General features: G+C 52.4%; 50 protein-coding genes and 1 riboswitch (1 of these 51 running past the window's edge). Of the genes, 5 read left to right on the top strand and 45 right to left on the bottom strand.

Annotated features, from left to right (window positions below):
* From cobM to WH37_RS23905, 12 genes are all read right to left on the bottom strand, one after another.
* Window positions 1-217, bottom strand: the beginning of a protein-coding gene (cobM, locus tag WH37_RS23960; RefSeq protein WP_046233158.1) for a precorrin-4 C(11)-methyltransferase. It extends 563 nt beyond the left edge of the window; the window shows 217 of its 780 coding nt (coding positions 1-217); it begins with the start codon at window positions 215-217; its stop codon lies off the left edge, out of view.
* On the bottom strand, window positions 214-924 hold the full coding sequence (gene cobI, locus WH37_RS23955; RefSeq protein WP_046233157.1) for a precorrin-2 C(20)-methyltransferase: 711 nt from the start codon (window positions 922-924) through the stop codon (window positions 214-216). Before cobI ends, cobM begins: the two co-directional genes overlap by 4 nt.
* Entirely contained in the window at window positions 917-2,134 is a 1,218-nt protein-coding gene (locus WH37_RS23950) for a bifunctional cobalt-precorrin-7 (C(5))-methyltransferase/cobalt-precorrin-6B (C(15))-methyltransferase (RefSeq protein ID WP_046233255.1), read from the bottom strand. Before WH37_RS23950 ends, cobI begins: the two co-directional genes overlap by 8 nt.
* Window positions 2,135-2,196: 62 nt before the next feature.
* The gene (locus WH37_RS23945) at window positions 2,197-3,288 is read right to left on the bottom strand and encodes a cobalt-precorrin-5B (C(1))-methyltransferase (protein ID WP_046233156.1); all 1,092 of its coding nucleotides are present in this window, start codon (window positions 3,286-3,288) and stop codon (window positions 2,197-2,199) included.
* A gap of 5 nt (window positions 3,289-3,293) precedes the next feature.
* The gene (locus tag WH37_RS23940; protein WP_046233155.1) at window positions 3,294-3,944 is read right to left on the bottom strand and encodes a precorrin-8X methylmutase; all 651 of its coding nucleotides are present in this window, start codon (window positions 3,942-3,944) and stop codon (window positions 3,294-3,296) included.
* Between the two features lie 40 nt (window positions 3,945-3,984).
* On the bottom strand, window positions 3,985-4,752 hold the full coding sequence (gene cobK, locus WH37_RS23935; protein WP_046233154.1) for a precorrin-6A reductase: 768 nt from the start codon (window positions 4,750-4,752) through the stop codon (window positions 3,985-3,987).
* A gap of 3 nt (window positions 4,753-4,755) precedes the next feature.
* Complete coding sequence (locus WH37_RS23930; RefSeq protein ID WP_063838037.1) at window positions 4,756-5,847, bottom strand: sirohydrochlorin chelatase; 1,092 nt, start codon at window positions 5,845-5,847, stop codon at window positions 4,756-4,758.
* A 24-nt stretch (window positions 5,848-5,871) separates the two neighbouring features.
* Window positions 5,872-7,710: a precorrin-3B C(17)-methyltransferase gene (gene cobJ / locus WH37_RS23925; protein WP_046233153.1), complete on the bottom strand. Its 1,839-nt coding sequence runs from the start codon at window positions 7,708-7,710 to the stop codon at window positions 5,872-5,874.
* A gap of 186 nt (window positions 7,711-7,896) precedes the next feature.
* Window positions 7,897-8,044: riboswitch (cobalamin riboswitch) on the bottom strand.
* 136 nt (window positions 8,045-8,180) lie between these two features.
* Window positions 8,181-8,450, bottom strand: a complete 270-nt coding sequence (locus WH37_RS23920; RefSeq protein WP_046233152.1) for a hypothetical protein — start codon at window positions 8,448-8,450, stop codon at window positions 8,181-8,183.
* 24 nt (window positions 8,451-8,474) lie between these two features.
* Window positions 8,475-8,948, bottom strand: coding sequence for a DUF6376 family protein (locus tag WH37_RS23915; protein WP_046233151.1), 474 nt, complete (start codon window positions 8,946-8,948; stop codon window positions 8,475-8,477).
* Window positions 8,949-9,225: 277 nt separating this feature from the next.
* A complete protein-coding gene (locus WH37_RS23910) occupies window positions 9,226-9,549 on the bottom strand; it encodes a hypothetical protein (protein WP_046233150.1) in 324 nt (107 codons plus the stop codon).
* 186 nt (window positions 9,550-9,735) lie between these two features.
* Window positions 9,736-11,976 (bottom strand): MMPL family transporter, encoded by a 2,241-nt coding sequence (locus tag WH37_RS23905; RefSeq protein WP_082110977.1) that lies wholly within the window; start codon window positions 11,974-11,976, stop codon window positions 9,736-9,738.
* Window positions 11,977-12,111: 135 nt separating this feature from the next.
* Between WH37_RS23905 and WH37_RS23900 the strand changes: the two genes are divergently transcribed.
* Entirely contained in the window at window positions 12,112-12,726 is a 615-nt protein-coding gene (locus tag WH37_RS23900; RefSeq protein WP_046233148.1) for a TetR/AcrR family transcriptional regulator, read from the top strand.
* A 152-nt stretch (window positions 12,727-12,878) separates the two neighbouring features.
* Here the strand turns inward: WH37_RS23900 and WH37_RS23895 are convergent, their stop codons facing one another.
* Window positions 12,879-13,667 carry an undecaprenyl-diphosphate phosphatase gene (locus tag WH37_RS23895; RefSeq protein WP_046233147.1) on the bottom strand — a complete coding sequence of 263 codons (789 nt, stop codon included), beginning with the start codon at window positions 13,665-13,667 and terminating at the stop codon, window positions 12,879-12,881.
* Between the two features lie 228 nt (window positions 13,668-13,895).
* On the opposite strand from WH37_RS23895, the gene WH37_RS23890 reads away from it, so the two are divergent.
* Window positions 13,896-14,429, top strand: a complete 534-nt coding sequence (locus WH37_RS23890) for a hypothetical protein (protein ID WP_046233146.1) — start codon at window positions 13,896-13,898, stop codon at window positions 14,427-14,429.
* Window positions 14,430-14,454: 25 nt separating this feature from the next.
* Here WH37_RS23890 and WH37_RS23885 read toward each other — a convergent pair whose 3' ends face one another.
* From WH37_RS23885 to WH37_RS23790, 20 genes are all read right to left on the bottom strand, one after another.
* Window positions 14,455-15,732: a hemolysin family protein gene (locus WH37_RS23885; protein WP_046233145.1), complete on the bottom strand. Its 1,278-nt coding sequence runs from the start codon at window positions 15,730-15,732 to the stop codon at window positions 14,455-14,457.
* A 160-nt stretch (window positions 15,733-15,892) separates the two neighbouring features.
* Entirely contained in the window at window positions 15,893-16,252 is a 360-nt protein-coding gene (locus tag WH37_RS23880) for a Lin0512 family protein (RefSeq protein WP_046233144.1), read from the bottom strand.
* 63 nt (window positions 16,253-16,315) lie between these two features.
* Window positions 16,316-17,458 (bottom strand): DUF3900 domain-containing protein, encoded by a 1,143-nt coding sequence (locus WH37_RS23875; protein ID WP_046233143.1) that lies wholly within the window; start codon window positions 17,456-17,458, stop codon window positions 16,316-16,318.
* Between the two features lie 2 nt (window positions 17,459-17,460).
* Complete coding sequence (locus tag WH37_RS23870) at window positions 17,461-18,567, bottom strand: nitric oxide synthase oxygenase (RefSeq protein WP_082110975.1); 1,107 nt, start codon at window positions 18,565-18,567, stop codon at window positions 17,461-17,463.
* Between the two features lie 204 nt (window positions 18,568-18,771).
* Window positions 18,772-19,230, bottom strand: coding sequence for a disulfide oxidoreductase (locus WH37_RS23865; protein WP_046233142.1), 459 nt, complete (start codon window positions 19,228-19,230; stop codon window positions 18,772-18,774).
* Between the two features lie 32 nt (window positions 19,231-19,262).
* Window positions 19,263-19,955, bottom strand: coding sequence for a DsbA family protein (locus tag WH37_RS23860; protein ID WP_046233141.1), 693 nt, complete (start codon window positions 19,953-19,955; stop codon window positions 19,263-19,265).
* A gap of 105 nt (window positions 19,956-20,060) precedes the next feature.
* Entirely contained in the window at window positions 20,061-22,160 is a 2,100-nt protein-coding gene (locus tag WH37_RS23855; RefSeq protein WP_046233140.1) for a HelD family protein, read from the bottom strand.
* A gap of 117 nt (window positions 22,161-22,277) precedes the next feature.
* Entirely contained in the window at window positions 22,278-22,571 is a 294-nt protein-coding gene (locus WH37_RS23850) for a DUF1294 domain-containing protein (RefSeq protein ID WP_231594346.1), read from the bottom strand.
* A 46-nt stretch (window positions 22,572-22,617) separates the two neighbouring features.
* Complete coding sequence (hrpB, locus tag WH37_RS23845; protein ID WP_046233139.1) at window positions 22,618-25,146, bottom strand: ATP-dependent helicase HrpB; 2,529 nt, start codon at window positions 25,144-25,146, stop codon at window positions 22,618-22,620.
* Between the two features lie 22 nt (window positions 25,147-25,168).
* Window positions 25,169-25,993, bottom strand: a complete 825-nt coding sequence (locus WH37_RS23840) for a hypothetical protein (RefSeq protein WP_052737176.1) — start codon at window positions 25,991-25,993, stop codon at window positions 25,169-25,171.
* Window positions 25,994-26,218: 225 nt separating this feature from the next.
* Complete coding sequence (locus WH37_RS23835) at window positions 26,219-27,808, bottom strand: cobyric acid synthase (protein ID WP_052737175.1); 1,590 nt, start codon at window positions 27,806-27,808, stop codon at window positions 26,219-26,221.
* Window positions 27,801-28,913 (bottom strand): pyridoxal phosphate-dependent aminotransferase, encoded by a 1,113-nt coding sequence (locus WH37_RS23830; protein WP_046233137.1) that lies wholly within the window; start codon window positions 28,911-28,913, stop codon window positions 27,801-27,803. The genes WH37_RS23835 and WH37_RS23830 overlap by 8 nt, the downstream gene beginning before the upstream one ends.
* 18 nt (window positions 28,914-28,931) lie before the next feature.
* On the bottom strand, window positions 28,932-29,741 hold the full coding sequence (gene cobS, locus WH37_RS23825) for an adenosylcobinamide-GDP ribazoletransferase (protein ID WP_046233136.1): 810 nt from the start codon (window positions 29,739-29,741) through the stop codon (window positions 28,932-28,934).
* Window positions 29,723-30,703, bottom strand: a complete 981-nt coding sequence (cbiB, locus tag WH37_RS23820; protein WP_046233135.1) for an adenosylcobinamide-phosphate synthase CbiB — start codon at window positions 30,701-30,703, stop codon at window positions 29,723-29,725. Before cbiB ends, cobS begins: the two co-directional genes overlap by 19 nt.
* The gene (cobU, locus tag WH37_RS23815; protein ID WP_046233134.1) at window positions 30,700-31,305 is read right to left on the bottom strand and encodes a bifunctional adenosylcobinamide kinase/adenosylcobinamide-phosphate guanylyltransferase; all 606 of its coding nucleotides are present in this window, start codon (window positions 31,303-31,305) and stop codon (window positions 30,700-30,702) included. Before cobU ends, cbiB begins: the two co-directional genes overlap by 4 nt.
* An 11-nt stretch (window positions 31,306-31,316) precedes the next feature.
* Entirely contained in the window at window positions 31,317-32,381 is a 1,065-nt protein-coding gene (cobT, locus tag WH37_RS23810; protein ID WP_046233250.1) for a nicotinate-nucleotide--dimethylbenzimidazole phosphoribosyltransferase, read from the bottom strand.
* Window positions 32,382-32,385: 4 nt separating this feature from the next.
* Window positions 32,386-33,186 carry a heme ABC transporter ATP-binding protein gene (locus tag WH37_RS23805; RefSeq protein ID WP_046233249.1) on the bottom strand — a complete coding sequence of 267 codons (801 nt, stop codon included), beginning with the start codon at window positions 33,184-33,186 and terminating at the stop codon, window positions 32,386-32,388.
* An 8-nt stretch (window positions 33,187-33,194) separates the two neighbouring features.
* A complete protein-coding gene (locus WH37_RS23800) occupies window positions 33,195-34,229 on the bottom strand; it encodes a FecCD family ABC transporter permease (protein WP_046233133.1) in 1,035 nt (344 codons plus the stop codon).
* A gap of 3 nt (window positions 34,230-34,232) precedes the next feature.
* Window positions 34,233-35,210 (bottom strand): ABC transporter substrate-binding protein, encoded by a 978-nt coding sequence (locus WH37_RS23795; protein WP_231594345.1) that lies wholly within the window; start codon window positions 35,208-35,210, stop codon window positions 34,233-34,235.
* Between the two features lie 193 nt (window positions 35,211-35,403).
* Window positions 35,404-37,671, bottom strand: coding sequence for a heavy metal translocating P-type ATPase (locus WH37_RS23790; RefSeq protein WP_143088364.1), 2,268 nt, complete (start codon window positions 37,669-37,671; stop codon window positions 35,404-35,406).
* An 879-nt stretch (window positions 37,672-38,550) separates the two neighbouring features.
* On the opposite strand from WH37_RS23790, the gene WH37_RS23785 reads away from it, so the two are divergent.
* Entirely contained in the window at window positions 38,551-38,853 is a 303-nt protein-coding gene (locus tag WH37_RS23785; RefSeq protein WP_046233132.1) for a BLB8/JUQZ-1 family protein, read from the top strand.
* A gap of 159 nt (window positions 38,854-39,012) precedes the next feature.
* Window positions 39,013-39,489: a YfbM family protein gene (locus WH37_RS23780; RefSeq protein WP_046233131.1), complete on the top strand. Its 477-nt coding sequence runs from the start codon at window positions 39,013-39,015 to the stop codon at window positions 39,487-39,489.
* 104 nt (window positions 39,490-39,593) lie between these two features.
* Here the strand turns inward: WH37_RS23780 and WH37_RS23775 are convergent, their stop codons facing one another.
* The 9 genes from WH37_RS23775 to WH37_RS23735 form a co-directional block, all read right to left on the bottom strand.
* Entirely contained in the window at window positions 39,594-39,902 is a 309-nt protein-coding gene (locus tag WH37_RS23775) for a rhodanese-like domain-containing protein (protein ID WP_046233130.1), read from the bottom strand.
* A 113-nt stretch (window positions 39,903-40,015) separates the two neighbouring features.
* A complete protein-coding gene (locus WH37_RS23770; protein ID WP_231594348.1) occupies window positions 40,016-43,066 on the bottom strand; it encodes a VWA domain-containing protein in 3,051 nt (1,016 codons plus the stop codon).
* On the bottom strand, window positions 43,056-45,041 hold the full coding sequence (locus tag WH37_RS23765) for a VWA domain-containing protein (RefSeq protein ID WP_046233128.1): 1,986 nt from the start codon (window positions 45,039-45,041) through the stop codon (window positions 43,056-43,058). The genes WH37_RS23770 and WH37_RS23765 overlap by 11 nt, the downstream gene beginning before the upstream one ends.
* A gap of 59 nt (window positions 45,042-45,100) precedes the next feature.
* On the bottom strand, window positions 45,101-46,129 hold the full coding sequence (locus WH37_RS23760) for a DUF58 domain-containing protein (protein ID WP_052737173.1): 1,029 nt from the start codon (window positions 46,127-46,129) through the stop codon (window positions 45,101-45,103).
* Window positions 46,126-47,115 carry an AAA family ATPase gene (locus WH37_RS23755; protein ID WP_046233127.1) on the bottom strand — a complete coding sequence of 330 codons (990 nt, stop codon included), beginning with the start codon at window positions 47,113-47,115 and terminating at the stop codon, window positions 46,126-46,128. The genes WH37_RS23760 and WH37_RS23755 overlap by 4 nt, the downstream gene beginning before the upstream one ends.
* A 16-nt stretch (window positions 47,116-47,131) precedes the next feature.
* Window positions 47,132-48,883, bottom strand: coding sequence for a coiled-coil domain-containing protein (locus tag WH37_RS23750; protein ID WP_046233126.1), 1,752 nt, complete (start codon window positions 48,881-48,883; stop codon window positions 47,132-47,134).
* 38 nt (window positions 48,884-48,921) lie between these two features.
* Window positions 48,922-49,815 carry an ABC transporter permease gene (locus WH37_RS23745; RefSeq protein WP_046233125.1) on the bottom strand — a complete coding sequence of 298 codons (894 nt, stop codon included), beginning with the start codon at window positions 49,813-49,815 and terminating at the stop codon, window positions 48,922-48,924.
* A complete protein-coding gene (locus tag WH37_RS23740; protein WP_046233245.1) occupies window positions 49,812-50,744 on the bottom strand; it encodes an ABC transporter ATP-binding protein in 933 nt (310 codons plus the stop codon). Before WH37_RS23740 ends, WH37_RS23745 begins: the two co-directional genes overlap by 4 nt.
* A gap of 73 nt (window positions 50,745-50,817) precedes the next feature.
* A complete protein-coding gene (locus tag WH37_RS23735) occupies window positions 50,818-53,199 on the bottom strand; it encodes a hypothetical protein (protein ID WP_046233124.1) in 2,382 nt (793 codons plus the stop codon).
* Window positions 53,200-53,541: 342 nt separating this feature from the next.
* Here WH37_RS23735 and WH37_RS23730 point away from each other — a divergent pair, with 342 nt between their 5' ends.
* Window positions 53,542-54,771, top strand: coding sequence for an MFS transporter (locus WH37_RS23730; RefSeq protein ID WP_046233123.1), 1,230 nt, complete (start codon window positions 53,542-53,544; stop codon window positions 54,769-54,771).
* A gap of 191 nt (window positions 54,772-54,962) precedes the next feature.
* On the opposite strand, the gene WH37_RS36665 is transcribed toward WH37_RS23730, so the two are convergent.
* From WH37_RS36665 to WH37_RS23720, 3 genes are all read right to left on the bottom strand, one after another.
* A complete protein-coding gene (locus tag WH37_RS36665) occupies window positions 54,963-55,361 on the bottom strand; it encodes a Rossmann-fold NAD(P)-binding domain-containing protein (protein ID WP_231594344.1) in 399 nt (132 codons plus the stop codon).
* A 4-nt stretch (window positions 55,362-55,365) separates the two neighbouring features.
* Window positions 55,366-55,632, bottom strand: a complete 267-nt coding sequence (locus WH37_RS36660; protein ID WP_231594343.1) for an NAD-dependent epimerase/dehydratase family protein — start codon at window positions 55,630-55,632, stop codon at window positions 55,366-55,368.
* 1,148 nt (window positions 55,633-56,780) lie between these two features.
* Window positions 56,781-57,671: energy-coupling factor transporter transmembrane component T family protein (locus tag WH37_RS23720; RefSeq protein ID WP_046233122.1), on the bottom strand; the 891-nt coding region annotated here is incomplete at its 5' end.

Raw genomic sequence — 57,671 nt, 5'->3', positions numbered from 1 at the left:
CCTGCTTCACCCGGTCTACGATTATGCCAACCATTTCATCCAGATCCATGCCTGCGCTTTTCAGCACCTCGGCTTCGGGCTTCGCTTTCGCAATCAGCTCTTCGTTAACGAGCGAATCGGTATACATGACGACATCTGCCGCTTGCAGCAGCTTGAGCCCTTTCACCGTAATGAGATCCGGATCGCCGGGACCCGCGCCAATAATATGTACGATCATTTTCTCACCACCATTAATGTCAAGTATTCAAGCTCGCGCCCTTGCAGTTCTTCGACATCCATCCATACCTGCTCCTCGGACGATGTAACCTTCGTCAAAACATACGCGTTCTTAACCAGCTTAAGGTCGCGCAATACGGTCAGCATCAAGTCGAGTACTTTAGCTACTTTAATGAATACGACGCAGTCGTGGCGTTCAATCGCCGTACGCATTGCTTCATAGCTTGGCGTTGCCGGAACAATCGCCACATGCTCATCTCCGTCAGCAAGTGGAATGCCTAGGCGGGAAGCCGACGCATTAAAAGAAGAAATGCCGGGAATCGCCTGCATTTCCACTTCAGGATGGCGCTCACGCATAAGCCGCATCAGGTGGATATACGTGCTGTAGATCATCGGATCGCCTTCCGTAACGAACGCCACATCGCGCCCTTCGCTAATCGGCTGCCATACCTGCTGCACCGTCTTCTCCCACTGGCGCTCCAGCGATTCGCGGTCCTTCGTCATCGGAAATGTCAGTCCGAGCATTTCCTTCTCCGCTGCGTTCACATACAGTTCAGCAATCGTCAGCGCGTAGCTTTTGGCGCCCATCTTTTTGCGAGGATACGCGATAACCGGACATTCCTTCATAAGCCGAAAGGCTTTAACGGTAATCAGCTCCGGGTCCCCCGGTCCGATTCCGATTCCATATAATTTGCCGAGCTTAGTCATTGCTGCTTTCCTCCTCGGTGAGTGTCTCTGGCTGCTTCCAGGCCGTAATTAGAAAAATCGGATTAAGCGCATCAAAACGCGTCAAATCCAATATCGGTTTGCTGCGCGACAGCTGCGCCAGCGTAATATCGGTTTTAAAGCCTTCATCCTCAAAAGCGCTCATCGCTTTGCCCATCGTCTCAATCGTTGCCGCATTCACGACGATTCGTCCGCCTTCCTTGAGCCGCGTGCAGCAAATATGCAGCAGCTCGCGCAGCTCCCCGCCGCTGCCGCCGATAAATACGGCATCGGGATCGGCAAATGTGTCCAGACCAACAGGTGCGCGGCCCAGCCGCGTCGTCAGGTCCGTTCTGAATTTCCGGGCGTTCTCCACACAATTGGCAAGATCGCCTTCGTTCTTCTCAATGGCATATACATCGCCTTGGCGGGCAATCCGTGCAGCCTCAATCGCCATGGAGCCTGTGCACGTGCCAATATCCCAAACCGTGCTCGTCTCCGTGAGCTGCATAGCCGCAAGGCTAAGCACGCGGATTTCACGTTTGGTAATCAATCCTTTGTCCGGCTTGCGCTGGGCAAACTCACTATCAGCAATGCCGAGCGGCCACGACGGGCTCGTCCCTACACGCTTCAAAATCAATACATTCAGAGGAGAAAATTCCGCCTCCGCAAGCTCGCCAAGCTCATACCACCCTGTACGCTCATCCACTCCACCTAAATTTTCAGCCAAAAAGGCTTTATATTCGGTCATGCCAAAATCAAGCAAGTAGCGGGCAATAACGCTTGGGTTGTTTTTATCGTCGGTCAGCAGCGCAATCTTCGCCTTGCCGTCGATACGCTGCGCCAGTCCCTTGATGCTCTTGCCGTGAACGCTTGTCAGCAGCGCATCATGCCAGCTTTCGCCCATCCGCGCGAAAGCAAGCTGCACCGAGCTGTGCGCCGGATAAATGTCCAGCTCCACCTTGCCAGCCAAATAACCGCCAATACCATAAAACAACGGATCGCCGGAAGCGAGTATAACCGTCCGTCTGCTTTCCGCCTGCAGCTGCTTCGCCAGGTCAGTCAGACCGCCTTTAATGACGATTTTCTCGCCCGCATATTGCGGAAAAAACGCCAAATGGCGCTCGCCGCCAACCAATACTTCACTCTCTTGAATCCAGCCTTCATAAAGCGACGGCAAGCCTGCGGCTCCGTCATCGCCAATGCCGATCATTTTGATTTTGTTCCCCAAGCCCTATCTCCCCCGATCCATTGCTGCCAAGCAGCTTAAAAACGCTATTGTTCAGCCCTGCCTAATAGCTGGGCTTTCATCGATATAATGGCCGTCTCGACGATAAGCAGCCCGCCCGCTTCCTTCTTGCTATGATAGCAGCACAGCTCGCTCATTCGTTCGAAAAAGGCATCGATGCCGCGCTCCTGCATCATATCTCCAACCTGTGAAGCGGTGTTCGCGCCGCGCACTTCTTCCACAAGGCCTTCGGAAACACCTGCATATTCCGCTATTTCAGCGAGAAAACCAAAGTCGACTGGCGCGCTTTTGGAATGCACCATCATGACGCCCTGCGCCACCTTCGAAAACTTGCCCATCATCCCGACGAGCGTTACTTTGCGAATATGCTTGTTTCGGGCCATTTTCAGCGAAAAGCCGATAAAATCGCCCATCTCGATAAAAGCCTCTTCCGGCAAATCGGGATACAGCTCCATCCCAAACTTTTCCGTACGGCCACCTGTCGATAAAACAAGATGGTCGCAGCCGCTGACGGCTGCGACATTAATCGCTTGCGCGACGCTCGCTTTATATGCTGCGGTAGAGAACGGCACAACGGTGCCTCTCGTCCCGAGTATGGAAATCCCACCTAGAATACCAAGGCGCCCATTTAACGTTTTGAGTGCGATCCGCTCGCCTTCCGGCACGGAAATGACGACGCTTACGCCCCGTCCCTCCAGCTCGAAGGAGCGCAGCACCTCTTCAACCGCTTCATGAATCATGCGGCGCGGCACCGGATTAATGGCGGCTTCGCCAACCGGCACGGGCAGACCGGGCTTCGTTACCCGGCCAACTCCTATTCCGCCATCCAGTATAACGCCTTCGCCGTCATGCCACTTGACCTCGGAAAAAATGCTCGCGCCATGCGTAGCATCCGGATCATCGCCGCCATCCTTAATGACTTCGGCTTTTGCGGAATCTCTGGTCAGCTCACAGCTTACAATGGTGAAAGTGACCCGCTCGCCAATCGGCAGCACGATTTCCGCCTCCGTCTGCTGCTCACGTAAAATCAGCGCAGTAAGCGCCGCTTTCGTCGCAGCAGTCGCACACGAGCCTGTCGTATAGCCATGGCGAAGCGGCTTATCCTCTTTCTTGTCCACGCTTTTTACACTTGGCGCTCTGCCAGCAGGGAAATCGCGTTAACCGCAGCCACGGCAACCGGGCTCCCGCCCTTTCGTCCGAGATTCGTAATAAACGGAATGTCCAGCTTGGCAAGCTCCTCCTTCGATTCTGCCGCAGAAACGAAGCCAACGGGCACGCCAACGATAAGGCCTGGCTTGGCTTCGCCATTTTTCACCAGTCTAATTAGCTCCAGCAGCGCCGTAGGTGCGTTTCCAATCGCATAAATACCGCCGTCCGCTTCACGAATCGCCTTGCGAATGGAAATAATCGCCCGCGTCGTATTGAGGCGCTTCGCCTCCTCCATCACATCTGCATCCGATATGTATACGCGAACGTCGCCGCCAAATTTCTCAATGCGGGGCTTGCTGATTCCAACCTGAACCATCTGCACATCGGCGATTACAGGCTTGCCTGCGAGTATCGCTTTAATGCCCGCCTGAACCGCATCTTTATGGAACATCATGCTGCGCCCCAGCTCAAAGTCTGCCGAAGCATGAATAACGCGCTGAACAACTGAATATTGCTCCTCGGTGAATGGATGCTCCCCTAGCTCCTCGGTAATCATTTCAAAGCTGCGTGCTTCAATTTCCTGCGGCTGTACAGTAAGCGGTTTAAAATCGGTCATAAAATCCATGTTTTTCGCTCAGCTCCTTCAATCGTGATCTAACGTTTATTTATTTCAACATTTCCTTTAATGTATCACTTATTTCGTCAAAGCGCGAAAAAACATGCCCATACGCAAGCTTAGGGCGCCCAATAATAATCGTCTCAATGCCCATTTCAAGCGCGGCTTCCAGCTTTTCATCTACAGAGCCGACCTTGCCGCTCTCCTTCGTAATCATCAGCGTCACGCCGAATTGATCATAAAGGGCGCTGTTGAGCGCTTTGGAAAATGGACCCTGCATCGCAACGATATGCTTTTGCGGCAGTCCAAGCGCCTCGCATTTCTCCATATTGTCGAGGCGCGGCAGCATACGGGCGATCAGCGTCACGTTCGGCAAACCTAGCAGACGCTCGGTAAAAACCTGCAGCGTTTTGCTGCCTGTCGTCAGCATCACGACGCCGCCTTTGGCAGCCGCCATTTCGGCTGCCTCGGCATAATCATCCGCATACTGGATCAGCGGTTGTCCGTCAAAGGTCAAGCTCTCGCGCTCGTAGCGAATATATGGCACCGCTGCTTGCTCGGCCGCCGCCATCGCATTGCGATGCGCCTCCTCGGCAAAAGGATGGCTGGCATCAACGACAGCCTGCACCTGATTTTCTTTCAGGTAAGCTGCCATCTCATCTGCTGTCAGCCGCCCTACTCGCACGTCAAGTCCGGCTTCCCTCAAGCTGCCTGCCGCACTGTCGGTTACGACTGAAGTGAGCACGCTATAGCCCTGCGCCTTAATTTGTACGGCGAGCTCCCTCGCATCGCTTGTTCCACATAACATAAAAATCATGGCTTAACCCTCCCCGACAAGCGTAGCTGCCTTGGACGGATCATTTTTCTTCTGCGCATCTTCCTTGGCATTATCAGCAGCAAGCTCACCGATTTCAAGATGCTCGTGATCGTGGTGATCATGGTCATGGTGGTCATGATTATGGTTATGCTCGTGCGTATGACCCTCATGTTGATGCTCGTGATCATGAGCATGGTGTTCATGATCATGATGATGGTCGTGATCGTGATCGTGATGATCATGGTGGTGGTCATGATGGTCGTGATCATGATCATGATGGTGATGATGGTCATGATCTTTCATCGCTTGCAGGCGGAACTGGCACATATCGCAGTTCATTTTCACTTCGTCCTGCAGTGCTTCTGCGGCGCGATCTTTCAAAATTTCTTTAAGCAGCGGGTGGAAACCAAAATATTCTGCAAGTACAAATTCCGTATCTGGATAAGCAGCGGTATATTGCTCCATCGCTGCTTCCATCCGTTTAATTAAAACGCCGGTAAACAGGAAATAAGGCAGTATAATGACTTTGCGCGCGCCAAGCTTGAGGCAGCGCTCTACACCTTCATCCATCAAAGGCGCTGTTACGCCAATAAAGGCAGTTTCTACCCATTTCACTTTAAGCCGCTCCCAGAACAAGCGGGAAATTTTAAATAGCTCACTGTTCGCATCAGCATCGCTGCTGCCCCGGCCGACGATCAAAATAGCCGTATCAGCAAGCTCGCTTTCCTCTGCTGCAACAGCTTCGCCAAGGCGGGAGGTCAAAATTTCCAGCACTTGATCGTGAACGCCAATCGGCCGTCCATAAATAATATTTACAGCTGGGTAACGCAGCTTCGCCTCATCAATGGCTGCAGGCATATGAAGCTTGGCATGCCCTGCCGAAAATAACGTAATCGGAATAACGGCGATCCGAGTCGCCCCTTTTGATACGCAAATATCAAAGCCCTGCTTCATCGTCGGCGTTACAAACTCCAGAAAGCACAGCTCTACCAAATCTGCTTTCAGTGTTGACGCTACAGAGGCGACAAACTCGCGCACCTCTTCATTGCCTCTCTCATCTCGGCTTCCATGCCCTACAAACAAAACCGCATCCATCTTCCTTCATCTCCCTTGCTGTCGCTAGTCTCCGCACAATGCGTCTTCGATATGAAAAACAGGCAGCTCCTGATAGCGATAGCCTTCTATTTGTCCCATTCGTTTAAAAAATTTATGAAAGCGCTCATTCGGATGACCTTCCGCTTTATACAGCGCAATAATGCGTTCAATCAGTGGTACGATTTCATCGGCTGCAATGCCTTCAGCAACCGGCTGCGCGGCATGCGCATTGCGGCCGACGGTTTTGCCGCCGAGGAACAAATCGAATTTGCCACGGCGATAAACGATGCCGATATCCTCGTTAACTGCGCCATAACAAGCCATGCCGCAGCCATTGAACCCGATGCGCAGCTCCTTAGGCATCGCCATGCCGCCGATCTTATGCTGCAGCTCATCTGCATAAGGCACCGATTCCGCCTTCTCTAGATTGCAAAAATCGCAAGCCTTCAATTGCAAAACATCACCGATTGGCGCCAGACTGAGTCCATCCGCACGCAACTTCGCCGTCACGCTGTCTGGGTCAGACGTCGGAATACGCACAAGCAGATGATGATGCGGCGTATATTCGATCGAGCCCTTCTCGCCAACAGCCTGCGCCAGCGCCACCAGCTGCTGGGGCGTAAAGTTTTTCGTCGCTACACCCGGACTTACGGCAAACTCGAGCACCGATTGCTGCGTAAACACAGGCATAGGGCTTGCTGCTGCCGCAAATGCCGCACTAGGCTCTATGCCCTTGCTGCGATCATTAAGCAGCACCGCTTCCATCGCCAAATGCAGTGGCGACACAACTGGTATCGAGGCAGTCTCTGCCCTCATTGAAACGGCTGTATTTATTGGGGCTTGAGCAGGCTTCACGGGCGCGGCCGGAGGCGCTACAGCTACCGCCACACCGCCTTGCCCATATTCATTTCTTGGTTGGTCTGGCGTCGCCGCCTGCGGCTCCTCCCGCTCCAGCAATGGGTCCGTCGCATCATATTCGTCCTCGCGATAACCGCCATCACCTGGAAGCTCAGGCATTCCTGCCGTATGAAGCGCCCACGGCTCATTCGCCTCTTGCAGACGCTGGTGAGGCTTCAACGGCTGCGCGCCTTCGCCAAGCGTATATTTGCGCTGATAGCCGCGCGGCGTAATCATCAGCCCATCATAATTGACGGTCGTGGAGTTGCCGATGACGACCGTTGTCAGCATGCCGATATCATGGTCAAGCATACGGGCAAGCGTCGTCACGACAATATCCTCACGGTCGCGGTACGCGCTTTTCACAATGCCAACCGGCGTATCTGGCGAGCGGTATTTGAGCAAAATACGCTGCGTTTCAACGATTTGCCGTGTTCTTCTGCCGCTGCGCGGGTTATAAAGCGCAATGACGAAATCCGCTTGTCCGGCCGCTTCTACCCTGCGCGCAATCAGTTCCCAAGGCGTCAAATGATCGCTTAGGCTAATCGTGCAAGCATCATGCATAATCGGCGCGCCGAGCAGGGACGCTGTCGAGTTAATCGCGGAAATGCCGGGAATGACTTCAACCTCTACCCCGCCATTACGCTTCCAGCCCTTTTCAATCAGCACCTCATACACGAGTCCTGCCATACCGTACACGCCCGCATCGCCGCTTGATATAACGGCAACCTTCTTGCCGTTCTCCGCCTGGCGCACCGCTTCCTGCGCCCGGCTGACCTCCTCCGTCATCCCCGTGCGCACAATCGCCTGATCGCTGATTAGCTCCCGAATCAAGTCCACATACGTGTTATAGCCGATGACCATATCGCTCTCCTGAATTGCTTCACGGGCACGTTTCGTAATATGCTCGAAGCTCCCCGGGCCGAATCCGATAATTAACAGCTTGCCGACGCCTGCTTCACTCATTGCTGCCCCACTCCTTCTATGTAGCCATTTACAATTTCTATCCAACAAAATACAATTTCTATTCAACAAAAAAAGCACCTCTAACGTTATGTGTTAGAAATGCTTGAAAAGACCAATGTCCTTGTTAAACGCAGACAGCGAAGGGCCATCCAATCTCTAACACCTTCCTAATATCCACGTAGGTTTACAGTGTCGTTGAAATAAGCAGGTCTCCTGGCTTGAAGCGTCAGACGCTTCATACAGTGGCGGGTCCGCGCCGGTCTCTCACCGACTTCCCTATTAAGTCAACTTCGGCGCTTTGGCGCCTGCTGACACTTATTCCCTTCCTATTAAATTGTAATCTTAATGATAACATTAGATTGTATGATCGACAAGTGCGTTTATGCCATCAGCCCAGGCGCAAATAGAGCCAGCGCAAGCACGGACAGCATGTCCAGGCTGACGCCAGCTCTATTTTTCACCGAAACGGTTTATTTCTTCTCCAGCGTTTCCCAAGCCGCATTCACGAGGGAATCAAACAGCTCATCGTCCTCTTCCAGCTCATCCTCAACCGCTAAAAGGTCCTCTTCCTTGCCCGATTCATTCAAAAAAAACAAACCGTAGCCCCACTCTGTCGCCTTGCGGCTGTGGAGGGTAATTTCGTATTGGTTCGTCTGACCCTCTACTTCAAAATGAACCTTGCCTACGAAACCAGACTCCTTGGAGTTCGTCATGCTAGCATGCAAAATGTTTACTTTCATCTTCCATTCTTCCTCTCTTTACCGTTACGACACCAGCTGCTCAAGTTGATTCACTTGATTTAACAGCTCATTGATTTTGTTAATCGTATTTGGAATTTCCGTCGCGTCAACCAATGCTTTGCCGTCCTCGATCTGCTTCAGCACCGCATCAATGCTTTCCTGCAGCTTCAAATTATAATCGACTACTGTCTGATGGACGTCCTTGGCAAAGTCCGGCGCTTGCAGCTCGCCAAACTGCTTGATGGACTCCTGCACAGCTACCAGCTGTTCCTTATAATCGGCGCGTGCACTCGCATCGTTTACGGCTTGCTCCGCAAGCTGCGTCGCCTGCTCGCTGAAGCTCGTCAGCGTCTGCATGTACGTTGCCGCACCCGTCACATAATCAGCCGAGCTCGATACGGAATTGACCGTCTGCTTGGCATCCTCAAATAACGAGCATCCTCCTAATAATAACATTCCAATGATTAAAAGTATGCTTTTTCCTGAACGAATGGTCATGTTTAATCTCATCCTTTCCGCCTGTATGACACAGAGCACTATTTATACGGCAGAAGCGTCCAAACGGTTGCATTTCGTCTCTATCCTCTTACGATCAGGTTCTCAACACAGCCCCGCTCGAAAACTTAGCTTTGCTCCTTATAATTAAGCTTGTCCATTATTTAGCAGAAAAATAAAACACGGGGCCGCAGATGGCTAAAACGCACGCTGGCTATTGTTCGCGTCTGCGGCATAACTATGCAGCCCTTCCAAATAAGCTGCGCCACTCCTTCGGCAGCTAACGCTTTGACTTGAATACTAGCCGGCGCCATATGACGACGATAACTAGAAATAAAGCAATTATACCCGTAAGCAGCCACCCAGCCTGCTCATCATTCAGCTGATCTCCCGGAGCAGTTGCACCCGGATCAGTAGTTCCATGTCCAGCATGCTCATTACAGTTGGCGCCTGATGTCGGTGTAGTAGCAGCATTCGTTTGCTGCTCGCTATTTGCAGGTGTACAGACATCCGCTGCGGACACGGACAGCCATGCAGAACTCCAGAGGCTTATTCCAATAAACAGGACCACCATAAAAGTTAGACTAAGGAACCTCTTTCGCATTTGGCGAACCCCCTTTGCGCTTTTCGTTTCCCTTCATTTTATTCCCGTGCGCCCAGAACGGAAGCTTGGCCCGCGGAATTTTCACATCTGTTTATACATTTGCACCAGAAAAAAAGCGCCTTTCCCATCTGGTCATGCCGACCAGACAGAAAGGCGCTTTGCTGCTGCTACAAATTATACTGCGACTTAAACGCTTTGTTTTTGCTTGCCAAGCTTACTTTTTTCTTCTTCCACTAGCTCAGCCCTAGCCGGCCAGAAAGCTCTTTTGCCAAGCAGCGTTGTAATGGCCGGCACGAGGAACGGTCTTACGATGAACGTATCCATTAGCACGCCAATCGCCGTAATAACGCCGAACTGCACCAATACCTGAATCGGCAGCGTCGCTAGTACCGCGAATGTAGCTGCCAGGATCAGACCTGCGGACGTAATGACGCCGCCAGTCTCTGCTACACCTTCGCGTATCGCTTGCTTGAGCGGCATTTTCGCTTTTTTCTTCCAAATGCTCGAAATCATAAAAATATTATAGTCTTCGCCAAGGGCAATGAGGAACACAAATGCATACAGCGGAATCGCACCTTGAATCGCTTCTGCGTCCATCCCATAATGCAATATAATCCAGCCGAGGCCTAAAGCAGAGCCAAATGACAATAATACGGTGCCAATTAAATAAAGGGCTGCAACAATGGAGCGCAAATATACGATGAGCAGCACTAAAATCATCACAATGACGAGTGGGATAATGACTTCATTGTCACGATCGGTCAACAGCTGCGAGTCATGCTGCGTTGCTGTCTGTCCGCCTACCCATACTTTGGCAGCAGCATCTGGCACCCCTGCTTTATCCAGCGCTTCCTCCGCTGCTGCGCGCAGTATCGGAATGAGGTCCATTGCTTCCTGCGAATAAGGATTAATATTCAGCGTGACTTGCACCGACTGCAAATTAGGATCGGATTCACTTTGAACCGGCTCCGACACCGAGTCAACAAGGTCAATATCTGAAAGGCTGGCAACCAGCTCGACCGCCTTGCCATCTATTTGCGCTGCTACGTTAATAGGAGCCAGCTGCCCCGGAGTAAACGCTGTGGAAATCGTGTTAAACCCTTCACGAGACGGCATATCTTTCGGGAAGGAAGACAATAAATCATACGTAAACTTCACCTGTGGCGCAAAACCCGCAAGCACACCGAGAAAAATAACGCTCGCGATAACAACGGTCCAAGGCTTCGCTACGACTAGGCCTCCCACTGCTGTGCCTAGCTTGCTGCCTTGGCGGCGCGGGCGAAACGGCTTGTTCCGCTTCTCTGCACGCTGTTGCTGCATACCTTCGGTGCGAGGAATGAACGGGAAGAATGAAGCTCTTCCCATAATGGACAGTAGCGCAGGCACGAGTGTCAGGCTGGCCATGCCCATGATGAAAATCGACAAGCTGAATGGTATAGCAAAACGCTGGTAAGCACCATATTTGGCGGCAAGCAGCGCCAGCAATGACAGAACGACCGTGAAGCCGCTCATCGCAATTGCTCCGGATGCATCACGGAAGGCAATTTTGAGCGCCGTCATCTTATTCTCTTCCCGCTCCAGCTCCTGACGGAAATGTGCAATAAAGAACAAGCAGTAGTCTGTACCTGCACCAAACAACAGCACCGTCATAATCGAAATGGCTTGGGCATCTACTGTAATCCAGCCCTCTGATGCCAGCCAGCCGAGAATGGGGCTCGTAACCAAGTAAGCGAACCCTACGCCTACAATTGGAACGACCGCCAAAATCGGCGAGCGATAAATAAGGAGCAATAGGATGAGTACAATCAGTACCGTAGCAATAAGCAGCGACATGTCTGCTCCTTTGAATAATGCTGATGCGTCGACCTGGATGCCCACTGGACCGCTGATTCTTGCACTCAGTGCATCAATGCCAGTCGTTGCCGCATCAAACGGGCTCGTGCCGCCTGCCGCTTCTTTAACAAGCTCTTGAATTTTCTCCAAATTGCTGCGTAAAATTTCCGTATCCGTATTTTCAGCAAATGTAATCGGCTGAACAAGCGTGCCGCCGTCTTCCGATGCCAGTTTTGAAAGCGCCGGAGTCGGCATTTGATGCAGCGGCAGCAGCTCTCCTTGTTCTGGCAGCGGCTGCTCGCTGAGCAGCTGCGACGTTTTCTGAATGAGTGCATAATCTTCATCCGTAAGCCCGGCATCCCTATGCCATACGAGCAAGGCGGGCACACCAGCCCCATTCGGGAATTCTTCCTTCATCAATTGATCTGCAAGCACGGAAGGGCTGTCTGCTTCCAGGTTGGGTGCATTATTTTTCTCTTGCCCTCCAACAGCAGGAAGCCACAATGTTAAAGCTCCCGCAAGCACTATCCATACGATTACCGTGATCCACCGCGTACGGCGGCCCGCAATCGCGCTGCCTAATTTCTCTAACATTACTCCCATCCTCCGTTTCACATCTTCAGCCATTTGGTTTAAAATAGATTTTATAGACTAAATTAATTATATATACCCGAAGGTTAATTAATCAACTGCTTTTATTACAATGACATGAACATGGAGGGTCACGACATGGTAGATGAACAAGAAAAACGCAAACCTGGCCGTCCGAAAGGCAGCAGCACCGCTCAAACGATGGAGAAAATTTTATTTACGGCATCTTATCAATTTATGGAGCTTGGCTTCGAGAAAGTATCGCTTGACGGCGTTGCCAAAGCATGCGGCGTTACAAAGGCAAGCGTCTACTACTATTTCAACAATAAAGCGATACTTTTTACCGAGGCGATTTTATTCGTCTTAAACATGGCTTATAAGAGTACGCGTAAAATCATTACCGGTTCTGGAGAGCTTAAGGACCGACTGCTTATTGTAGCTGAACGGTATATGGCGAACGCCCATGTCGACTTTGAAACGATGATGCGCGAAGCGGCTTCGGGCCTTAGCGAGGAGCAGACGCTAACGATCCGTGCCGGAGAATCGCGGCTGCATGAGCTGCTCGCCGACACTTTTCAAGAGGCTATGGATAAAAAAGAACTAGTCCCAGGCAATCCGCTGCTGCTTGCCCACGCCTATACCGCTATGCTGAGCATTCGCAACCGTAAACAAGTTGTCAATGATGAAGCTTCACTCAAGCAAACGGCGCGTGAGCTTGTAGAACTGTTCTGGCATGGCGCCGCCCCCCATTAAAACGTGCGCCAGCTAGGAGCTAGGCCAGCGTTTTAACAATCACTTGCTTTACGCAGACGCTGCTAGGAAATAACAAAAAAGACTCCCTTCAGCCTCCAAAGGCCGAAGAAAGTCTCATAAGGATTAAAGCTGCTGCTCTTTCCTGACACCGACTACAAAATAATAAAAGCAAACACGATGGCAAGCGCAAAGCGGTAGTAGGCGAACCAGGATAAACGCAGCTTTTTGATTAAATTAATGAAGGTAACGACAGCAATGAGCGCCACGATAAACGCTGTAATGAAACCAATCAAAAACAGCGGCATATCCGCCATCGTCAGAAATTCACGGCTTTTAATCAGATCAATACCGCTTGCTCCCGCCATCATAGGCACCGATACGATAAACGTAAATTCCGCAGCAGCCTTTTGGCTCGCTCCGAAAAACATGCCCCCCGATATCGTCGAACCGGAACGCGAGAAGCCAGGCCATAGCGCCAGTACCTGAAAGCAGCCAATCGCAAGTGCTTGCTTGTACGACAGGTCATCCAGCTCTTCAGCCGTTACTTTCCGCTTAATCCGGTCAGCAACGATCATCAAAATACCGCCTGCGACGAGACCAACCAATACCGTTGTTGTACTAAATAAATATTCTTTAATAAATCCATGAAATACGACACCAATTAGACCTGCCGGAAGCATCGCAAGCGCAATATGCAGCGCGTTCATCCCGGATGATTTGGAGAAGTTGAAGTTCAACAGCTTCAAAAACCTTTTGCGATAAAGCACCAGCACGGCCAGCACCGCTCCAAATTGAATGACGACCTCAAAGGTTTTTGCACGGTCTCCTGTAAAGTTAAGTAAATCCGCGAGTAAAATGAGATGCCCTGTCGATGATACAGGTAAAAACTCCGTCAAACCTTCCACGATTCCCATCAGAATCGCGTTTAATAAATCCACCATTCTCTTGCCTCCTGCATCCTAATCTCTAGTCTCAAATAAACTCTATTATTGTAACACATGACTTCCGCCAAGTCTTCCCCAGCAAGTCCCAGATTTTCGACAGTGAAAGCTTGGTTTTTGCAACTTGTTGGAAGGGCCTTCCGTATTAGTGATGTGCTGCTTGGTTGCTGCTTCCAAGCAGCGAGAATCCAACATTTTCACCGTATGCCAAGAAGGGAGCCTGCACCATTGAATCAACATGAAGACATGCCAAATAGCCCACTCAAAAAAAGAGAAGGCGACCCGCTCGCGCTCACCGAGAGCGCAGCGATTATGCAAACGGATACCGCTGCTCAGCTCAGTGGCGTATGGAAAAAGCTCGCGTTTTGGATAAAAACGACAGCTGTTCTAACGATGCTGTTCGGCTTATTTCAAACCTTCGCCAGCTTGCTGCAATTTGGCCTCGGGACGATTGCCGGACTGCTGGAAATCAGTGTCGCCGTCGTTTTGTTCCTGCTAGGAAAGCAGGTGGGCAAGCTTGCTGGCCATTCCGACGAAAATGCGATGCTCAAGCTGGCGCAGCGGCTGCTGCTTTATTTTCGGCTGCAAGCCGCTTTTATCGTTACGTTCGCCATCGTCTTCATTATCATTGTCGTTACCGTCATTCATTTTCTCGTGGACTGGGACTGGGCCATTAACCTTATGCAGCACGGGCGAAAAATGAACAAGCTGCTCATGCGGCTAGAGAGCTTGTACAACATCGTTGCAGGCTGGTTTTCGTAACGTCAGCTCATTTCCATTGCAAGCCTCAACCGACGATAATTTCGATTTTGCGAATGCGATACGTCTCTTTCTCGCGAATGATAAATGTCAGCTCCGCAAACGTCCACGCCTCCCCGACGGGGAGGTCGGGCATGCGGTTAAACAGCCAGCCGCCAATCGAATCCACCTCTTCGCTTTCTAAATGGCTGCCCGTCGCTGTATTCACCTCGCTAATGAGCGCATTGCCGTTTACCATGAACCGCCCCTCCCCAAGCTGATCGATTTCCTTCACTTCATCCGCATCAAATTCATCGCGAATTTCGCCAACGATTTCCTCGATAATATCTTCAATTGTAATCAGCCCCGATGTCCCGCCGTATTCATCGAGCAATATCGACAGATGCACCCGTTCATTTTGCATCGTCCGCAACAGCTTTTTAATCGGCATAACCTCCGGCATAAACATAACCGGCTGCATGAGCGAGCTTACCTCGGTCGTCTGCTGATCTACATAATGCATAAAAAACTGCTTTGTATTAATGACGCCTATAATATTATCCTTGCTCCCCTGCGCCACCGGAAAGCGCGTGTATTGCTCGCGCTTGATGGTCGCGACATTTTCCTCATGCGGCTTATCGCTGTACAGGCACACCATGTCGGTGCGCGGCACCATAATTTCCCTCGCCAGCCGCTCGTCGAATTCAAAAATCCGATTCACATAGCTAAGCTCGCTTTTATTGATTTTGCCGCTTTCATAGCTTTCGGACATAATCAGGCGGATTTCCTCCTCCGAATGGGCTTCATGCTCCGTAGCAGGCTTGAAGCCCACTAATCGCACCAGCCCATTTGCTGACCCATTCAGCAGCCATATAAACGGAAAAAACAGCCGATAAAACCAAATGATAAGCGGCGCTGTGAGCTGGCTAATTTGCTCAGACTTAATTATGGCCAGTGTCTTCGGAGCAAGCTCGCCAAGCACGACGTGCAAGTAGGTCACAAGACTAAAGGAAACGATAAAGGACAGCACATCTGCAAAATCGCCTACAATTCCCCAATGGTGCAGCAGCGGATGCAGCACCTCATGAATCGTCGGCTCGCCGAGCCATCCAAGTCCGAGCGCTGTAATTGTAATCCCTAGCTGGCAAGCAGATAAATAGCCGTCCAAATTGTTAATGACCTTTTCTACCGCAGCCGCGTTTTTCGCGCCTTCGGCTACCATCTGATGCACGCGGCTTGCCCGTAAACGGACGACAGCAAATTCAGTCGCCACAAAAAAAGCGGTGAAAATAAGCAAAATTACGAATACCGTCAGCTTCCAAATCATGCCGAATCTCCTCTGCCATTTTGGACTATGCCCTATTGTTTCCATGAAAGGCGAAAATCATTACAAAGGGGACGGCTGAAAAGGAAAATGCCCGCAAGACGGGCTGTAAAGCTACAGCTGCCTGCGGGCATTTTATAAGAAACATTGGACTAGTCTCGGACTAATAACCTACCTCAACGGATGCATTTACGATGTAGATCAGATCATTGCGATCCGCCTTGTCCGGCAGCACAATGCCGCTTGTTGTCAGCATGCCGCCGTCCAGAACTTCCACGGTCACCGTACCATAAGGAAGAACTGCTTTAACTTGCTCGATATCCAGCAGATCCTTGTCGCAAGGAACAGCAAGCCGCACTCTAACCTTCATCGCATCCAGCGTTCCGCCAGGCAAAATCTCAAGAAGGCCCGGCATCGAATTGTGATGAATCGCATTTTGCACAGCCCGTACCGCCGCTTTCGTAACGTCTTGACCATGCAGGTCGCAGCCCATGCCAATTTCAATAAACAGCAGCTTTTCCATCATTGCTCCTCCTTCATATCCCTTTTGCTTATTCAATATAGCTTGCCAATACGGCTGTATCTGTTATTCGCCTTCGTAATTCGGATCATTCGCGAGGTCATCCGCATAACGCTGTAAATCCTCAATGGCGCTGCTCTCTTGTTTGTGCGTCCCGATCTCAGGCAGCAGCTCCATCAAATCCGGCGGCTGCAGCAGCTCGATTGGCGACATCCCTTTATCAAATTGAAACGAATCCCCTTCAATGACGACAACATAACGGCCATTATGCTTGGCAAAATGCAGCGCTGTTCCGAATTCCGCGAGTAAGCCCTTAATGGTCACGCTGTCCAGCTTGAACGTAAACGGCAGATCCGGCTTTTGCTCCACCAGCGCTGCCGATGCCAATGTCACCTGCTCCTGTGACCAGTATTCATGAATGTCGCGTTTCTCGCTGTGTGCCCATACTTCTATTGCATTTTCTTCCTCGTGGCGCTCGGTGCTCTCCGTCACACCCTCCCACTTGTCATCCATATACTGCTGTACCATGTCCAGCAGCTGGTCGCTCATCACTTCCGGAAGTGGCTTCTCATACGAAACGTATTTTAGAAAATCTTCAAAATAGCGGGCATGCGATGCCTGATGAATTTTCAGCTCCCAATGCTCCAATATCCCCTCCTCGGGCATATGCGGATATTGAATCGACTTGATGCTGCGGGCGCTAATCGCCATTTCCACTTGCGAAATCAAGTTGCGCTCATCGGAAATGCGGGCGATTTTCGGCTCAAAATCACATTTTAAAAGGAATAAAAAGGGCTCATCAAAATACGTATTCAGCTTCGCTCTTGCAATAATAAAAGCACCGCCGCGCACCGCGCTCGTATCCATATAAATATGCACCAGCTCGTCAGCAATGCCTATGTAACGCTCCTTGTTGTCCGCATCACGCAGCCGCTGGAACAAATTATAGTTCTGATTGCTGCCCAGCTCGTAGCCAGGCTCGACCATGAACCGACCGATTTTAGTCGGCGCATTTTCCGAATTCGGGTTGCGCTCCACTTTGCGCTTGACGATGCGGGCAAACTCCCCGTCCAAAAATCGCTTAATCTCACTATCTTCATAGTCCTCTTCCTCCAGCGTCTGATAATGCTTGTATCGCTTGGAGGAGCTGCTGTCCTCTCCCTCGGTAACAATGACGAAAAAGGATAAATATTCCATTATAAAATCCACGTTTATGACCCTCCGCTTGTATAAGCCTTTTCCTGATATAAATAAGCCGGCTTTAATTCCGTATCGTCATAGCTCCGATGCCATACCGCTGTCGTTGCCGGAGACATCGGCGGTATGAGCCATGACCAGCGGCCTGTAACCGCACGTCCCTGTTCCTTCTCTTGCTTCTCAAAGCGCGTAAACTGCTCGGCAGCCGTATGATGGTCAACGATGCTGGCGCCATGCTTTTTGAACGAATGAATGACGGCCGCGTTCAGCTCCACCAGTGCGCGATCTTTCCATAGCGACGTATTCGTCGTCATATCCAGTCCCATTAATCTCGCTACGACGGGCAGCTGATTGTAACGGTCCGTATCTGCCAAATTGCGCGCCCCGATTTCCGTACCCATATACCAGCCATTAAACGGCGCTGCCGTGTAAGAAATGCCGCCGATTTCCAGCCGCATGTCGGCAATGAATGGGACAGCATACCAACGGAGACCCAGCTCCGCAAACGGCTCCAGCTCCGGGTGCGACAGTGGGATCTCCAGCGCCAGCCCTTCGGGCAGCTCGTACAGCTTCGGTTCTTCTCCCTGCTTCTGAATGACAAGCGGCAGCACATCGAACCTTGTTCCCGCACCTTTCCAGCCCAATGCTTCGCAAGCCTTCGTAAATGGCAGAGAAGCAGGATCGCCCATGACACCGCCATTTCCGTCCTCATAGCCCGCATAACGAACAAGCTGATGGTTCCACAGCCGGATTTGACTTTTCTCCTGCTTCGCTGCAAAAATCGTAATCGCCGGACGGACTTTGCCGCCATTCGTCGCATAGCGAATATGCGAAAATATCGCGTCTGCAATATCGTCTTCCTGCTGCAGCTGACGGGCGTCAAACACCTCCAGCGTATGCCAAAAAAGACGGCCAATGCAGCGATTGCTGTTGCGCCACGCCATTTTCGCCCCATGCTGGAGCTCTTCGTATGTATGCTCATAAAAACCTGTACGCTCTACTTCAGACCGGATTTCCGCCAGCCGAAGCACAACCTCCGCTTCCCTTTTGCCAAGCTCGGCATAACAGGTAAAAATGAACTGCTCTGCTTCTCTATATAGCTGCTGCTCCACTTCGATCATGGTGTTCCCTACTCTCTTTATGCTTTGACACCTGCTTCTTTTAAGATAACCCATTTTGCCTTCATCCGCTAGCTGATTAGATGATAGGCGAAGCATACCTTGGGCGTTTGTTCACGGCCTTGTCACTTTATGCTGCATCCCCAATATACAAAAACAAAGCTCCGCATGGCGACGTCCGCCTCGGAGCTTTGCTTAGGGATACCGTTAGTTTTCGTCTTCGTTTGCTTCGCTTTCATTGCTCTGGCGAGCCAGCAGCAGAAACACGATAATAAGCACAAATGCGATCATGGCCATCATCGGAATCGTCAGAAAACCAAACCAGTTCAAATAGTCAAAATTGCACGGGATTCCTGAACGGCAAGGCACAAGCTCGCCCACCTTCGGAAACCAAATCTCGAAGTTATGGAAAATGGAAATCGCAAGTCCGATTATATTAATCGGCAGTAAGTATTTAATGATATTCCGGTCCCCGCGATACGTCGCAATACCTAAAATAATGACCTGTGGATACATGAAAATGCGCTGATACCAGCATAAATCACAAGGCAAAAACCCTTTAATTTCACTAAAATACAAGCTGCCGCCCGTTGCAACTAACGTAACGATCCAGGCGAAATATAAAGTATAGCGTTTCAACCACGATTCATAGAGTGGCGTTGTCATTTTTGACCGGGCTCCTTTTTAATCAAGGCCCCTTATTTTAGAGCTGCCTCGATTGTTGATTTGATGGTTGCATAGTCGAGACTTGAAACCGCCTTGCCATTGATAAAGACGGTAGGCGTACCTCCGATATTAAGCGGACGAACGAGCGAGTTATCGCGATCGACCTGCTTTTGATAGGTTTTGTTCTCGATGTCGCTTTTCAGCAAATCAAAATCGATAGGAAGTTTGGCATCCTTCGCAAGCTGTACCAAATATTCCGGCGTTGCCCATTTAATATTTTCATTTTGTTGATTATCATAAATCGCTTGGTTATAAGTCCAGAAAGCGTCATTATTTTGCTGATAGACCGCTTCCGCCGCGAGTGCAGCTGTCACGGAATCTTCACCGATGAACGAATAGTTCGCAAAATAAAAAGATGCTTTGCCTGTTTCGATGTAATCTTTCTCCAGCTGAGGTTTGATTTGTTGCGAAAAATCACGGCAGATTGGACACTTGTAATCGCCAAACTCAACGATTTTGACAGGTGCATCTACGCTGCCCTGCACAGGCATTGCTTCATAGTCAAATTCAAACGGCTTGTTCTGGTTGTTAATGCCGAGCACGATGACGACGATAACCGCCAAAATACCGACCGTCAGAAAAATAAGCGCGCTGTTCGAATTTTTCTTTGGCTGCTGCCTTTTCTGCTGATTACTGCTTGGACCTTTTTTCTTTGTTTTCGTCACTACCGCTCAAATCCTCCTCAAAAATACAGGTATATACATCTTGTAGCAATTTTAGTTACAAGGCCTGCTAAAGTCAAGAATTTGCGGCAAAATGCCTTAATACTGTCATAATTCTTGCACGCTCTCCGCAACGTCCGCTACTAACGAGGTAAACGAGCCTTGATAAACTAATTTTAGCTTATGAAGCGCTCTCGTACAACCAACATATAACAGCTTGGCGTCTTGATCGGTATAAGCAAGCGCCCCAGCATCGGCAATGAGAACCGCATCAAATTCCAGCCCTTTGGACAAGTAAGCCGGCACAACGGACAAGCCGCCGCTGTATTCGGGCTGTCCCCGTTCTACGAGCGAGGCTTCTACCCCCGCAGCATTCAAAGCCGCATGGATAACTGCGCATTCCTCCGTCGTCCTGCCAATAACCGCGATCGTCTGATAGCTGCCGTCCGCTTGCCATTCCCGAACCGTTCGCTCCAGCATGTCCATCCACTCGCTTGGCTCTGCTGGCGCAAGCTCCACGGCATCTCCGCTCCTGAATACAGGTACTGCCGCCTTCACGCCCGCCCCCATTGCACCAAGAATCCGATTGGCGAATGCAATGATTTCCATCGTGGAACGATAGCTGCGGTTCAGTTCAAAAAATCCGGTCTGTTCTTCGTCATAAAGCGCAGTCAGCTCCTGCCAGCTATGTATGCCTGCATAGGCGTGGATGCCCTGCTGCAAGTCGCCCAGCACGGTCAATGACGGCGTTTGCTGGCATAGACGCAGCGCTTCCAGCTGGAACGGCGAATAGTCCTGCGCCTCGTCAATAACGATATGGTCATAAGGCGCTGTTTGCAGTCCAAACAGGCGCAAATGAATATAGGCGAGCGGCGCCAAATCCTCCGGTGCAATGGTTCCTGCTTTAAGGCGGGCAGTCGTTGCTGCCGCTATCGCTTTTGGCACCAGGCTTATCGCCTGCTTGCCTTGGAAGAAAGAAGCGTATAGCTTCGGCGCGGTGTAAGCCGGGATTTTTTTCGCTAGCGCATTCAAGCGGGTTAACGCCTTGGCCCGTACTTTTTTATCATGAATGCCGCGCATTTTCAGCTCGGATTCCAGCCATCTGCGAATACGGCTGACGAATCGCTCGCGCTTGCGCATCAGCGGCTCCTCGCCATAATCGGTGCGATACCATTCCAGCATTTGCTCCGGCCCCAGCACCAGCTTGTCTACAGGCTCAAATGGCTGCAAAGGCACGATGCTTTGTTCAAGCTGCTCCAGACGCTCGTCAATGGCCTGCTTGAAATCAAGCGTTCCTTTCAAGCGTCCGGGAGCCTCTGCAATTTCTTCCGCGCTGCGATAATGCTCGAACCAATATTCCAATGTATCGGTTTTATCATCCATTCGCACTTCAAGCTCCAGCAAATCCAGCGCCCAGTCGGCAAACGTCGTTTGCTGAATATCGCCTACGCCCAGCTCCGGCAGCACGCCGGAAATATATTCAAGAAACATGCGGTTAGGCGCAAAAATAACCATCCGCTCCGCCCGCATCCGATCAGCATACTGATAGAGCAAAAAAGCGAGCCGGTGCAGCGCTACCGTCGTCTTGCCGCTTCCCGCCACGCCTTGAATAAACAGCGCCTTGCTCCGTCCTGAACGGATGATCGCGTCCTGCTCCTGCTGGATGGTTGAAACGATATCTCTAAGCCGGTTGTCTTTATTTTCACCCAGTCGATAGAGCAAAAACTCATCGGTGACCGATTCTTCTTCCTGGCCGCGCGTGAAGCTGTCTACCATCCGGACAAGCTCACCCTGGCGAACCATCAGATTGCGCTTTAAATAGACGATGCCTTCGATTTCGCCATCAGGAGAATCATAAGTGACCGCCGCTTCACCGCCTGTAAAAGAATAAAACAAACTGGCAATTGGCGCACGCCAGTCAATAACGATCAGCTCCTTGCCGCCCTCTCTAGCCACGCCTGCCTTGCCAATGTAGAGCTCCTGCTTAGCGTCATCTGGCAGCTCCTGAAAATCAATCCGTCCAAAATACGGCTCGCGGAAAGCAATTTCCAGCCCCCGCTTCCGTTCCTCTCGCTGCAAATCGAGCATTTGCTCCGTAAAATCATCGCCTGTGTAGCGCGGGCCTATCGCGCTTAGCTGTGATTGTATTTCTTCAAGCGAGCGCGCTAGGCGCTCTTGCTCTTCTTGATAGGCACTTTGAACCGTCATTTCAGCCAGTTACCTCCTAAGAATATAGTGGGAAAACGAACTGTCAATATACCATAGGAGAATAGTAGGAATCAACTTCTAATTTCCAATTAGAAAAAGCCAGCTGTGCACGCTGAACTATTTGAAAATCGAAATGTCGAACAAATAGTGGAAGGCCGCTGCAAATAGCAGCAAATTCAACATCACGAGCAGCGGTATGCCAATAACGAAGGAGCGATGCTTCGTCTTGTGCCGCCATGCCCGCATACCGGCGTAAGCGCCAATAGCGCCTCCAAGAGCGCTCAGAGTAAACAGCCGTTTCTCCGGAATGCGCCTTTGCTGGCGGCGAGCGCTCTGCTTGTCAAGATACATGAGCGTAAACGTCCAGCAGTTAATCGCGAGTATAAATAAAATAAAAAGCTGCATCGACATTTTTAAGCCCCCTTTTCCTTGTTGCTATCGTTATGAATGCCGCGAGCTACTTGCGCGGCTTAACCCGATTCGTCGGCTGCGCCGCGTAGGGGTCATCCGGCCAATAATGCTTCGGATAGCGTCCCTTTAAATCTTTTTTCACTTCAAAATAAGTGTGGCTCCAAAAGCTGCCTAAATCGCGCGTCACCTGAACGGGGCGCTGCGAAGGAGAAAGCAGATGGAGCGTTAGCGGCAGCTTGCCGCCTGCGAGCAAAGGCGTGTCTTTCATGCCGAACAGCTCCTGAAGCCGCACAGCGATGAACGGCGCTTCCGGGTCGTTGTAATCGACCGGAATCCGCGAGCCGCTCGGCACCGCTATATGCGTTGGAACCTGCTTGTCCAGCTCCTGCCGCTGCGTCCAGGTAAGCATACCTTCCAGAAGCTGCTGCATACCGAGGCGCTGCAGGTCGGATTTGCTTTTCATCCCTTGAATATGCGGCAGCAGCCATTCGGCGAGTGCTGGCGTGGATAGCAGCCCTTCATCAGATACATCCGGCCAGCTGCTGTCATAATGCCTCATCAGCCGCATACGGGCGAGCAACTGGGCAGCTTGCTTGGACATCGGCAGCAAGGACAAGCCCTCCTGCTGCACTCCCTGTGCCAGCGCCGCAGCTACCAGCTCTGCATCCGGCTTCACCAGCGGTTTTTCCTGCAAAAGGAGTGCGCCAAGCCGGACGCGCTCACGCGCCCTTACCGCTTGGGCGGACGCATCCCACTCCACGACCCGCTCTCGCCGAATTTGCTCGCGAGCTGCCGATGCCAGCTCGCCCTCGGTCAGTTCTGCCGCGAGCCGGATACGGCTTTCCGTTCCGGCATCGTCGAGCTCCGCCGCAACGAGATAGGCTGCGCGCGACAAAGGCTGGGCTTCCGGCAGCGCTGCGCCGCGGCCATTCGCGAGCAAATACCTGCCGTCGCTGCGCCGCTGCGCGATGCGATCCGGATAAGCGAGCGCCAGCAGCGCGCCGCAGGACATCGCGGCGGCCTGCTGGCCCGCTCCGGCAGCCGCTGCTCCGTGCGCGGCCGGGGCTGCTTCGCCGGCTGCGCTATGCAGCAGCCGGCTCCATTGCTGCGCCTGCGAGCGGATACGCTGCACGGCTCCGCGATCCACGTCAGCACCGCCGCCGCCGCCGCGGTGCAGGGCTTCCAGCCGCAGCTGCAAATCCGCGCTGCGCTGCTGCGGCAGCAGGTCGCGCTCGCTTAGCAGCGCGGCCAGCTCACAAGCGCGCTCCCCCGCGCCATACTGCTGCGCGCGGAGCAGCATATACCCGAGCCTCGGATGAAGCCCGAGCCTCGCCATTCGCCGGCCCGACTCCGTAGGCCGGCCTAACGAATCAACAGCCTGCAGCAGCTCAAGCAGCTGCAGCGCCTGCTGGTACGCGCCGATCGGCGGCGGGTCCAGCCAGCCGAGCTCCTCCGGCTGCTGGATACCCCATACCGCAAGCTCCAGCGCGAGCGGCGCAAGATCGGCCTCCAGCATTTCCGGCTGGCTGAAGGGCTGCAAATACAGATGCTCCTGCTCCGTCCACAGCCGGTAGCAGACGCCAGGAGCAAGCCTTCCGGCACGCCCTCGGCGCTGGTCGGCTGACGCTACAGACACCGCAACCGTCTCCAGCCGCGTCATGCCCGTTCGCGGCGAAAAACGCGATACTCGCATCAGTCCGGCATCGATGACGATGCGTACGCCTTCGACCGTCAAGCTGGATTCGGCAATAGCCGTCGCCAGCACGACTTTGCGCTTCCCCGCAGCGGACGGCTTAATCGCCTGATCCTGCGCTTCCAGCGGCATTGTGCCATAAAGCTCCGCCACCTTGACGCCCTTCATCCGCTCTTCTCTCGCAAGCAATGAGGCGACGCGCCGAATTTCGCCAACGCCTGGAAGAAAGACGAGCATATTCCCTTCATCCGCAGCAAGCGCCTGCAGGATCGTACTGGCAACACTCGGCTCAATACGCCCTTCCACTTTCGCGGAGCGATAAATCGTCTGCACCGGAAATACTCTTCCGGCGCTCTCTATTATCGGCACTCCACCGAGCAACTCCGCAACGGTGCCTGCTGCAAGCGTCGCAGACATCACAAGCAGCCTGAGATCGCTGCGCAGCAGCGCCTGCGACTGAAGACTCAGCGCCAGCCCAAGATCGCCATGCAAATGGCGTTCATGAAACTCGTCAAACACAATTACGCCAACGTCCAGCACAGCTGGGTCCTCCTGAAGCATGCGAGTCAGCACGCCTTCCGTCACCACTTCAATGCGCGTCCGCGCACTCACCTTCGTGTCCAGACGAACGCGGTAGCCGACCGTGTCGCCTACCTGTTCTCCGAGCATCTCCGCCATATATGTGGCGGCAGAGCGGGCTGCAAGCCTGCGCGGCTCCAGCATAATTATTTTACGGCCGTCCAGCCAGGCCGCATCCAGCAGCGCAAGCGGTACGCGCGTCGTCTTTCCGGCTCCTGGCTCGGCGACCAGCACAGCGCCGCTTCCCGCGGCAAGCGCCCCAAGCAGCTCCGGCAAAACCGCATCAATCGGAAGCTGATTCATCTTTTTCTCCTCAATATCCGTCTTATTTCATTATGCGCATCATTTGCACGACGGAACGGCTATCCCCTTGAAGCGTCGCCTCCGCGCTGCGCAGCTGCGAGGAGCCATCACCATCGAGAAAGAGGCCGCCTGCAAGCTTGTTGTCGCCAATCTTTTCGATAATAGCTTCGCGAAAAGCAGCCAAGCTCCCTTTCGTGCTGCTGACTACCAAATAAATGTTGCCCATCTGATCGTATACGGCAGCAGACCTTAGCCGATCGTCATCCGGAAAAGGAGCATGCTCCTTTTCCGCCTGCGCCAGCCAGCCTGCATCATTGCCGATGCTCATGCTAATGCCGCCCTGCGCCCAAAAACGCGTATGATCCTGAACTTTAAGCTCGGATGCATTGCTCGCTATTTGTACGCTTAGCTGATCCTTAACGCCATCCCATACGAGCGTGCCACGGGCATATTTGGCATTTTCGCTGCCGGAGCCATATTCCCCCTGCTCTTCATTGACCGCAAGACTGTTAACTACGGCAATGCTGAGCAGCGATTTTTCATAAAAAAATCCGCCATTAATGCCATAATACGGCGTTAATGCCACATTATTTTGCACCAATTGAGGCTTCACGTTGGCTGGCCGGGTTTTCAGAACATGCAGCATGAAGCCATTTGTCGATTCCACAGCCGCATAGCTGTAATTAACAGGCTGCTGGGTGCCGTCGCTAGCCGCTCCGCCCTTATGCTGCATCGACTGAATCATTCCGTAAAGCAGCAGCGCGCAAAAGGCAAGAAACGCCAGCATAATGCCTGCGATGATCCAGCTTTTTTTCGTTCCCAAACGCTGCGCAGCTTGCTCCTCCATGACTTCACCCCCTTCCTTTTCAGCTGTTTAATTTAAGTTTCCGTACTATATTTAGTTGAACGATTGATTAGCAAGAGGGCGATGGTCGTCACTGCGAGAAAGGTTGGACTTCCGGCCGCTGTTGTTTTCTGATTTCATGATTCTATTCCTCGACCTTTCTCTTTCGTTTCTCCCCGGCCCCATTGCTTTCTTAAGTTCAACTTATATAGTAGACCTATACTTAAATTAAGCACCAAGCTCTTCGCCCGCACCGAGCAGCTTATAAACGAGCGGCATATTCAAATGCTCGCGTGTATGTGCCGCAAGACGATCAAACGCCTCCTCGCGGTTTTCACGAAAACGCAACTCTGCCGCAAGCGGCTCCCAGCCACGCGCCTCACGAATGTCATTCAGCCACGCCCGACGCAAATCATCATTATGTAAAATGCCATGTATAAACGTGCCCCAAAGCCTGCCATCCGCCGAGCATGCCCCTTCACCTTCATAGGTAAGCTCGCCCACCTGCAGTGATTCCACTCCAGCCTGCTGGCTTCGAATGGCAAAGGGCTGACGGAGCTCTCCATGCTGGATAATTTCACCCATATGGATTTCATAGCCTTCAACGGGCAGCTTTTCTGTCAGCCAAGCTGAGGCAGCGCGGGCATTCCCCTCTACACGAACCGTTTTCTTCTCCCCTGCAAACTTTACGTCAAAAGGAAAAAAGCCAAAGCCTGGTGTTTCCTTATGCTCAGACTCCACACCCGCCGGATCTAGCAGCATCGCCCCCAGCATTTCATAGCCTCCGCATATGCCGACGAGATGTCCGCCCTTCTCAGCGAACGCGGTTATCTGCTGTGCAAGGCCTGTTTCACGAAGCCACAGCAAATCCTCAACCGTATTTTTGCTGCCTGGCAAAATTACCGCATCAGGCGCTCCCCATTGCTCCAGCCTGTCTACAAAGCGCAGCCCGACATCCGCTTCAAAGTAGAGCGGGTCCGCATCGGTGAAATTAGATATGCGAGGCAGACGCAGTACGACAATATCGAGTGTATCAGGCCGCCCTTTTACCTGCTCTTCCAGCTTGCGGTCCAGCGACAGCGAATCTTCATCCTCCAGCGCAAGTCCCGGAAGAAATGGCAGCACACCAAGCACCGGCTTGCCTGTCCGCTCCTCCAGCCAATCGACTCCGGGCTGCAGCAGTCCTACATCGCCGCGAAATTTATTAATAACGAAGCCGCATACGCGCTCGCGCTCGTCCGGTTCAAGCAGCTCCAGCGTGCCGACTATGGAAGCAAAAACACCGCCCCGGTCGATATCTGCCACAAGAATGACGGGAGCATCTGCCCAAGCGGCCATGCGCATATTGACAATGTCGCGATCCTTAAGATTGATTTCCGCTGGGCTGCCCGCGCCTTCCAGCACCACAATATCATTGCTGCTGCGCAGACGGGCGAGTGCTTCCCGCACGATAACGCCAGCCTGCGGCAAGTAGCTCTCCCGATATTCACGCGCGCTGAAATCTCGCAGCGGCTTTCCATGAACAACAACCTGTGAAGACATCTCCCTAGTCGGCTTCAGCAAAATCGGATTCATATCTGTCGTCGCCAGCACGCCGCAAGCATCAGCCTGCATTCCCTGTGCCCGTCCAATTTCCTTGCCATCCCAGGTGACATAGGAATTAAGCGACATATTTTGCGATTTGAAGGGAGCGACCGTATAACCATCCTGCCTAAAAATCCGGCACAAAGCAGCTGTCACCAAGCTTTTTCCGACATCGGAGGCGGTGCCCTGCACCATAATCGTCAGCGCAGCTTTGTTTTCTGATTGCTTACTCATGCTTATCCCTACTATCTTCTTTAAAATCATCCAGGCATTCTGCCAGCGCCTCCAGCAGCTTTTCATTATCATGACGCAGCTTGATGGCAAAGCGGCAGTAGCAGTCATCAAGCCCGACAAAATGGGAGGCATCGCGAATAAGCACCCCGCGTCTGCCCATTTCCTGCTGCAATGCAGCTGCCGTTAGATTAGGCAGAGACGGCAGCCTAACAAGTACATAGTTGGTTTGACTAGGCGTTACGGAAAGACCAAGCCCTTCCAGCTTCGAAATGAGCCAAGGCCGCTCTTCTTCCAGCCATTTCAGCGTCTTCTCCGCATATTCCGCATCATCCAATACGCCCTCTCCTATGATCTGGGCAAGCGAGTTGACGCTCCATGGAACCTGCAGCAGCCGCAGCGCTGCAATCCGCTCTGGCGTACTGACCATATACCCGAGCCGAATGCCGGGAATCGCATAAAATTTCGTCATGGAACGGATGACATACAGCCTGTCATTGCCGGCAGCTTCCTTCACCAGCGAATAATCCGCTTCTTCAGGCACAAAATCCATGAAGGCTTCATCCACGACCACCGTAGCGCCGCCGGCCAGCAGCTTCCTGATCAGCGCCGGATGGACAAGCCGCCCCGTCGGATTATTCGGCGAGCCCAGCATATAGAAAGGCTCCTCCATTGCAGTCGTCATGCTTTGAATCGCCTCTTCGGTCAGCTCAAAGCCATTTTCCGGCTTCAGCATGATTGGAGCAATGCCACTGCTAATTTTATGAACAGCGTCGCCATATTCGCTAAAACAAGGAAACGCAAGGCTCGTAATGATAGGATTTACAGCTCGAACGGTCAGGTCGATCAGCTCTGCCGCTCCATTTCCGATTAAAATGCACTGCTCGTCAATGCCATGCAGCTTCGCAAGCTTCGCCCTTAAACCGCGTACCGCAGGATCAGGATACTTGCCAATCTGCTGTGCATACGAAAGCAGCGCCCTATGTACCAAGGGGGGCGGGCCTAACGGATTCATATTGGAGCTGAAATCGACAAATTGATCAGCTGGCCGTCCGAAATTTTCTTCTGCCGTTCGCAGGTCACCGCCATGTCCGTATCTTTCAAGCATGGTGCGTATTCCCCTCTTCTAATGAGTTGTCAATAATAGCAGTGCAAACAACAATATAGCTTCAATCCCTTCATTCAGCGCGCCGTAGGTGTCTCCGGTCAAGCCTCCCAGCTTGCGGACGAGCCAGAAAGACATTATTGTCCCTGTCGCCATCGTCACAGCAGCAGCACCTGCTGCTGTGAAAGCTGATGTGCTGATAGGCAGTCCGAATGCCAGACCGGTTCCACAGGCTAGCAGGAAGGTCAGCACAAAACCCGACCATACATGCCGCAGCGAGACCGCTTGGAATAAAGCCCCGATCCCCTCTCCCTGCCGGGCACTCGGCCAGAGCACAATCGCCGCCGCCATCCACCAGCGGCTCCACGCCGGAATAATGACCAGCAGCGGCAGCACATAAGCAGACTCTGTACGACTAAGCAGCTCATATAGAACTGTAAATTTGAACAGCAGCAGCAAAACGGCAGCAATGACACCCATAGCGCCTACTCGGCTATCCTTCATAATTTCCAGCATCCGCTCCCGCGAGCGATGGCTCAGCACGCCGTCTGCCGTGTCCATCCAGCCGTCCATATGCAGTGCGCCACTGAGCGCGAGCCACAGTGCGAGCAGCAATACAGCTCCCGGCCCAGCGGGCAGCCAGCTTTGCACAGCAGCAAAGCCCAACATGACGATACCGCCAATAATGCCTCCGGCAATCGAAAAATAAGCAGCGCTGCGCGATAACACCTGCGGCTCAAACGGGACGGTTAACGGCACCGGAATTCTCGTCAAAAATTGAATAGCGGCGACCAGCGCCTGAGCATGCAGCTTCAATGAACGAACAGCCATAATGCCAGCACCCCAACTACAAGTAATAGACTTACCAGATACAATAATCTAGTCGTAAAAATAATATCCTGCGCCGTCAATGGGCGTATAGGCTCTCCCATTCTCGCACGTTCGCTAGGCGCGCCAAAATAATAATTGAGTCCGCCCAGCTCAATACCGAGCGCCCCAGCAACGGCCGATTCGGGAATGCCGCTGTTTGGGCTCGGATGCCGATGGGCAAATTTGCGAATCGCAGCGACCGAGCGGCCGGCAGACATGCCCGGCAGCAGCCAAGCCGAGAACGCGAGCAGAGCTCCCGTCAACCTGGCGGGTATATAGTTGAGCACATCATCGGTTCGTGCCGAGCATGAGCCGAAATCGATATACTTATCATTGCGGTAACCGACCATAGAGTCAAGTGTATTTGCCGCTCGATACAGCATAGCAAGCGGCGCTCCACCTATTAATGCGAAAAAAATGGGCGATACGAGCGCATCGACTGTATTTTCCGCCACCGTCTCTACAGCAGCACGGGCAGCTTCTGATTCACCCAGCTTGTCCGTGTCGCGTCCGACAATGTAGCCGACGTATTTGCGTGCTTCCTGAAGGTTTCCTGCTACTAACGGAGTATAGACGAGCATCGCTGCCTGTTTTAACCCTTTGACCGCGATAGTCGTCGATATAAACCAAATGGTCACCGCATAGCCGAGCCAAGGATGAATAAGCGAAGCGGCCGCGACGACTCCCCACATGACGCCATATGAAATAGCTAACGTTATGAGCATTAACAAGACGCCCTTTAGCTTGAGGCGCTTGGAGGATTCAATCTTATCGCTCCTTCGCAGCTTTTGCTCCAGCCATGCAATGAGCCTGCCGATCCAAATGACGGGATGCGTCGGCCATTTTGGATCGCCAATGATCCAATCGACTAGAATAGCTGCGGCGGTCAGCCACAGCATGTCTGGCAAGGAATAGAAGATCATAGCTGCTCCCAGCGGAAAGCCGCTGCCTTGAGCTCAATCGGAATGCCCGCTGTTACGAGAAACACTTTATCGCAAACCGCAGCCACCCGCTGATTTAGCCTTCCTGCCTCATCGCGAAATTTCCGGCCCATTGGATAGGCAGGCACAATACCCGCCCCTACCTCATTCGTTACTAGCACAAGCGGATAAGGATAGGCGGCAATGGCTCCAATGAGCGTTTCCGTCTGCTGATGCAGCTGTTCGTCTGCTTCTCTGCCAGCTTGTCCCGCCTGCTCCTCTGCTGCCATTAAAGCGTTCGTCAACCAAAGGGTCAGACAATCTACAAGCACGACGGGCGGCTGTTCTCCGGCTGACGTAATAGCTGCTGCTGCCCGTGCCTGCTTCGCCAGTAATTCAGCCAGATCAAGCGGCTCCTCCACCGTCTCCCATTCGAAAGCTCCCGCGCCGCGACTTTGCTGATGCCTATTTACGCGCTCAGCCATTTCTTCATCCCAAATACGGCTCGTTGCCATATATATGCCTTTTTTGCCAAGCCTCATCGCGAGCTGCTCGGCGAATAAGCTTTTGCCGCTGCGCGTACCGCCTGTTACTAACATTGCCATTTCAGCTTCACCTACGCTTTCGATACCCCTGCACTTTCAAAAGTGGCCATTTCCTGCATGAGCTTTAATGCTGCATCGATAAAATGGAAGCATAATACCGCACCTGTACCTTCTCCGAGCCGCATATCCATATGAATCATTGGGCTTAAGCCAATGGCTTTCAGCAGCTTCGCATGACCCTGCTCATAGGAAAGATGGGACGCGATCATGCTTGGCTTCGTTTTATCGGAAATACGCGAGGCGACCAGCGCTGCGACAGAGGAAATATAGCCGTCAATAACGACCGGACAGCTATTTGCTGCCGCTCCAATAATAACGCCGACCAGCCCAGCGATTTCAACACCGCCCAGCTTCATCAATACGTCGAAAGGGTCCAGCGCATCTGGTGCATTAACCGCGATAGCCCGTTTAACAACCTCGACTTTGTTTTTCCAAGCCTCATCATTAATACCTGTTCCTCTGCCAACGGTTTCTTCAGGCGGAAGTCCTGTCAGCACCGCCGTAATCGCAGCGCTAGCCGTCGTATTGCCGATGCCCATTTCTCCTATCGCAAAGGCCCGGTAGCCTTTTTCGTAAAGCTCATCCACCACTTCTATACCTGTCAAAATAGCTCTAATGGACTGCTCTTTCGTCATCGCAGCGCCTTTCGCCATATTGGCGGTTCCATACATGACCTTGCGGCTTAAAAGATTCGGATGCGCCAGCTCTGCATTCACGCCAATATCGACACAATACACGTCAGCTCCCGCCTGGCGGGCGAGTACGTTGACCGCTGCGCCGCCATTCAAGAAATTCAGCACCATCTGAGGGGTTACCGCTTGTGGAAAGGCACTAACCCCTTCCTCGCACACGCCATGGTCGCCAGCCATAATAATGACCGCTTTGCGCTCCATATCTGGCCAGCGCTCCCCCGAAATTCCGGCCAGCTGGCAGGCAACATCTTCAAGCTTGCCCAAACTGCCCGGAGGCTTCGTCAATTGGTCAGAATGGCGTCTTGCCGCCTCTGCCTCCTGTTCATTAAACGCCTGAATTCTCCCGATGGCATTCGCCAGCAGCATGCACAATTCGTCCTTCATCACTTCATTCCAGCTCCCCATTGTTTATTCGCACATTGGGCGCAAGCAAAATTTGCGGCGCCCCTGTTAACGGATGATTCATAATCGAAGCCTCAGCGCCGTATACCTCGCGAATCAGCTCCGTCGTATAGATATGCTGCGGCTTGCCCAAAGCAGCGATCCTCCCCCGATGCAGCACCAGCACCTCATCGCAATATAAAGCGGCTAAATTTAAATCATGCAGCACGGATACAACGGTAATGCCCTGCTCACGCTGCCAGCTCTTTACCGTATCCAGCAATTGAATTTGGTAGCCGATATCCAAATAGGTCGTCGGCTCGTCTAGCAAAATGACTTCCGCTTGCTGCACAATCACTTTGGCCAGTGCGACGCGCTGCCGTTCGCCGCCGCTTAGCTCGGCCATTTTGCGCTGCTCCAGCTTTTCAAGTCCCATTGCTGCTATCGCCTGATTAATAATCGGCGAGCAGTCGACAGCTTCGTTACCGAACCAATTTTGGTAGGGAAAGCGTCCCATTTCGATCACTTCACGCACCGTAAAACCTATCGGCGGCAGCACACCCTGCTGGAGCACCGCAAGCTTGCGTGCCGCCTCCTTGCGTGAATAGGCGGCAATGCTGCGCCCCTCCAGAAAAATATCACCTTGCGAAGGAGGCAATACGCCGGAAAGCAGCTTCAACAAGGTGGATTTTCCGACGCCATTTGGTCCGATAATGCCGTATGTATACCCTTTTTGAAAGGAAAAGGTCAAGTCGTTCAGCACGTTTCTCCCACGAATTGTGGTACCCAGTTGACGCGCTTCAAGCATGATAGCCATCATGCCCCTCCTTCCAGCCGCTTGCGCCGATGCAGCAAATAAGCGAAAAACGGCGCACCGATCAGCGCAGTTACTACTCCTAGCGGAATTTCCTTCGGACTAAGTGCCATACGGGCCAGCGTATCTGCCCAGAGCACAAATATGCCCCCGCCAAATGCGGATAGTGGAATGAGCAAACGATAGTCCGGACCAACGATCAGGCGAATCACATGGGGTACGACGAGACCGACGAAGCCAATTACGCCCGCCACCGATACGGCAGCCGCTGTCAGCAGCGTCGAGCAAGCCAGCACGACCAGCTTCGTACGCTCTACCCGAATGCCTAGATGCGCTGCCTGCCCCTCACCAAGCAGAAAAACATTCAAATGCTGCGCATATGCAATCAGCACAATGACCCCGATAATAAGAAAAGGAATTAGCATATAGACGTTCGCCCAGCTTTTCATCGTCAGCGAGCCCATTAGCCAAAACAAAATCTGATTCACTACGCTGTTGGACAGCGAAACCATGAACGATACGAAAGCTCCGAGGAAGGCCTGGATGATAACGCCGGATAATATAAGCGTTTCCAACTGCAGCCCAGCCGAGCTGCGCGCCAGCCAGAAAACGACCAATAGCGTCGTCATTCCCGTTATGAAAGCGACGATTGGAATCGTCCAGATGCCTACTGCCGCCTGGTAGCCGAATAAAATCAATGCCGCGGCACCAACCGAGCTGCCGGAAGCAACCCCGAGCGTATAAGGATCTGCTAGCGGATTGCGCAGAACCCCCTGAAAACCGCTTCCCGCCAGTGCCAGACAAGCGCCTACAAGCACCGCCAGCAGCACCCGTGACAGCCTGACCTGCGTAACAATCGCAATTTCCCCTTCGCTCCAGCTAACCGGCTGGTCTCTAAGCCATGGCAGCTGGTGCAGCAAAATGCCCCACACATCGGTAAAGGAAATACCTGCGGAGCCAATCGACAAGCTCGCTATAATAGACACAGCAAGAAGGAGCACTGCTGCTCCTCCGTAGCCTAACCATTGATGTCTCATCTGCTATTTAACGAGGTCTGGATGAACAGCCTTCGCTATCTCCAGCAAGCCATCGGCAAGCCGCGGGCCTACACGAACGAGCGGATCTTCCGCTACCGCGATAACCTGCTTATTTTTCACCGCGTCAATGACGTTCCAGCCTGCACGACTGTCCATCGCTGTAACAATTGGGTTCGGTTTTACCTTCATATCCGGATAGATGATGATTTCCGGATTTTGCTTAACGATCTCTTCGGCGCTGACTTCATACCAGCCTTCCTTCGAGCCCGCTACGTTCCTGCCGCCAGCCATCGTCAGCAGCTCGTCCAAAAACGTCCCCGAGCCCGCTGTGTAGCCAGGGCTGAACTCCAAATATACCTTTTTCGCTGGCGCATCCTTCACCGCATTCATGACCTGATTCATCACATCACGCATATGTTCAGCAACTGCTTCGGCATCCTTCACATGGTTCAAAATTTGGCCGACCGTCTCAATATGGGCAATCGTTTCGCCATATGTTTTCGAATCGGAGGCAAATACCGGAATATTCAATTCGCGCAGCTTGACAATTGCATCGCCATTCATGCTGGAGGATGCAAGCACAAGATCCGGGTTTAGCTTTACAACCGCCTCGATATTCGTCGTCATATCGCCAATTTTCTCAATATCATTCGCTTCTTCTGGATAGTTGCTGTACTGATCCACGCCGACTACCTGCTTGCCTGCTCCTACAGCAAAAACAACTTCTGTCTCGCTTGGCACAAGCGTCACGATTTTTTCAGGCGTCTGCTCGAAGGTCAGCTTTGTATCCGTCGCATCGGTTACGGTGAGCGGATATGCGGCACCCGTCTCTGCGGAAGGAGATGCAGAAGGCGCGATAGATGGTGCAGTAGATTCCTTATTATTGTTCACCGCACCGCCGCAAGCGGCAAGCAGCGTTAGCATCGCAATCAGCCAAATGGCAAGGCTTGTTTTCAGCATGTGATTCATTTTAACTTTCATTAATCATATACACTCCTCTAAAATGGTTTGTTCTCTCCAAGCGGAGGGCTCGTTCAGGCTAATCAGGCATAAAAAAAGCATTCGCGGCAGCTGTGCCGAAAATGCGGTATCCCTGCTTGGCGCTGGCCCTCATCATTATGTAGGTTAGACGTAGTAACTATACCATCGTTTTTCCGTATTTGTCCACCTTGCACTAAGCGGAAGGTTGCTTGTGCCGCCGCAAAATATAGCTCAGCCGCATCGCATTTCCGACTACAGACACGGAGCTCAGCGCCATCGCTGCCCCTGCCATCCATGGCTCAAGCAGACCGAAGGCGGCGAACGGCACAATACTGCTGTTATATAGGAAGGCAAGCAGCAAGTTCTGCTTAATATTGCGCACCGTCAGCCGGCTTATGCCCAGTGCATCAACAATAGCGGTCATACGTGGCTGAAGCAGCGTTAAATGTCCGGCGGCGAGCGCCGCTTCCGTGCCATTGCCCATCGCAATGCCAACGTCGGCAGCAGCAAGCGCAGGCGCATCATTCCAGCCGTCACCAGCCATGCCGACCCGTTTGCCCGAACGCTTAAGCTGCTCTACCAGCTCCAGCTTCTGCTCAGGCAGCAGTCCGGCGTATACTTGCATAATGCCTGCTTGGCGGGCGGCATTTTGGGCAGGTATTTGGTGGTCGCCTGTTGCGAGCATCACCTGGAGCCCATAACGGTGAAGCTGCTGAACAGCAGCGAAAGAATGAGGTTTAACCCGATCCGCAAGCGAAATCCCCCCAATGAGAAGGCCATCTGCCGCTACATATAACAGCGTTTCTCCTCTTTTTTCCCGTTCTGTGCAAAAAACAGCTAAAGCTGCGGCGACCTGCGCGTTCGCTTTCCACTGTTCGGCCTTCGCGAAGGTTGCATTTCCGACGGTTATGCGTCTTCGCTCCACTACCGCTTGAACGCCTTTTCCGGGAAAATAAACCGTTTCAGACGCGCTTGGCGGCGTCAAGCCTACCCGCCCCGCTTCACGTCCTATCGCTTGCCCCAGCGGATGAGTGGAACCTGCTTCGGCGGCTGCGGCCAAACGCAGCACGGCCGAGCGCGTCTGATTTGGCGCAGCCCATACGGCGCTAACTTGCGGGGTACCTTCGGTGAGCGTTCCGGTTTTGTCCAACAGCAGCGTATTGAGCCGCGCGAGTCGCTCCAGCGCCCCGGCTTGTTTGAGCACAATGCCCTGCTTCGCTAGGCGGCCAGAAGCAATAACCAGTGAAATGGGCGCGGCAAGCCCCAGTGCACAAGGACAGGCGGCGAGCATAACAGCGACCCCGCAGCGGAAAGCTTGATGCCAGTTGCCGGGATCCAGCAGCACCAGCCAAAACACAAAGGTGAAAGCCGAAAGGGCGAGCATCGCCGGAACGAACCAAGCTGCCACCCGGTCCACCTGCTGCTGAATCGCAGATTTGGAACGCTGCGCCTGACGAAGCAGCTCGCTAATGCGGCTAAGCAATGTCGCATGACCCGCAGCGGTTGTACGGATGCGTTGCATCGCTCCCACGTTCGTTGTTCCCGCCCAAATCCGGTCTCCCACTCGTTTAACGACTGGCAAGCTTTCCCCTGTCAGCAGTGATTCATTCATATCGGTTTCCCCGCTGATCAAGATGCCATCAACCGGCACAGTCTCCCCCGGTTCAATGCGCACAATCTCGCCTTCCCGTACAAAAGCGGTCTGTACGCTGACCCACTTGCCTGCCCGTTCTACCGTTGCGGATTGCGCCTCCAATTGATTGTACCCGCCTGCCTCATCCTGCGCCCGCGATGCAGCTGTCATTTCCAAATATTTGCCGAGCAGCACCGCGCTAATAACGACAGCCGAGGTTTCAAAATAAAGCGGCAGCGTATGCCCTGCGGCAAGCGTTTCTCCAATCGGCAGTCGAGAAAAAACAATATAATGGCTGTATAAATAGGCGGCGGACGTTCCTGCCGCTACCAGCACGTCCATATTCGCTGCCCGCGAACGCAGCGCATGGTAAGCGCCAATATAAAAAGGCAATCCTATGACGAATTGAACGATTGTAGCTAGCGCGAGCTGCAGCCATGGATGCAGCAGCCAAGCCGGAATTGGGAGCCCGCTAAGCAGCGGAAGATGCTGGGTCATTCCAGCAAGCAGCGGCAGCGTAAGCAGCAGCGAGATCATAAGCCGGAGGCCAAGGGCGCTGCGCTCCTGCTTCCACTGCTCTTTGCTGTGCTCGGCTGCCGAAGCCTGGAAGCCGATGTGTCCGATTTTTGCCATAATCTCCTCAGACTGCATCCGCCCAGGCACAAACTGCACCCAAGCCGTTCTTGCCGGATAGCTGACGGCGACCGAATGTACGCCTTCCATTTTGCCCACGGCTTTCTCAATTCGTGCCGCGCATGCTGTACAGCTCATGCCACCCACTGCATATTGCATCGTCACGCTATTTTCACTCTCATTATGCTGCTCCAATGACACACCCGTCCTTTCGCCCTTCTATTACACCCGCCGACGCAATATAGTAGATCATTTCAAAATGATCTTAATGATCTATAGCCTTTCTGTCATCATATGTTCGGCATGGGGCCAACATGTGTACAGGCTGAGGGCGGCAATATGGATCAAGCGTAAAAAAGTGTGAGCAGGCGTTGCCGTCCTTTGAAGGCAGCTCTTATTTCGAGTAGAGAAAGAAGCGTGTTTAAAAGCGTGATACGTATACGTTTTTATTTCGATAAGCCTAATATCCCCTGGTCGTTTTTTTGGTGCGAATGTGAAGCTCACATAAAAACCCTAGACCACTCGCACCTCAGATTTTGTCGAATTAAGTCGAAAACGAGCTATTCTGGTAAAAGTCAATACCTCGGCCCATTTTTCTTGATTTGTTTTTGTTGAAAAAATGTACCATTAATGCCATTATGGAATTAATTGTGTATTTTTCGCTGTCGCACTCTATGTGAGTGCGTGGATTGAAACCCTGTATTGGTCTTCCCAAGAATAGGGACGCCTACGTCGCACTCCATGTAAGTGCGTAGATTGTAACTAATGCGTTCAGGCTGCCATCTTTATCATCAAACCGTCGCACTATGTGTGATCCCATGGATTGAAACATACTGTCTTGAGTCGATCTCGCCAAGCAGGCTTTGTTGCGCTTTTTGCGGGTGTGTGGATTCAGCGCCCATTGTAGCCTCTTCAAGCAAGTGGCACTCCATTCATCGGAAACGAATGTGTTCGCTGTTAATAGTCTTAATTCGACAATATACACCTCTATGCAAGCAGAAACTGATATTGTATGATTAAATTGAATTTACTTATTATTGCCATTTAAGTAAATATATTAAAAAGGAGGTTCTTATGAAAAAATCCATTCAAAAAATTTTTCTTGCCACAACCTTAGCCCTTGCATCCTTTACAAGCTTCGCATTATTAGCTCCAACAACGGTTTCAGCAGCTGGAACAACCTTTATAACTTTGAAAAAAGGAAATTCTACGTTACTCATTGGTGCGAATAGCTATGTTGTTGCATCAGGAACATCTGTTGTTTCAGTATCTTCATCTGGATGGCTTACTGCTTTAAATACTGGCAGCGCAACAATTCGTGGCTACAGTTCCAGCGGGGTCCTTCTTTCGACTTGGTTTGTTACTGTAACCTCATAAATTTATCTATCAGACCGCCACACAGGGCGGTCTGTATTTTTTTATACAGTCCTCCAATTAAAACACAACCATTTTTTGCTGCTTTATTATAAAATGATAAGTACCTGTCCAAAAACAGTGAAGATCGTTTAAATAAACCAAAAGATGGGAGTGTCCCTGATGGGAATGATAGGAATCTATTTGGCCGTTCACAAAGAGCAAATTGAACAACTTGCACAAGGTGAGCTTTTGATGGAGGATATGGCGCTAGATGCTTTTGAGAGCTTGGATATTGATAAAGCGTGGCAGGCCATTCACTATGTGTTATGCGAGGATATTCATAATGGAGCCCCACCTATGGGCTATGTAGTACCTATGCTGGACGATCAAGGGCTGGAATTTAGTGAGTTTGGCTCCTTTTATTTGAACCATGAGCAGGTAATCGAAGCTTCTATCGCCATCAGTGCCATCTCGGAGGCTGCTTTCAGAGAACGTTATTCGCTCGCCGACTTGGTGGAAAATGCAGTTTATCCTGTCGTAAGCGATGAGGATGAGCAGGAATTTTTCGATTATTTATACGCCAATTTCGTCGAAATTGGACGCTTCTACAGCAAAGCAGCCACGGAAGGCAATGGCATTATTTTCTACGTCTCTTAATCTGCCCTTACTTTCAACAAATGTAAAATTGGCTATCCAAAAAAGCAGCCTTACAATCCGCCAACAAGCGATTGCAAGGCTGCTTTTCGTTTTAACGCTCTATGCTACGCTCCAGTAACAATGGCTCCCGGCCATGCGAGCATGCCGCCCGTCATATTGGTCACGGAGTAGCCCTGTGGCGCGAGGAAGCCGCATACTTTGCCACTGCGTCCGCCGCTGCGGCAGACGAAAATAATATTTTCATCCTTAGGCAGCTCATCCAGTCGCTCCTGAATTTCGGACAAGGGCAAATGAGCTGCTTCGGCAATATGTCCTTCTTCCCACTCGTCAAGCTCACGAACGTCGATTAAATGAAACTTTTCCTTATTATTCAGACGCGCTTCAACTTGCTCCGGCGTGATTTCGTTATACATCGTTACGTCAGCTCCTCATAAAAATCGTTTATGTGCATTGTAACTTTCGACGCCGCCGTTGTCCATTCCTCTAAACAATGCCAATATTCTAACCCAGCAACCTTTCAAAAATGCTACCGATTGCCACGCTTCTTGGCGGCAAGCAGTCGATTGACCGTCGCCTGACCTTCAGCCCGCTTTGCCTCTTGATTTGCAGGCGAAGCTGAAGGCTGACTGCTTTTGCCTGCAGCGTTATGCTGTGAGTCTAGCATTTCTCGCTGCTGCTTGCCCGCCTGACCTTGATCATCTGGCTTCGGAGCCTGAGATCGATTCGACCGACTAACAGTCTGCGACGTATTCGCCGAAGCTTGCTGAACGCCATTAAGGTCTGCACTAGCTCCATTCAGTTGACCAACCGAAGCACTTCCCTGCACCTGACCAGATGTTCGTGAGGTTGAAGCCACGTCACTGGTACCCGCTGCTCGCTCGCCATAAAAGCCTGCGGTGCGGCTTTTCCGCTGCTGCAGCCTGCTCATCGCTCCTGACGGAGCAGCGGCGGCTGGCTCTTTCCTCTGCAAACGTCCACCTGCGAGCCCGAGTCTCGCCAAAAGCATCCGCCCGATTCGCTGCCAAGGAAGCGACAGCCGGCGCAGCAAAATGTCGAGCAGCCACAGCACCAAAATAAGCAAAAGCAGCTCACGCGTCCAATCATAGGGCTGTCTGGACTCTACTGGATCGAAACGGTAAGCTTCCTGCGGCGCGTCCAGCGACAGCAAGCGTCCGCCAGTAGCGTTAGCGAGCTGCTGCAGCGCTTCTGCTCCATTTTCACCCGTCAGTCGATACTCAGGCGAATAGGGTATGACAAAACCCGTCGTCGTGCCGCTGCCCGGATTCGGCGTCTCCGCTCCACCCGCTGCAGCGGTCTGTTCATTCACTTGCATTAAATACACGCCCGGCTCCGATACCGGAAGGCTTGCCGCGTATTCGCCTGGAGCTGCTGGAAGCGGCGAAAGCGTTGTGCTTTTGCCTGTTTCATCCGTGACCACAGCCGACAGCTTGGCAGCTGTATCACTGCCCTCGGCGCGCAAGCGCAGCATAGCCTCTCGACCATCCAGCTCCGCTGAAGCGGAATATGGCGTGCTCTCAAACTGGGGAAACGTCCATTTAATCCACTCGGCGAGCACATTCGGCAATGCGGCCCACTGCACCCAGTCTCGTGACCATTTCCCAGTCAAGTCGCTCGTCCAAGCTACCGTTCGTCCTGAGCCATAAGCCCAGCGTGCCAAAATTGGATCGCCTTGCGGCGATAGCAGCGCGACCTCAGCCGTTTCCTTCGCTGTCGTTGCGATGTACGCCTGCAAGTTCGGCAAGCCATTTTGCCACATCGACGACCAGCTTCCGGCTTGCCCGACGAGCGGCGGAGCATTTTGCTCCACAACATACGTGCGTGACATTAACACCGTCTCACGGCTGAAAATAGCCGGAAGCGTGCTTTCATCATTTGTAAAATAAAACCGTCCCTTCGCCTGCTTCGCAAGCTGCTCCAGCATCACCTGATCCGCACCGTCGCCAACTGCAACCGTGGACATCGTCATCGTGTTGTCAACCATGCCTTGCGTCAGCGCGGCATAACCCGGATTAGATGCCGATTGGCCATCGGTGAGCAAAATAATATGCTTGCGCTGTGCATCCATTTCAAGCAATCTGTTATAAGCGGTATCCAGCGCCGGAAAAATTTCCGTGCCCCCTTCAGCCTGAATGCCCTGGATTTTCCCCAAAACCTCCTCGCGATCCGTCAGCTTGGTCGGTTCCACGATCCACCAAGGCGTCGAGTCGAAGGCGACTACGCCTACCGAATCCTCTGGGCGCATCAGCTCAATCGTCCGCATCGCCGCTTCTTTCGCGAGCTCCAGCTTGCCGCCGGCCATACTGCCGGAACGGTCAATAACCAAAATCAAGCCAAGCGAGGGCAACTGACGCTTGCCCTTCAAATCCATATAGACCGGCAGCGCCTTCTCTATAGGCGTTTGGAAATAGCCGCCTAAACCGAAGCTGTTGTCGCCACCCAGCATGACCAGGCCAATACCATAATCGCTGACCGCCTTGCCGAGCCACTCCATCGGTTTAGCCGCAATGCGTGTTGCTGGAACATTATTTAAAATAATGCTGTCATAGGCGGCATACGAAGCCAGCTGTACAGACAGCCGCTCAGGCGGAATCGTCTCGTAACGAATGAGAGAAGCTTTCAAAGCTGCTTCCACATTGCCTGATGAGCCAGGAACGCCTTCAACAATAAGCACAGCGGGCGGGCCGCTAACTCTGCTGAACGCATAAGCCGTATTGTTCTGCTCGCGTTCATCCCCTTCGGCATACAGCTCAGCCCGGAAACGGTGAAAGCCCGGTTCCAGCGCAGCACTTTGCAGCGCAAAACGATTTTCGCCCGGCTCCAGCACGATTTCGCTTGTCGATAGCTCGCGGTTATCTTCATAGAGCCTCAGCTTGGCCGTACCAGATGATGTGCTGTTAATCGTAAATTCAAACGTGAATTTCTCGCCTTGACGCAGCGTTTGCGGAACGTCCATCGCTTCGAGCGAAGCGTCCACCCGCTGCGGGGCAGCTACCGGAACGACATCCACCTTAATGCCTGCATGCCCCAGCAGCTCCGCTTGGCGCAGCATGCTTCCGGCATTTTCAGCGCCATCGGAGAGCAGCACGATTTTGCCGCCTCCGGCTTCATGCAGCATGCCTGACGCAAGGCGCAGCGCCTGAGACAGGTCCGTGAAGTTTTCATTCACACCTGATCGAAATGTATATCGTTCCGCACTTGGAAGCTGATCAGGCGAGAGCACTTTATCGATGGCCGCATCCAGTCCGATGGACACAATTCCGCTCTGGTCCTCTTCGTCTTTCGCCGCCGAGGCTTTGGCAATCCACTCGCCTAAAGAGGCATCGGCATTGACGGATGCGGAACGATCCGCTACAAAAATAACGTTTCGCTGCTCCACATGCCAGTAAGGCTGCACGCCTGCAGCAATTGCAATGACCAGCAGCAGAATGAATGAACGCAGCGCAATGGCTATCTTTTTACGAGTGCCTTGCAGCCGCAGCGTACCTCGAATCATCCACCACACCGCCACTGCCCACGGGATTAGAAGAAGGAGCGCCCAAGGCGAATTAGCCTGCATTCCCACGTCGGTACACCTCCCATTCCACCAGCATCAGCATAAGCAGTGCAAGCGCGAGCCATACGGCAAAAGCATTTGCGGCATTTGCCGTTTCCACGCTGCCCGCAGCAAGTCCTGCATCAGCCTGTTTTTGACCCGATTCAGAGGAACCAGCAGCAATCGGCTTGATTTCAGCAGTTGCAGACATCGATGCACTTTCAGCGGAAGCCGCTGTTACAGCAAGCATCCTCTGGCCGATCGTTTCTCCTTCTGCGTTTTGCTCGATTAAACGGTACAAACCCGGAACCGCCGGGGCGACAGCTGGCTCTTGCGCTGCAAGCGCCGCAGTCAGATTGCTGTCAGGCAGTGATTTTTCGCTATAACCGCCTATGGTTTCGATCGTTTCCCACTTGGCCTTGGCTGTCTCATTTAAAAAAGCAAGCTGGAACGCACTTCCAGCATCCGCCGTCCCTAGCTGTGCCTGGCTTCCTCCGCTCATCCAGTCCGCAGCCTGCACGATTAGCACAGGGAACTCGGGCCGCAGCGGCAAATCGCTGGATTGCATATCAAAGGTAAAGCGCAGCTGCGGCCTTCCTTGCACCGAACCTGCATAAATGGCTGGCAAGCCGCCATAAGTTACGATAGCTTCTCCCCAAGTCCCGGCATCCTTCGCCTTCACCACCCGTCCGATATGAGTATCTTCAAATGAAAGGTAGGCGGTAACGGGATGCTCGGCTAGCGCTACCCTGCTATTCGCAGGCGAAGCCGTCTCTTCCTGGGTCGCTTCCGGATGGTCAATATACCAGACAGGCTTGGAGGCAAACAGCTCCTGCCAGCTTTTGTCCGTACGCAGCTTCACTGTATCCCCATCCATAATGACCCAGTCGATATCCTTCACATGCTCCTTGGAAGGAACATACTGTGCTGGATCAACCTTTATCGTTTTTACGCCAGCGAGCTGGAGCGCTTTTTCCAAAAACAAGTTGCCGGATGTAGCCAAAAGCACCTGCTGCGCTTTAGACACGCTTGGAAACTGATAGGCGATATTGTCGGCAGCATAATCATCGGTTACTCCGCTAATTTTGGCGGTATAATAGCTCGCCTCTTCCGGCAGGCCGTTAATATCTACGCTCGTCCAGCCCCCAGCCTCCAGCTTGACCGACTTCTTCGCCGCAGGCTCCGCTACCTTGTCCGCATATACGGCAAGCTCAAGCTGCTTAGAAGCAAGGCTGTCATTTCGAAGGGTCACTATGCCTGCCCGTTTGCCGTCCTCCCCAACTGCCGCATGAATGCCAAAATACAAAATAGCGCTATTATTGCTGCCAGCTTGCGGGGAAGCAGGCTTGAATTGCTCAAGCTTTGCATGAAGCGTCAGCAGGTTAACGGAGTCTGCGTCCTGCCACCTGCCGTCGGTCAACAGCAGAATCTGCCCGCCTTGTTCATTCGCAAGCAGCGAGTCGGCTAGTGATAAAGCTGCTACGTTGTCCTGGGTACCAAAATCTGGCGTAATGGTTTTCAACTGCTGCAGCACGAGCTCATGGTCCGTTTCCTTGGACAAAATAATGCGGGGCTGCTCGCCCGTTACAAGCAAAGTAATGAGCTCCCCTTTCGGCTGCTCGCTAAGCCACAGCTCCGCCTGCTGTACAGCGGCGGCCAGCATGCTGCCTTGCGAGCTTCCGCCAGGCATAGCCGCCGTCATGCTTGCAGAGCGGTCAAGTACAATGACGGTATGACTGCCGCTGCGGCTATCTGCGGTGAGATACGGCTGCATGAGCGCCAGCACTAATATAGCAGCTGCGAGAAGCTGCAATAGCATAAGCGGGCGTGTACGAAGCTTTTGCCACGGACGATTCGCCTCCTGCTCGCGCAGCATGCGATTCCACAGCATATGACTCGCGATTTCGGTGTCCATATACGTGCGCTTGAATAAATACATTAAAACAATGGCTGGAAGCGCCAAGCCGAATAAAGCAGATAGCGGCGATAGCAGCTGCATTTCTCCTCCTCCTTTCACCCGAGTTGCAAGTTGCTCCTCATTTCAGTTCCAGCTCATATTTAACTATGGCTGTGCAGCACACCTGCGCGCAGCAGCGTATGCTGAATCGTTTGTTCAATTGGCTTGCTCGTATCAATAAAAATATAAAGGGCTCCGCGCTCGGCGCAAAGCTTCTTGAGTTCATTACAATATTCGTTCACCGTATCGCGATATTGTTCCAGCAATCGGCTGCCTAAAGCAACCTCCTTGCCCGTGCCCAGCTCGCTGTCGAGCAAATTCAGCTCACCTGTCAAAGACGGGTTTAGCTCTTCTGGGCTCAATAAATGGAGAAAAACAACCTGCTGCCGAGCGGCAAGCAGGCTGAGCAGCGTATCCTCAATGCCCGCCTCATACATCGCATCGGATACGATCCAAGTAACTCCCGTACGATGCGGGAGCTGCCCAGCCAGTTGAATAGCTTCCCTCATAGACAGAGCCGCCGCCGGATGTTCAGTTTCTTTTCCCCGACCTGTAATAGGAGACTTAAGCCCGTCGTCTAGTTGAAAAGACTGCTGCTCCAGTGCCTCCGCCAAAAAATGAAACAATCGCGCAGTGGAGCCCCTTCCGCGAAGCGATGGAAGCTCTGCCGGAGCCGTTCCGCCAAACAGCTTGATCGCAATGCGGTCCTCGCCTGAAAGTGCAGCGTATCCGCCGCTGGCTGCAAGCTGCAAGGCGCAGCGCAGCTTGCTTGCCTGTTCGCCGCCATAGTTCATCGATGGAGATACATCAACGTACACATGCAAGGTAAGCTCCTGCTCATCCCAATATTGACGCATATACGCTCTGCCTGTTCGGCCATACACATTCCAATCCAGACGGCGAATGTCGTCGCCAGGCGCATAAGGACGATAATCTGCAAATTCCTGCGAGCCGCCGAGCGTGCTGGAGCGGCGCTTGCCAGCCATCGTGCCCTTCACCCGGCTGCCCGCGGCCACTTTCATGCGCTCCAGACGATGAAGCAAGGAGGAATCGGGAAAAAGCTTGGCTAAAGCGCCGCTGAACGCTGAATGCTGGACTCCGCTCCCAGAACCGCTGCCTTGCCCATTCATCTTGTCAGCTCCAATGCGCTTAAGATGGATTCGGTCATCTGATCCGTCGTTATGCCTGCTGCCTGTGCCTCGTAACCAAGCACGACCCGGTGTCGAAGCGCTGGCGCAGCTACCTCGCGAATATCACTCCACGACACATGCAGCTTGCCGCTGCAAAGCGCCCTTACCTTGCTGACCGCCACAATCGCTTGCAGCGCTCGCGGTCCGGCGCCAAATCTGACATAACGCTTCACATCGTCAGGGGCATCTGCCTCTGCGGGATGCGTCATCATCACTAGCCGGACCGCCATGTCCAGCACATCGTCTGCAACCAGAATATGCTTGGCATACATTTGCAGCTCGGTCAGCTCATCCGCGGTCATCTTGACCTGGGCGCGGTGCTGAGTTGCTGCTGTTGTCCGCAGCACAATTTCTTTGAGCTCCTCGCGCGTCGGATAGCTAACGCCAATTTTGAGCAGGAAGCGGTCAAGCTGTGCTTCCGGCAGCGGGTATGTCCCCTCCTGCTCGATTGGATTTTGCGTCGCCAATACAAAAAAAGGACGCGGCAGCTGGCGCGTTTCTCCGCCAGCTGTCACCGTGCCTTCCTGCATCGCTTCTAGCAGCGCGCTTTGTGTCTTTGGCGTAGCACGGTTAATTTCATCGGCCAGCACCAGATTGCCGAAGATCGGTCCAGGCTGAAAGCTGCGTCCCGCCGCACCCTGCTCAGTAAAATCGATCAGTGTCGTTCCCGTAATATCTGCGGGCATGAGATCAGGCGTAAATTGAATCCTTGAATATTGCAAGGAAATCGTATCCGCAACCGTGCGGACGAGCATCGTTTTCCCGAGCCCGGGGATGCCTTCCAGCAGCGCATGTCCGCCTGCCAGCAAGCACCATAATAGCTGCTCAACTACCGTTTTTTGCCCTACAATGACACTTCCAATTTCCTCTTGCAGAGCAGCTATACGCTCAGCCGCCTGTGTAATCTGTTCCTTGGATTCAATCATTTGTCCACCTCACTCCTTATCGATTCGGCTGTATGTTGTCGAAATATTGCTTTACTTTATCCTGCATGGCCTGTGGCAGCTGGGAGCGTCCAAGCGCTTTTTTGGCCTCGGTTGCATACTCGCTGTACACTTCCTCGTAAGGGCGAGTCGTTCCGTCAATCATCGGCGACTTGCCGCCCGTCTGCTCCTGGCCGCCAGTGGATGGTCCGCCATCCTCCTGTACATTGCCTTCACCTGCCATCGTGCGCGGCGTTGTTACAAGCGTTCGTCCGCCTGCACCTGTGCCACCCTGCAAGCCTCCCTGCCCACTGCCCGAGCCGCTGCCAGCGCCCTGACCTTGGCCAGCTCCGGCTCCTGCGCCAGCGCCCGCTCCCTGACCGGAACCGGCTCCTGTCCCAGCACCGCTGGACGAAGGATCGCCGCCGCTGCCAGAGGCGCCAGAGCTTCCCGGCGCCGCGCCCGATCCGGGCTCGCTCGGCGAGCCCGATGCTCCGCCAGCGCTGCTGCCGCTTGGCGAGCCATTGCCGGAGGCCGCCGCTGCCCAGCTCGGCGGCACGGAGCCGCCGCTTGCAGCCAATTGGCCCGCAAGCGGCTGTCCGCTTTGCCCAAGCTGGCTCGCCATCGCGCTAGCCAGCTGTTCCAGCTGTGCCTGCGATAATTCGCCAGCCAGCGCTTCCTCCAAGGCGGCGAGGCCATCGCCGCCCTCCGTTTCGCCCGAAGCGTCATCCTCCGCTTCGGAATTGCGCGCTTGCTCCGCGGCTTCTGCCAGTGCGGATGCGAGCGCCTCCTTGTCTTGCGGCAGCTGCCTCGCAAGCTGCTCCAGCGCCTGTGCAAGCTGCTCCTTCTGCTCAGGCGTCAGCTTCTGCAGCTCCGAACGCATATCGCTAATCGCTTCGCGCATGCCCGATTCCAGCCGGTCCTGCAGCGCAGCTCCCAACTGCTTCAGTGCAGGCTCGCGCTGCATCGCTTCCGCAGCTTCATCAAGCTGCGATGCCGATTGCTTCGCCAGCTCCGCCGTCTGCTCAAGCTCGCGCATCGCCTCGGCCAGCTCGGCAAGCGCCGCTTCCATGTCGCTGTCGTTTTCCTCCAGCTTGCTGCGCAGCTTCTCAAGCGGCTCAGCAAGCTGCCGCTTCGCCTCCTCAGGCACATCTGCCCGCTCCGCTTCCTCCGCGAGCGCAGCCGCCTCTTCACGCAGCTCTTCGAGCTGCTGCCGCTCAGCGGCCCGCTCCTCCGCCAAATGATCCAGCGGATTCGCCCATACGAGCAAAAGCGCGGAAATGGCCCATACCGCGCTAACCCCCAGCACGGCCCGCTTCCACGCCGGCCATGCGGGCCAAGGCAACCGCTTGCTCAGCATAGCGGCATAAGCTTTCGCTGCAGCAATGGCTTCCTGCCGCTGCAGCAGTACAATAGCGGATGGCTGACCAGCCGGGCGCAGCCATCCATCAAGCGCAGTCGACACGGCATCATCCGTGTCGTGTCGATCCATCGCTCTCGCCGCATCACGCAGCGAGGCGCGCCGCCACAGCCCATACAGCAGCCCCGCCAGCAGGCCCGCTGCCGCCAAAATCACAGCGGCTGGCCGCGCATGAAGCAGCGGCCACAGCCTGCTTGCGATGAGCAGCAGCAAGCCTGCAGAGCTGCCCATAAGCAAGCCCTTCAGCCCTTGCTTGCACATCGTGAACATCGTCAATCTCAGACGTACCGGCAATAGCAGCTCAGGAAGCTGCTGTTCCTCTTTAGCCTGACTGCTTCCGCTTGGCTCCATTTGCGTTCCCTCCTACTTTAATGCCGAATTCTTATCCCTTATTTCCCGCTTTGCTTCATGCGAGGACGCAAGTAGCGAATGCTTAACCAAATGGCTAGAGCGGCCAACACGAGATAAATGAGCATAAACTCCTGCCATAGCTGCAGAAACGGTTCAGAGGCTGTCGATCCAGATCCCGAATAAACAATTTCTCTCGTTATGTTAGGGTCCAAAATGCTGTACATTGCTACTGCTGGATTCCATGAAAAAATATGAACGATCCATTCGTTTGAAGCGCTAGAGCCTGAAACCTGCATAGATACCATGATCGCTACATAACCAATGAGCGCCGTGCCCGCGTACAAAAACAACGTCACGCCATAGGTCAAAATAACAGCAATCATCGTCCGCTTGACGATGGTGGAGAACAAAATGCCGAATGCCCCTATAACGATCATCAAAAATAAATAAAAGAAAAAAATGAGCAGCAGCTGCGCCGGCGATATGCCGCCGAACAGAAACACCATGCTGTATACAGGTAGCGTACTAATGACGATTAAAATCATAAAGCTCAGAGAAGACAGCAGCTTGCTTAAAATAATCGTTGTCGAGCTTTGCTGCGTCGTAAGCAGCAGATTAAGCGTCTGCCTTTCACGCTCGCCGCTTATAACGCCAGCCGTGAGGCCCGGGGCCATGAAGGAAATGAGGCCGAGCTGTACGAAGCTGAGAAAATAAAACAGCATCCGGCTTTCGCTCGGATTAAACGAGGCGGCATTGCCCGAGCTCATATTAAGCAAATAAATGGAGCTAAGGGCAAACAGCCCAATGGCGAATAAATAGGCAAGCAGCGTCCACATCGTGCGCGGCGTCCGCATCCGCAAGCGGAATTCCTTATCCAGCACCGGATTGATCAGCTTGCTGCGCCAATCTTTGCTTACTGTATCGTTTCTCATTCGAAGCCGTCCCCTCCTCTCGTAATTTCCAAAAAGACATCTTCCAAATTCGTCTGCCCTTCGCTAAACGAAATAATGCGATAGCCCGCAGCAATCAACTCGCTGATCAGCTCCGCCTGCTCGAGATCCTGTCCGCTAAAATGAACATGTATGCCCCGCTCATCGCGCATCAGACGCGTCACATGCGGCTGCTCCTGCAAAAACTGCTCGGCCTCTTCCAACCGTTCAAGCAGCCGGATATATAAAATCCGCTTCACCCGCAGCCGGTTCTGAATTTCCGATACATTGCCCTGGGCGATCATCTGTCCATGCTCAATGACGCCAATTTCATCGACCATCTCCGCAAGCTCAGGTAAGATATGCGATGAAATAATGATCGTTTTGCCCATTGCCTTCAGCTCAAGCAAAATTTCCCTCATTTCGATTCTCGCCCGCGGATCAAGTCCGGAAGCCGGCTCGTCGAGGATGAGCAAATCGGGATCATGCACCAGGCAGCGCGCCAAGCACAGCCGCTGCTTCATGCCACGAGACAGCGTATCGACATAAGCGTCCCGCTTGTCACTGAGATTGACCAGCTCAAGCAGCTGCGGAATGAGCTCTTCTCGTTCCTTTTTGGGGATTCCATAGCTCGCACCATAAAAATGCAAATATTCGACCGCTTTAAACTGGTCGTACACACCGAAGAAATCCGGCATATACCCTATCCGCTTCCTCACTTCTGCCGGATGCTTCGTCACATCAAAGCCATCTACTTTCGCATAGCCCGACGAAGGCGACAGCAGCGTAGCTAAAATGGACATCGTCGTTGATTTCCCCGCGCCATTCGGCCCTACAAAACCAAACACTTTGCCCCTGGCAATCGTCAAATCAAGCGATTTTAGCGCGTGGAATGAGCCGAAGGACTTGCTGAGTCCTTTAATTTCAATCATGGGAACGGCTCCCTGATCCTGCTCGGGCGAAACTCCCGCTTCCTGTTCCACTTTTATTTCCGTCTGCTCCGCCTTATTCATGCTTCGCCACCTCGCCTTCCACTGCCACTTGCGGCATTCTCGTTTCTATATCGGTATTTACAATCAGCTTCATCCGCAATTTGAAGCCATCGATGAGATAATTCGAAGGATCTTCCATTTCCGCTGCAACTTTCAGCCATTTGCCTTGCGCTTCATCCCAAATGAGCCACTTCAAATTTTGCCCGGATTGGGAAGGATCGAGGTGAATGTCCAATTGATCGTATGTCAGCTGTTCACGTTGAGGGAAGCTGTATTCCAGCACCAGCTCGCCTTGCCCAATCGAAAAAGTAGAGTTCCCAAAATTTTCTAATCGATTGACACTTTTCTCAATAATAACGGGATTTACGAAGCCTGCCGGCACAATTAGGCGACCGTTTGCATCCGGCTCCATCTCACCCAAGCTTTGCACCCACATCGTCAAATTAGCGGCTTTAACTTTATTGTTATTAACGGTAAACAACGCGTCTTCATTTTCACTGAATCCGATCACAACCGGACCGTAAATCATCGGTATAGTCGAAGAACTGTAGTTCATATTAAAATACGTTTCGACCAGCGTGCGCTGCCTGCTAAAAGTATCCTGATTGCCGCTCTGATACGGGAATATCATGCTGCCGTAATTAAAGTATCCCATATTCGTGTTGGGATTGTTGGAGATGAGCACAGAACCTTCTTCGCCTTGCTTTAAATCGCCGATTGAATAGCTGCTGCCGTTCATCACTACAACAACATGATTTAAATCGTTCAAGGTGTCATTTTTAATTTTATAATCCATTTGCCCGTTGCTGTTCTGGTAGGACACCTTGAATTGTCCGACCTGCTCCTGCATGGGAACTTTTTCAAACACAGCTTTGCGTGTCGACCAATATTCTACATTTCTCCACTCGGCTGTCGTTTGTCCTTCTATGCTCACAACTCTGCTGTCGCTGCGCAAATTCAAGTCGCCCGTGCTGCTGCCTGATGCATAAGGCGTTAGGGGCAGCGTTTCATTGAAGCGGGCAACAACTTCGCCGCCATTCGGAACGAAAATCGAAAATGCACCGGTTTTAACCCCTTCGCCTTGGCCAGATAATTGCACGGTTTGAACCGTGTGGGTAGACATAAAACGTTTATTTTCAGCACCGAAGAAGAAAATAGCGGCACCGCAAACGATGGAGATAAGCGGAATGAGCCACCACGACCACTCCCGCTTGTCTGCCCTTCGCAGCACCAAATACAGCACCGGAGCTACAACAATCATATAAATGATAAACATGACGAGCAAGAGACCAAAATTAGGCGGTGAAATGGATGGAAACTGATCTACGATTTGTTGAAATCCCCAATATGCATTATTGCCGCTCATATAGCCCTGCTGCATCGGAAATAACGAGCTTTGCAGCCAATTCGCATATAACGTGGCACTTCCCGACCAAGAAGCAATAGGCTCCAAGGCCGGATCAAAAGCAATGTACAGCACCTTGCCAAGTCCCAGCTTACGCTCGGCAGCAATCGGCGTTTCCCCGCCTAACAGCTTAGTTGCCCCAGCGGCAAGCTTGCCTGTCGACAGCGTCATATCACCTGCACTTGCGCTTTTCGCTTCACCGGCGCTCACCATTTCAGGCGAAATCGGCTGTGACACCGTCCCGCCATCCGGCTCAACCGGCGCAATAGCTGCAAAAGCTTTCGCTGTTTTGCTGTAGCCTGCGCCTCCAGAGAGAATAAGCGTGCCTCCCTTGCTGATCCAGCCAGTAATAGCCGCCACCTGCTGCTCGCTCCAATCCGAAGTTGCTACATCATTGATGGCAATGACATCAAAATAATCAAGCAGTGAAGCTTCTTCCGGCAGCTGCTCCGGCGTCAGCGGCAGCACGGAAATTTGATAGCCCCGCACATTCAGTGAAGGCATGAAATTTAAAGTATCGGGATCGCTCGCGAGCACCCCAAAGGTGTAATCGGCTGTGCCATTGCTATCCAAAAAAGCTTTGCCAATGAAAGCTACTTCCTTCCCTTTGGATGAAACGCCTTCAAAGAAGCGTATTTTGTTATTGTCTTTGTTCAGCTGCATGCCTGGCAAGGAAACTGTCAGCTCGACTGGCGTTTCTTTCGGCAGCTCGATCGGCACGACAAAATCGGTCGTCGTCCCGCCATAAGGCGTAATAATTGAAATGACGACCTCGCCCTTTAAGTCGGCATTCGTCCGATTCGTCAGCGTGAGATGGGCAGGCATTCTTTTATCAATTTTCACACTGCCCTGATAGCCTGCTTCCGTTTTCAGCTCAATGCCTGCCGCTTCGGCATATGCTTTCGAGCCCGTTGTTCCAAGGCCTGTACATAAACTGGCGATCATAATCATCATGACAAAAAGCTTTAATTTAAAACCTATTCGACTCACAGACAGACCCCTCCCTATTTTTATATGTACTCATCCTATTACCTAACGCAAAAAACGACGAAAATGTTTCATAATTTTACATAATTCATCCAATGCAGGAAAAAGAAAAGCCTTGTTCGCATAAAGCGATCCAAGGCTTAAGCACAACCTATTAATCTACACTTGCTGCATTTATCTTAAAACAAAAATATAAACCTCTACTGAAGTTAAAATGAAGTTATACAAGCAAAGCGGAGAGATGATCCTGGTTAATGCTCATTCGCCCCGTAAGGTCAGCCATATTTGTGGGTGACAAGGAGCGGGATTGTAGGCTAAAGTAGTGATGAAAGGGGTTTTATAACGATGTCTACTGCTTTGACAGCTTCTGAACCGGCTCATTCTACTACTTCACAGCGCTTGGTGTTTACGGTTGTTACGCTATTATACTGGACGTCGATGTACGTTTATGTACCGACGTTATCGCCTTTTTTGAGCGGCCGCGGCTTGTCGATGCAGTTGATTGGCATTGTGCTTGGCAGCTATGGCTTTGTTCAAATGCTCGTACGTTTCCCAGTTGGGGTCGCTTCTGACCGCTTCGGCAAGCGCAAGCCGTTTATTATACTGGGCATGGTGACTGCTCTCTTAAGCTGCTTGCTGTTTCTGGTGCCAGGACACTGGCTATGGCCGCTCGGAGGCCGGGCAATGGCAGGCATATGCGCCTCAACATGGGTTGCTTTTACAGTCATGTATGCCAATTATTTTGCTGCTGAGGATGCTGCACGGGCGATGGGAAGCATTAGCGTGATGATCGTTAGCGGCCAAATGCTCGGCATGCTGATGAGCGGAACGGTGACCGATATGTGGGGAGATGCCGCACCTTTCATTACTGGGGCTATCATCGCTGGGGTAGGGCTATTGCTAGGTCTGATTTTAAAAGAACCGCCGAAACAGCTGCATGAGCGCGTCGGCATGACACTCGCGATGGCGCGCAGCATTATCGGCACGAAGTTATTGCTTCAAGTATCGCTGCTCTCCATTCTCGCACATGGCGTGCTGTTCATCACGATGTTTGGCTTTACGCCACTCAAGGCAGAGACGCTGGGCATTACCGGGTATGGGCTGACATTAATTGTTTTTGCCTTTATGCTGCCGCATGCGCTCGCTTCAATGTTCACTGCTAAATGGTTCGCGCCGCGTTTTGGCAATTGGGTCACGATTGGAATTGGCTTCGTGCTAAGCACAATATGTACGGTGGCCATTGCCTATACAGATTCATTCGCTATGCTGGCGCTGACACAAGCGATAAACGGCTTTGCCCAAGGCTTGCATTTGCCGCTGCTGCTCGGCCTTGCGATTCGTGACGTCCAGCCAGCTGGGAGAGCTACTGCAATGGGCCTTTATCAGGCAGTGTATTCGATTGGGATGTTTTCCGGGCCTTTTCTAGCCGGTTGGTTGAATGACAGCTGGGGCATGAACAGCGGCTTCTGGTTCGGCGGCATGCTCGGCGCTGCTGCAGCGCTGCTTTGTGCGTGGTGGTACATGAAGGAACGGACTACTAGCAGAAATGTCGCGGGGAATAGCGGGAATAAATGATAAATCATTTTATTTCGATAGGTTGACTAATTCAAATCATAGATACAGCGGCAGTTGTGGATGAAAAAATCCGGACTGCCGCTGTTTTATTGGACGTTCATTCCCCCATTCGCTCACATGTCGGGAAGTATTAACGTAATAGATGAGCATCGCTTTTTTCATGAGTCATGCCATTTTATCCATCCAGTGGCTCAGCTTGAAGCTCCACTTAATTGCTTAAGTTCCTTGCTTTCGATATGCGGTTTCGGGTAACCATTGCTTGCTGCTTGTATCATGGCCTTACCTAATTGCTCTGATGTAAGGACACTATCCAGCTTCATAAGCAACGGATGCAGGGGCTTCAATATATCATACAAAAATTGGTATATTTTTGTTTTTGATTTTATGCCATGAAGGGGAGTAATGACACCTGGCCGAAACATATAAGCTGCTTTAAAAGGAAGGCGCAATAACGCATTTTCCGTCTCCCCCTTGACTCTTGCCCACATAGTACGCCCTTTTTCAGAGCTGTCCGTCCCACTTCCAGAAACATAAATAAAGGTCATTTGAGGATTCAATTCCGCTAATGTTTCTGCAACAGACAAAGTCATATTATTAGGTTATTTTTCTATACTCCGCTTCCTTCATACCCGCAGAAGAAACACCTAGGCAAAAAAAACAAGCATCAAATCCTGTTAGTTCATGCTGGATTGCCGTTAGATCGGCTACATTTCCCAGTTTGATCTGCCTTACTTTTTCATGCTGCTGCTCCGTACGCTTGCGAACGACAGTAAGTATTTCTTGAACGGTATCGTCTAACAAACACTCACGCAATACACTTTGTCCAACCATGCCCGTAACTCCAAAAATAATCGCCTTCATGTTAGTAATCCCCCATCCTACGAGAAAAACCAATTTCCCCCGTACGCTGGGGAGTTTCAGCTTATCTTCGTTATTTTTTATTGTGCAATTGTGATTCGCACGCTTATCGTTTCTCTCCTTTTAACATTGCTAGGGCGTGTATGCAAACGTAAGCGAGCCAGATCCTGACAGAAGCCAGCGTCAAACGTATTCTCTCTACTACCGGGAATGTTACACCCCATGAATATGAACCTACGTACCGAAAGGCAGCTTCATGCTCTTCGTTTCAGGGGGTACTCCCTGTACAAAGCTAGACTTGGTGGACACAGCAGCCGCTATTTCAACAGGATCACGGATTATGGCCCAGGCCGCGGACACAGGAGCCGCTAATACGCTGCCAAAAGTCATTTTGATGGGATGATGAGGGTGATAACGGATTACCTACCTGTCCGCTTACGGCCTGAAATCGTATCCAAAGTCAGAATAGCGGAACCTCAGTCCTTGAAAAAAGGAGGGAGCGTCCCGAGCTGCGTGGTCTCAGCAACAATCACATGCTGCGCTTCCTAAAGCCTTGAGATTGGCCTCGAATAAGCGCTAAGCAAGGAACAACAGGCCGATTCCCGTTTGTATACACACCCTAGTCACAATGTGAATCTAACTAATCTATCAGCAAACCAGCCTTTCCGAATACATTATCAATTTCGCCAGTTTTGAAACCGATGATCGGAGCATCTAAGCCGTCTCTAGTAGCAGCTAGCGTCTGTGTACCTGTACGAATTCGACGTTCAGCTTGCTTCCGTCATTATACTGCTGGCTGCCCTCTCTATCTGACATTAGTGAAATCAGAGGGCTTTATACAAATTATATGTGTTGCCCTTTATGTTAAATGATGTTCATTTAAAATCAATGACTTTACAAAGCAATTTTACGGCTGGATTAAGATTAAATATGCAAGCAAAGGGGATGAAAGACAACATGCAGCGATAAAGGAAAAAAAGAATTCCGAAAAAATATTATGTTTCAAGCATTCATGCGCTTGACAGTTAAACAGCCCGCCTGTCCCATCATCCATGACGATAAGGCCAAGCGGGCTTTTTGTTACGGCGAAACAGTAATAGGAAAAGCTTTTTCATAGAAAAAGTCAGCAAAGCAGCATTATCCTACAAGCTTTAAATGGTAGCCCACATATATAATACGGCTGATACAATAAGCGCCGCTCCAAGCATCAGTATATCCTGACGTCCGAAACGCAGTTGGAAGCCTCTTGTTACACGAATGTCGCTGTTGCCAAACCCTCTCGCCTCCAGCGCCTCTGCCATTTGCTCCGCCATTCGTAAAATCGAACGAATGTAGGGTATAATGGCCGATGCCAGCATCGAGGGCGGCAATGCGCCGACTGGCGTGATTGCTTTTCCCCGCGCATGCGCGATTTTCGCAAACCGCTCCCATTCCTTAAGCAGCAGCGGAATAAATCGAAATATTAAGGTCACGGTCAATGTAATCGATGAGATCGGCACTTTAAATCGGCTCATCCAGCCGAACGTTTGCTCCAGCGCCCGCTGAATTCGCAGCGGCGTCATAAGCAGCAGCATTGGCAGGCCGAGCAGCATGGCGCAAAAAAGCGTCGCCAAGCGGAGCATCGTTCGTGCCGATTGCTCCCAATCAAACGATAATGGCTGAATATGCGCTCCGGCTACTACACCGAAGAGCAGAATGATTAAGGCGTAGGCTCGAATAAAACCGAGCCAAGTCCGCATTTGAGTGCGCAGCGGCAGCCATATCGCGGCTGCAAGCGCTCCGGCAAGCAGCAAGCCGCTCCAGCTATGCTGCATGATGATGGTCGCCGCCAGCAGCATATAGGCGGCGATGAGCGCTCTTGGGTCGAAGCGCGTCGCCAGGCGCTGCGCTGGGTGCTGCGCCGGCGGGAGCGGCCGGCGCTTGGTTGTGGGCAGCGGCGGCGAAACGTCCGCCGCTGCGGGCTCGGCTGCGCCCGGCGATGGGCGAAGCTCCATCGCCGGAGGCGCCTTCGGCGCGGCGTGCGGCAAAGCCGCCGCGCCAGG

It is taken from the genome of Paenibacillus algorifonticola, from assembly GCF_000971975.1.
GTDB classification, from domain to species: domain Bacteria; phylum Bacillota; class Bacilli; order Paenibacillales; family Paenibacillaceae; genus Pristimantibacillus; species Pristimantibacillus algorifonticola.
This window is presented reverse-complemented; position numbering and strand designations above follow the sequence as displayed.

Coding starts and splice junctions, on each gene's coding strand:
- cobI (WP_046233157.1), bottom strand. CDS start 924: ATGACTAAGCTCGGCAAATTATATGGAATCGGAATCGGACCGGGGGAC.
- WH37_RS23950 (WP_046233255.1), bottom strand. CDS start 2,134: ATGATCGGCATTGGCGATGACGGAGCCGCAGGCTTGCCGTCGCTTTAT.
- WH37_RS23940 (WP_046233155.1), bottom strand. CDS start 3,944: ATGGATTTTATGACCGATTTTAAACCGCTTACTGTACAGCCGCAGGAA.
- cobK (WP_046233154.1), bottom strand. CDS start 4,752: ATGATTTTTATGTTATGTGGAACAAGCGATGCGAGGGAGCTCGCCGTA.
- WH37_RS23930 (WP_063838037.1), bottom strand. CDS start 5,847: ATGGATGCGGTTTTGTTTGTAGGGCATGGAAGCCGAGATGAGAGAGGC.
- cobJ (WP_046233153.1), bottom strand. CDS start 7,710: ATGAGTGAAGCAGGCGTCGGCAAGCTGTTAATTATCGGATTCGGCCCG.
- WH37_RS23920 (WP_046233152.1), bottom strand. CDS start 8,450: ATGAAAGTAAACATTTTGCATGCTAGCATGACGAACTCCAAGGAGTCT.
- WH37_RS23915 (WP_046233151.1), bottom strand. CDS start 8,948: ATGACCATTCGTTCAGGAAAAAGCATACTTTTAATCATTGGAATGTTA.
- WH37_RS23910 (WP_046233150.1), bottom strand. CDS start 9,549: ATGCGAAAGAGGTTCCTTAGTCTAACTTTTATGGTGGTCCTGTTTATT.
- WH37_RS23905 (WP_082110977.1), bottom strand. CDS start 11,976: ATGTTAGAGAAATTAGGCAGCGCGATTGCGGGCCGCCGTACGCGGTGG.
- WH37_RS23900 (WP_046233148.1), top strand. CDS start 12,112: ATGGTAGATGAACAAGAAAAACGCAAACCTGGCCGTCCGAAAGGCAGC.
- WH37_RS23895 (WP_046233147.1), bottom strand. CDS start 13,667: ATGGTGGATTTATTAAACGCGATTCTGATGGGAATCGTGGAAGGTTTG.
- WH37_RS23885 (WP_046233145.1), bottom strand. CDS start 15,732: ATGATTTGGAAGCTGACGGTATTCGTAATTTTGCTTATTTTCACCGCT.
- WH37_RS23880 (WP_046233144.1), bottom strand. CDS start 16,252: ATGGAAAAGCTGCTGTTTATTGAAATTGGCATGGGCTGCGACCTGCAT.
- WH37_RS23870 (WP_082110975.1), bottom strand. CDS start 18,567: ATGATCGAAGTGGAGCAGCAGCTATATAGAGAAGCAGAGCAGTTCATT.
- WH37_RS23865 (WP_046233142.1), bottom strand. CDS start 19,230: ATGACAACGCCACTCTATGAATCGTGGTTGAAACGCTATACTTTATAT.
- WH37_RS23855 (WP_046233140.1), bottom strand. CDS start 22,160: ATGACGGTTCAAAGTGCCTATCAAGAAGAGCAAGAGCGCCTAGCGCGC.
- WH37_RS23850 (WP_231594346.1), bottom strand. CDS start 22,571: ATGTCGATGCAGCTTTTTATTTTATTTATACTCGCGATTAACTGCTGG.
- hrpB (WP_046233139.1), bottom strand. CDS start 25,146: ATGAATCAGCTTCCGATTGATGCGGTTTTGCCGGAGCTGCTTGGGGCG.
- WH37_RS23840 (WP_052737176.1), bottom strand. CDS start 25,993: ATGGAGGAGCAAGCTGCGCAGCGTTTGGGAACGAAAAAAAGCTGGATC.
- WH37_RS23835 (WP_052737175.1), bottom strand. CDS start 27,808: ATGAGTAAGCAATCAGAAAACAAAGCTGCGCTGACGATTATGGTGCAG.
- WH37_RS23830 (WP_046233137.1), bottom strand. CDS start 28,913: ATGCTTGAAAGATACGGACATGGCGGTGACCTGCGAACGGCAGAAGAA.
- cobS (WP_046233136.1), bottom strand. CDS start 29,741: ATGGCTGTTCGTTCATTGAAGCTGCATGCTCAGGCGCTGGTCGCCGCT.
- cbiB (WP_046233135.1), bottom strand. CDS start 30,703: ATGATCTTCTATTCCTTGCCAGACATGCTGTGGCTGACCGCCGCAGCT.
- cobU (WP_046233134.1), bottom strand. CDS start 31,305: ATGGCAATGTTAGTAACAGGCGGTACGCGCAGCGGCAAAAGCTTATTC.
- cobT (WP_046233250.1), bottom strand. CDS start 32,381: ATGAAGGACGAATTGTGCATGCTGCTGGCGAATGCCATCGGGAGAATT.
- WH37_RS23805 (WP_046233249.1), bottom strand. CDS start 33,186: ATGCTTGAAGCGCGTCAACTGGGTACCACAATTCGTGGGAGAAACGTG.
- WH37_RS23800 (WP_046233133.1), bottom strand. CDS start 34,229: ATGAGACATCAATGGTTAGGCTACGGAGGAGCAGCAGTGCTCCTTCTT.
- WH37_RS23795 (WP_231594345.1), bottom strand. CDS start 35,210: ATGAAAGTTAAAATGAATCACATGCTGAAAACAAGCCTTGCCATTTGG.
- WH37_RS23785 (WP_046233132.1), top strand. CDS start 38,551: ATGAAAAAATCCATTCAAAAAATTTTTCTTGCCACAACCTTAGCCCTT.
- WH37_RS23780 (WP_046233131.1), top strand. CDS start 39,013: ATGGGAATGATAGGAATCTATTTGGCCGTTCACAAAGAGCAAATTGAA.
- WH37_RS23775 (WP_046233130.1), bottom strand. CDS start 39,902: ATGTATAACGAAATCACGCCGGAGCAAGTTGAAGCGCGTCTGAATAAT.
- WH37_RS23770 (WP_231594348.1), bottom strand. CDS start 43,066: ATGCAGGCTAATTCGCCTTGGGCGCTCCTTCTTCTAATCCCGTGGGCA.
- WH37_RS23765 (WP_046233128.1), bottom strand. CDS start 45,041: ATGCAGCTGCTATCGCCGCTATCTGCTTTATTCGGCTTGGCGCTTCCA.
- WH37_RS23760 (WP_052737173.1), bottom strand. CDS start 46,129: ATGAATGGGCAAGGCAGCGGTTCTGGGAGCGGAGTCCAGCATTCAGCG.
- WH37_RS23755 (WP_046233127.1), bottom strand. CDS start 47,115: ATGATTGAATCCAAGGAACAGATTACACAGGCGGCTGAGCGTATAGCT.
- WH37_RS23750 (WP_046233126.1), bottom strand. CDS start 48,883: ATGGAGCCAAGCGGAAGCAGTCAGGCTAAAGAGGAACAGCAGCTTCCT.
- WH37_RS23745 (WP_046233125.1), bottom strand. CDS start 49,815: ATGAGAAACGATACAGTAAGCAAAGATTGGCGCAGCAAGCTGATCAAT.
- WH37_RS23740 (WP_046233245.1), bottom strand. CDS start 50,744: ATGATTGAAATTAAAGGACTCAGCAAGTCCTTCGGCTCATTCCACGCG.
- WH37_RS23730 (WP_046233123.1), top strand. CDS start 53,542: ATGTCTACTGCTTTGACAGCTTCTGAACCGGCTCATTCTACTACTTCA.
- WH37_RS36665 (WP_231594344.1), bottom strand. CDS start 55,361: ATGACTTTGTCTGTTGCAGAAACATTAGCGGAATTGAATCCTCAAATG.
- WH37_RS36660 (WP_231594343.1), bottom strand. CDS start 55,632: ATGAAGGCGATTATTTTTGGAGTTACGGGCATGGTTGGACAAAGTGTA.